This window comes from Sutcliffiella horikoshii, from assembly GCF_019931755.1.
Taxonomy (GTDB): domain Bacteria; phylum Bacillota; class Bacilli; order Bacillales; family Bacillaceae_I; genus Sutcliffiella_A; species Sutcliffiella_A horikoshii_E.
In genome coordinates, this window is record NZ_CP082918.1 from 4,200,122 (window position 1) to 4,257,792 (window position 57,671).

57 protein-coding genes (2 of these 57 running past the window's edge) are annotated in these 57,671 nt (G+C 42.6%); 22 read left to right on the forward strand and 35 right to left on the reverse strand.

Annotation, left to right across the window (positions count from 1 at the left end):
• The 12 genes from K7887_RS21380 to K7887_RS21435 all read right to left on the reverse strand — a co-directional run.
• Window positions 1-259, reverse strand: partial view of an RpiB/LacA/LacB family sugar-phosphate isomerase gene (locus K7887_RS21380; RefSeq protein WP_223491608.1) — the 5' portion only. It extends 197 nt beyond the left edge of the window; only the first 259 of its 456 coding nucleotides appear in the window; it begins with the start codon at window positions 257-259; the stop codon falls past the left edge of the window.
• A 3-nt stretch (window positions 260-262) separates the two neighbouring features.
• Complete coding sequence (gene tpiA / locus K7887_RS21385; RefSeq protein WP_223491609.1) at window positions 263-1,102, reverse strand: triose-phosphate isomerase; 840 nt, start codon at window positions 1,100-1,102, stop codon at window positions 263-265.
• A 17-nt stretch (window positions 1,103-1,119) separates the two neighbouring features.
• Window positions 1,120-1,398: a BMC domain-containing protein gene (locus K7887_RS21390; protein ID WP_029326563.1), complete on the reverse strand. Its 279-nt coding sequence runs from the start codon at window positions 1,396-1,398 to the stop codon at window positions 1,120-1,122.
• A 124-nt stretch (window positions 1,399-1,522) separates the two neighbouring features.
• Window positions 1,523-2,956 (reverse strand): aldehyde dehydrogenase family protein, encoded by a 1,434-nt coding sequence (locus K7887_RS21395; protein ID WP_223491610.1) that lies wholly within the window; start codon window positions 2,954-2,956, stop codon window positions 1,523-1,525.
• A 2-nt stretch (window positions 2,957-2,958) separates the two neighbouring features.
• Window positions 2,959-3,258 (reverse strand): EutN/CcmL family microcompartment protein, encoded by a 300-nt coding sequence (locus K7887_RS21400; protein WP_223491611.1) that lies wholly within the window; start codon window positions 3,256-3,258, stop codon window positions 2,959-2,961.
• Window positions 3,259-3,447: 189 nt separating this feature from the next.
• Window positions 3,448-4,167 carry a hypothetical protein gene (locus K7887_RS21405; protein ID WP_223491612.1) on the reverse strand — a complete coding sequence of 240 codons (720 nt, stop codon included), beginning with the start codon at window positions 4,165-4,167 and terminating at the stop codon, window positions 3,448-3,450.
• Entirely contained in the window at window positions 4,145-4,834 is a 690-nt protein-coding gene (locus K7887_RS21410) for a phosphate propanoyltransferase (protein ID WP_223491613.1), read from the reverse strand. The genes K7887_RS21405 and K7887_RS21410 overlap by 23 nt, the downstream gene beginning before the upstream one ends.
• Before the next feature lie 4 nt (window positions 4,835-4,838).
• A complete protein-coding gene (locus K7887_RS21415; protein ID WP_223491614.1) occupies window positions 4,839-5,789 on the reverse strand; it encodes a DNA-binding transcriptional repressor DeoR in 951 nt (316 codons plus the stop codon).
• A gap of 284 nt (window positions 5,790-6,073) precedes the next feature.
• Window positions 6,074-7,024 (reverse strand): ABC transporter permease, encoded by a 951-nt coding sequence (locus K7887_RS21420; protein ID WP_223491615.1) that lies wholly within the window; start codon window positions 7,022-7,024, stop codon window positions 6,074-6,076.
• Between the two features lie 3 nt (window positions 7,025-7,027).
• On the reverse strand, window positions 7,028-8,116 hold the full coding sequence (locus K7887_RS21425; RefSeq protein ID WP_223491616.1) for an ABC transporter permease: 1,089 nt from the start codon (window positions 8,114-8,116) through the stop codon (window positions 7,028-7,030).
• Window positions 8,113-9,636 carry an ABC transporter ATP-binding protein gene (locus tag K7887_RS21430; RefSeq protein WP_223491617.1) on the reverse strand — a complete coding sequence of 508 codons (1,524 nt, stop codon included), beginning with the start codon at window positions 9,634-9,636 and terminating at the stop codon, window positions 8,113-8,115. Before K7887_RS21430 ends, K7887_RS21425 begins: the two co-directional genes overlap by 4 nt.
• A gap of 157 nt (window positions 9,637-9,793) precedes the next feature.
• Entirely contained in the window at window positions 9,794-10,900 is a 1,107-nt protein-coding gene (locus tag K7887_RS21435) for a BMP family lipoprotein (protein WP_223491618.1), read from the reverse strand.
• A 388-nt stretch (window positions 10,901-11,288) separates the two neighbouring features.
• Between K7887_RS21435 and rluF the strand changes: the two genes are divergently transcribed.
• The 9 genes from rluF to K7887_RS21480 all read left to right on the forward strand — a co-directional run bounded on the left by rluF (window position 11,289) and on the right by K7887_RS21480 (window position 20,717).
• Window positions 11,289-11,996: a 23S rRNA pseudouridine(2604) synthase RluF gene (gene rluF / locus K7887_RS21440; protein WP_223491619.1), complete on the forward strand. Its 708-nt coding sequence runs from the start codon at window positions 11,289-11,291 to the stop codon at window positions 11,994-11,996.
• 321 nt (window positions 11,997-12,317) lie between these two features.
• Window positions 12,318-13,430 carry an ABC transporter ATP-binding protein gene (locus K7887_RS21445; protein ID WP_223491620.1) on the forward strand — a complete coding sequence of 371 codons (1,113 nt, stop codon included), beginning with the start codon at window positions 12,318-12,320 and terminating at the stop codon, window positions 13,428-13,430.
• On the forward strand, window positions 13,420-14,223 hold the full coding sequence (locus tag K7887_RS21450) for an ABC transporter permease (protein WP_223491621.1): 804 nt from the start codon (window positions 13,420-13,422) through the stop codon (window positions 14,221-14,223). Before K7887_RS21445 ends, K7887_RS21450 begins: the two co-directional genes overlap by 11 nt.
• 1 nt (window position 14,224) lies before the next feature.
• Window positions 14,225-15,031 (forward strand): ABC transporter permease, encoded by an 807-nt coding sequence (locus K7887_RS21455; protein ID WP_223491622.1) that lies wholly within the window; start codon window positions 14,225-14,227, stop codon window positions 15,029-15,031.
• Window positions 15,028-16,101, forward strand: coding sequence for an ABC transporter substrate-binding protein (locus K7887_RS21460; protein WP_223491623.1), 1,074 nt, complete (start codon window positions 15,028-15,030; stop codon window positions 16,099-16,101). Before K7887_RS21455 ends, K7887_RS21460 begins: the two co-directional genes overlap by 4 nt.
• Before the next feature lie 130 nt (window positions 16,102-16,231).
• Window positions 16,232-16,927 carry a response regulator transcription factor gene (locus tag K7887_RS21465; RefSeq protein ID WP_223491624.1) on the forward strand — a complete coding sequence of 232 codons (696 nt, stop codon included), beginning with the start codon at window positions 16,232-16,234 and terminating at the stop codon, window positions 16,925-16,927.
• On the forward strand, window positions 16,920-17,924 hold the full coding sequence (locus K7887_RS21470; RefSeq protein WP_223491625.1) for a sensor histidine kinase: 1,005 nt from the start codon (window positions 16,920-16,922) through the stop codon (window positions 17,922-17,924). The genes K7887_RS21465 and K7887_RS21470 overlap by 8 nt, the downstream gene beginning before the upstream one ends.
• Window positions 17,925-18,019: 95 nt before the next feature.
• Window positions 18,020-18,781 (forward strand): ABC transporter ATP-binding protein, encoded by a 762-nt coding sequence (locus K7887_RS21475; protein ID WP_223491626.1) that lies wholly within the window; start codon window positions 18,020-18,022, stop codon window positions 18,779-18,781.
• Complete coding sequence (locus K7887_RS21480) at window positions 18,771-20,717, forward strand: ABC transporter permease (protein ID WP_223491627.1); 1,947 nt, start codon at window positions 18,771-18,773, stop codon at window positions 20,715-20,717. The genes K7887_RS21475 and K7887_RS21480 overlap by 11 nt, the downstream gene beginning before the upstream one ends.
• Window positions 20,718-20,748: 31 nt before the next feature.
• Here K7887_RS21480 and K7887_RS21485 read toward each other — a convergent pair whose 3' ends face one another.
• Window positions 20,749-21,576: a glycosyltransferase family 2 protein gene (locus K7887_RS21485; RefSeq protein WP_223491628.1), complete on the reverse strand. Its 828-nt coding sequence runs from the start codon at window positions 21,574-21,576 to the stop codon at window positions 20,749-20,751.
• A 281-nt stretch (window positions 21,577-21,857) separates the two neighbouring features.
• Between K7887_RS21485 and K7887_RS21490 the strand changes: the two genes are divergently transcribed.
• The 4 genes from K7887_RS21490 to K7887_RS21505 all read left to right on the forward strand — a co-directional run bounded on the left by K7887_RS21490 (window position 21,858) and on the right by K7887_RS21505 (window position 25,678).
• Window positions 21,858-22,703: an ABC transporter ATP-binding protein gene (locus K7887_RS21490; RefSeq protein WP_223491629.1), complete on the forward strand. Its 846-nt coding sequence runs from the start codon at window positions 21,858-21,860 to the stop codon at window positions 22,701-22,703.
• The gene (locus K7887_RS21495) at window positions 22,654-23,595 is read left to right on the forward strand and encodes an iron-hydroxamate ABC transporter substrate-binding protein (RefSeq protein ID WP_223491630.1); all 942 of its coding nucleotides are present in this window, start codon (window positions 22,654-22,656) and stop codon (window positions 23,593-23,595) included. Before K7887_RS21490 ends, K7887_RS21495 begins: the two co-directional genes overlap by 50 nt.
• Before the next feature lie 68 nt (window positions 23,596-23,663).
• Entirely contained in the window at window positions 23,664-24,677 is a 1,014-nt protein-coding gene (locus K7887_RS21500; RefSeq protein WP_223491631.1) for a FecCD family ABC transporter permease, read from the forward strand.
• On the forward strand, window positions 24,674-25,678 hold the full coding sequence (locus tag K7887_RS21505; protein WP_223491632.1) for a FecCD family ABC transporter permease: 1,005 nt from the start codon (window positions 24,674-24,676) through the stop codon (window positions 25,676-25,678). Before K7887_RS21500 ends, K7887_RS21505 begins: the two co-directional genes overlap by 4 nt.
• A gap of 87 nt (window positions 25,679-25,765) precedes the next feature.
• On the opposite strand, the gene K7887_RS21510 is transcribed toward K7887_RS21505, so the two are convergent.
• The 4 genes from K7887_RS21510 to K7887_RS21525 form a co-directional block, all read right to left on the reverse strand.
• Window positions 25,766-26,443 carry an ABC transporter ATP-binding protein gene (locus K7887_RS21510; RefSeq protein ID WP_223491633.1) on the reverse strand — a complete coding sequence of 226 codons (678 nt, stop codon included), beginning with the start codon at window positions 26,441-26,443 and terminating at the stop codon, window positions 25,766-25,768.
• Complete coding sequence (locus tag K7887_RS21515) at window positions 26,443-28,083, reverse strand: ABC transporter permease (protein WP_223491634.1); 1,641 nt, start codon at window positions 28,081-28,083, stop codon at window positions 26,443-26,445. Before K7887_RS21515 ends, K7887_RS21510 begins: the two co-directional genes overlap by 1 nt.
• Window positions 28,084-28,225: 142 nt before the next feature.
• The gene (locus K7887_RS21520) at window positions 28,226-29,329 is read right to left on the reverse strand and encodes a Fe(3+) ABC transporter substrate-binding protein (protein WP_223491635.1); all 1,104 of its coding nucleotides are present in this window, start codon (window positions 29,327-29,329) and stop codon (window positions 28,226-28,228) included.
• Between the two features lie 177 nt (window positions 29,330-29,506).
• On the reverse strand, window positions 29,507-30,904 hold the full coding sequence (locus K7887_RS21525; protein ID WP_223491636.1) for an MBL fold metallo-hydrolase: 1,398 nt from the start codon (window positions 30,902-30,904) through the stop codon (window positions 29,507-29,509).
• A 125-nt stretch (window positions 30,905-31,029) separates the two neighbouring features.
• Here K7887_RS21525 and K7887_RS21530 point away from each other — a divergent pair, with 125 nt between their 5' ends.
• Both K7887_RS21530 and K7887_RS21535 read left to right on the forward strand, forming a co-directional pair.
• Window positions 31,030-31,545 carry a PH domain-containing protein gene (locus tag K7887_RS21530; RefSeq protein WP_223491637.1) on the forward strand — a complete coding sequence of 172 codons (516 nt, stop codon included), beginning with the start codon at window positions 31,030-31,032 and terminating at the stop codon, window positions 31,543-31,545.
• On the forward strand, window positions 31,542-33,008 hold the full coding sequence (locus tag K7887_RS21535; protein WP_223491638.1) for a PH domain-containing protein: 1,467 nt from the start codon (window positions 31,542-31,544) through the stop codon (window positions 33,006-33,008). The genes K7887_RS21530 and K7887_RS21535 overlap by 4 nt, the downstream gene beginning before the upstream one ends.
• Window positions 33,009-33,048: 40 nt before the next feature.
• Here K7887_RS21535 and K7887_RS21540 read toward each other — a convergent pair whose 3' ends face one another.
• The 6 genes from K7887_RS21540 to K7887_RS21565 form a co-directional block, all read right to left on the reverse strand.
• A complete protein-coding gene (locus K7887_RS21540) occupies window positions 33,049-34,941 on the reverse strand; it encodes a TRAP transporter permease (RefSeq protein WP_223493728.1) in 1,893 nt (630 codons plus the stop codon).
• Window positions 34,942-35,066: 125 nt separating this feature from the next.
• The gene (locus K7887_RS21545; protein WP_223491639.1) at window positions 35,067-35,534 is read right to left on the reverse strand and encodes a DUF1850 domain-containing protein; all 468 of its coding nucleotides are present in this window, start codon (window positions 35,532-35,534) and stop codon (window positions 35,067-35,069) included.
• A complete protein-coding gene (locus K7887_RS21550; protein WP_223491640.1) occupies window positions 35,524-36,501 on the reverse strand; it encodes a TAXI family TRAP transporter solute-binding subunit in 978 nt (325 codons plus the stop codon). The genes K7887_RS21545 and K7887_RS21550 overlap by 11 nt, the downstream gene beginning before the upstream one ends.
• Window positions 36,502-36,745: 244 nt before the next feature.
• Complete coding sequence (locus K7887_RS21555) at window positions 36,746-37,024, reverse strand: YwqI/YxiC family protein (protein WP_223491641.1); 279 nt, start codon at window positions 37,022-37,024, stop codon at window positions 36,746-36,748.
• An 18-nt stretch (window positions 37,025-37,042) separates the two neighbouring features.
• Window positions 37,043-37,408 (reverse strand): YwqH-like family protein, encoded by a 366-nt coding sequence (locus K7887_RS21560; protein WP_148965203.1) that lies wholly within the window; start codon window positions 37,406-37,408, stop codon window positions 37,043-37,045.
• A 629-nt stretch (window positions 37,409-38,037) separates the two neighbouring features.
• Window positions 38,038-38,982, reverse strand: a complete 945-nt coding sequence (locus K7887_RS21565) for a D-2-hydroxyacid dehydrogenase (protein ID WP_223491642.1) — start codon at window positions 38,980-38,982, stop codon at window positions 38,038-38,040.
• A gap of 190 nt (window positions 38,983-39,172) precedes the next feature.
• Between K7887_RS21565 and K7887_RS21570 the strand changes: the two genes are divergently transcribed.
• The 3 genes from K7887_RS21570 to K7887_RS21580 all read left to right on the forward strand — a co-directional run bounded on the left by K7887_RS21570 (window position 39,173) and on the right by K7887_RS21580 (window position 42,791).
• A complete protein-coding gene (locus K7887_RS21570; RefSeq protein ID WP_223491643.1) occupies window positions 39,173-40,156 on the forward strand; it encodes a TAXI family TRAP transporter solute-binding subunit in 984 nt (327 codons plus the stop codon).
• 105 nt (window positions 40,157-40,261) lie between these two features.
• Entirely contained in the window at window positions 40,262-40,789 is a 528-nt protein-coding gene (locus tag K7887_RS21575) for a DUF1850 domain-containing protein (RefSeq protein WP_223491644.1), read from the forward strand.
• On the forward strand, window positions 40,782-42,791 hold the full coding sequence (locus K7887_RS21580) for a TRAP transporter permease (protein WP_223491645.1): 2,010 nt from the start codon (window positions 40,782-40,784) through the stop codon (window positions 42,789-42,791). Before K7887_RS21575 ends, K7887_RS21580 begins: the two co-directional genes overlap by 8 nt.
• A gap of 72 nt (window positions 42,792-42,863) precedes the next feature.
• On the opposite strand, the gene K7887_RS21585 is transcribed toward K7887_RS21580, so the two are convergent.
• The 8 genes from K7887_RS21585 to K7887_RS21620 form a co-directional block, all read right to left on the reverse strand.
• Window positions 42,864-43,649, reverse strand: a complete 786-nt coding sequence (locus tag K7887_RS21585) for a cupredoxin domain-containing protein (RefSeq protein WP_223491646.1) — start codon at window positions 43,647-43,649, stop codon at window positions 42,864-42,866.
• Between the two features lie 156 nt (window positions 43,650-43,805).
• Window positions 43,806-44,750, reverse strand: a complete 945-nt coding sequence (locus K7887_RS21590; RefSeq protein ID WP_223491647.1) for a 5-oxoprolinase subunit C family protein — start codon at window positions 44,748-44,750, stop codon at window positions 43,806-43,808.
• Complete coding sequence (locus K7887_RS21595; protein ID WP_223491648.1) at window positions 44,747-45,520, reverse strand: LamB/YcsF family protein; 774 nt, start codon at window positions 45,518-45,520, stop codon at window positions 44,747-44,749. Before K7887_RS21595 ends, K7887_RS21590 begins: the two co-directional genes overlap by 4 nt.
• The gene (gene pxpB, locus K7887_RS21600; RefSeq protein WP_223491649.1) at window positions 45,507-46,253 is read right to left on the reverse strand and encodes a 5-oxoprolinase subunit PxpB; all 747 of its coding nucleotides are present in this window, start codon (window positions 46,251-46,253) and stop codon (window positions 45,507-45,509) included. The genes K7887_RS21595 and pxpB overlap by 14 nt, the downstream gene beginning before the upstream one ends.
• 30 nt (window positions 46,254-46,283) lie before the next feature.
• Window positions 46,284-47,426 (reverse strand): NRAMP family divalent metal transporter, encoded by a 1,143-nt coding sequence (locus K7887_RS21605; RefSeq protein WP_223493729.1) that lies wholly within the window; start codon window positions 47,424-47,426, stop codon window positions 46,284-46,286.
• Between the two features lie 221 nt (window positions 47,427-47,647).
• Window positions 47,648-48,574: an IS3 family transposase gene (locus K7887_RS21610; protein ID WP_223493730.1), complete on the reverse strand. Its 927-nt coding sequence runs from the start codon at window positions 48,572-48,574 to the stop codon at window positions 47,648-47,650.
• Window positions 48,475-49,044: a helix-turn-helix domain-containing protein gene (locus tag K7887_RS21615; protein WP_223491650.1), complete on the reverse strand. Its 570-nt coding sequence runs from the start codon at window positions 49,042-49,044 to the stop codon at window positions 48,475-48,477. The genes K7887_RS21610 and K7887_RS21615 overlap by 100 nt, the downstream gene beginning before the upstream one ends.
• Before the next feature lie 77 nt (window positions 49,045-49,121).
• The gene (locus tag K7887_RS21620) at window positions 49,122-49,988 is read right to left on the reverse strand and encodes a DegV family protein (protein ID WP_223491651.1); all 867 of its coding nucleotides are present in this window, start codon (window positions 49,986-49,988) and stop codon (window positions 49,122-49,124) included.
• Window positions 49,989-50,173: 185 nt separating this feature from the next.
• Between K7887_RS21620 and K7887_RS21625 the strand changes: the two genes are divergently transcribed.
• Window positions 50,174-51,100 (forward strand): nuclease-related domain-containing protein, encoded by a 927-nt coding sequence (locus tag K7887_RS21625; protein ID WP_223491652.1) that lies wholly within the window; start codon window positions 50,174-50,176, stop codon window positions 51,098-51,100.
• A gap of 661 nt (window positions 51,101-51,761) precedes the next feature.
• Here K7887_RS21625 and K7887_RS21630 read toward each other — a convergent pair.
• The 4 genes from K7887_RS21630 to K7887_RS21645 form a co-directional block, all read right to left on the reverse strand.
• The gene (locus K7887_RS21630) at window positions 51,762-52,622 is read right to left on the reverse strand and encodes a pirin family protein (protein ID WP_223493731.1); all 861 of its coding nucleotides are present in this window, start codon (window positions 52,620-52,622) and stop codon (window positions 51,762-51,764) included.
• A 157-nt stretch (window positions 52,623-52,779) separates the two neighbouring features.
• Window positions 52,780-54,294 (reverse strand): malate dehydrogenase (quinone), encoded by a 1,515-nt coding sequence (gene mqo, locus K7887_RS21635; RefSeq protein ID WP_223493732.1) that lies wholly within the window; start codon window positions 54,292-54,294, stop codon window positions 52,780-52,782.
• Between the two features lie 239 nt (window positions 54,295-54,533).
• Entirely contained in the window at window positions 54,534-55,001 is a 468-nt protein-coding gene (gene yiaA, locus K7887_RS21640; RefSeq protein WP_223491653.1) for an inner membrane protein YiaA, read from the reverse strand.
• An 84-nt stretch (window positions 55,002-55,085) separates the two neighbouring features.
• On the reverse strand, window positions 55,086-55,541 hold the full coding sequence (locus K7887_RS21645) for an RNA helicase (protein WP_223491654.1): 456 nt from the start codon (window positions 55,539-55,541) through the stop codon (window positions 55,086-55,088).
• Window positions 55,542-55,694: 153 nt separating this feature from the next.
• On the opposite strand from K7887_RS21645, the gene K7887_RS21650 reads away from it, so the two are divergent.
• The 3 genes in view from K7887_RS21650 to K7887_RS21660 are tightly spaced (at most 12 nt apart) and all read left to right on the forward strand, a layout consistent with a single transcriptional unit that may run on beyond the window.
• Entirely contained in the window at window positions 55,695-56,039 is a 345-nt protein-coding gene (locus K7887_RS21650; protein ID WP_223491655.1) for an aminotransferase yhxA, read from the forward strand.
• Between the two features lie 5 nt (window positions 56,040-56,044).
• On the forward strand, window positions 56,045-57,292 hold the full coding sequence (locus K7887_RS21655; protein WP_223491656.1) for a glutathionylspermidine synthase family protein: 1,248 nt from the start codon (window positions 56,045-56,047) through the stop codon (window positions 57,290-57,292).
• Window positions 57,293-57,304: 12 nt separating this feature from the next.
• Window positions 57,305-57,671: the 5' portion of a DUF350 domain-containing protein gene (locus K7887_RS21660; RefSeq protein WP_223491657.1), read on the forward strand. 32 nt of this gene lie beyond the right edge of the window; only the first 367 of its 399 coding nucleotides appear in the window; its start codon is at window positions 57,305-57,307; its stop codon lies beyond the right edge, outside the window.

The window sequence follows — 57,671 nt, forward strand, 5'->3', positions numbered from 1 at the left end:
ATACTGCTCCTCGGACACCTGGTATCTTATTCAATACCATGCCGCTACCGACGCCAACACCATCGATCATGATGCCGACATAATCTGTATTCGTCGCGACGCACTCCCCTACAAGGAATGCGATATCTGGATAATCCACCGATTCTTTCGCTTTACAGCCGAAATCAAGGTATTCATATCCAAGCTCCGTCAAATAGCTTTTTAAAGCTTCTTTTAGCTCGTATCCACCATGGTCGCTACCAATTGCAATTTTTTTCATTTTCTACGCTCCTTTGGCAAATACAGCGATTATTTTCTGAAAAGAATCTACCTGCAAGCTCGCACCGCCGACAAGTACTCCATCAATGTCGATCATGGCAGAGAACTCTTGTGCATTGTTTTCATTTACAGATCCTCCATATAAAATGCTGACATTCTCTGCGTTCTGTTCATCGAGATGAGCGACAACGGCCCGGATGTATGCATGGATTCGCTGTGCCTCTTCCGCTGTAGCGGATTCCCCGGTTCCGATTGCCCAAACCGGCTCGTATGCGAATACCGCTTGAGATACATCGATTCCGTCCATGGCGCCGAGTATTTGTCTGGTCAGCACTTTTTCTGTTTGGTTCTGCTGCTTTTGTTCCAAGGTTTCCCCAATGCAGATGATAGGGGTCAGACCCCTTTTTAACGCTTGTTTTGCTTTCAGGTTAACGGTTGCATCATCTTCTTGTGCATATTGCCTTCTTTCGGAGTGTCCGATGATGCAGTGGGAGCAGCCGATGTCTTCTAACAAGCTTGCTGCCGTTTCCCCTGTATAGGCGCCTTTTTCTTCCTGGTGAACATTTTGGGCACCAATTTGAATGCCTTTATTTTGTCCTTGGACATAAAGCTTTGCGGGATACAAGAGTGGGGCAGGTGGGCAAACCACCACTTCCACTCCGTTTCCTTCTTTAAGCTGTTGTAAAAACTCCAGTGTTTCCTGAATGCTTTTGTTCATTTTCCAATTGGCGATGACGTATTGCTTCCTGCCGGTACTCGATGGCAAGTTGTTCCATGAACTCGCGGATTGCCCTACTGCCTCTTGGACAAGTTGTTTGATATAGGCTTTTATGGATTGATCCATCCTACTCTACCTATCTCCTATTTCGCTGCCGGCAGAATTCCGTTTACTTCGGAGTTTGGACGTGGGATTACGTGTACAGATACTAGGTTCCCGACTCTTCCAGCTGCATCCGCGCCCGCTTCTGTTGCCGCTTTTACAGCTCCTACATCACCGCGTACCATTACTGCTACAAGTCCGCCACCTACGAATTCTTTTCCTACAAGTGTTACGTTTGCTGCTTTTACCATTGCGTCTGCTGCTTCAATTGCCCCGATTAGACCTTTTGTTTCGATCATTCCTAGTGCTTCTTGACTCATTTGAATTCCTCCTAATGGTTGTTTAATAGTTTTGGATTTTGTTTGCTTTTTCGCTTTTTTAGGTGGTTCTTCAGGCTGTCCTTCTTGAGGTAGTTCATTCAGTTCTGCCATTTTTCATCCCCTCCTAAATAATTCTGAAGCCGTCTACCAGCACGCATCGTCTTTGGCGGGTGAATGTTTTGGCTGAAGTCAGCCCTTCTCCCGTCGGACCTGCGATGGTAAGGGTGGTAAACCCTTCACTCTGATAGCCGAGACCAGCAACAGATGGACCGTTTTTCACAAAGATGGTTGCTTGAATTTCTTTTGCCATCTTTGTCAGGTTGGTGACATTCTGAGAATGCATAATGGCAGTGTGTCGGTTGCCTTTTTCGGCTTTGACCGCCAGGCTGATTGCTTTATCCACATCTGACACTCTGACGATTGGCAGGATTGGCATTAGCATTTCTGTGTGCACCAATGGGTGATCTTCCTTTGTTTCGGCAATGATGAGTTTTACTTTGGAGTCTGCCCTGATGCCTGCCGCTTCTAGCAGTACGGATGCGTCCTTTCCGATAAAATCACGGTTCGGATAGTACTTCTCGCCTTTTTTAACTAAAATCTTCCCGAGAAGCTTGTCCAGCTGGTACCCTTTCAGCTCGACGGCTCCATTTTTGGTCATCTCGCTTTTTAAGGTATTGGCTACTTTTTCGACAACGAACACTTCTTTTTCAGCGGTACAAAGAACATTGTTATCAAAGCTTGCGCCAGTGACAATGTCTTTGGCAGCCTTGGAGATGATTGCTGTTTCATCCACGACCACGGGTGGGTTTCCGGGGCCGGCGGCGATTACTTTCTTCCCCGCACTCATTGCCGCCTGTACCACAATGCCACCGCCAGTGACGACTAAGGCTCTAACTTTCGGGTGCTTCATCACTTCGTTGGACGTTTCAATGTTAGGACTGGCAACGGAAGTGAGGGTGTTGGCAGGTCCTCCTGCAGCCACAATCGCTTCATTTAAAAGCTGCATTGTTTTGATAGATACTTGCTTGGCACTTGGGTGCGGGTTGAAAACCACTGCGTTCCCTGCTGCTACTAGAGAGATAGAGTTATTGATGATCGTTGCTGCCGGATTGGTGGATGGAGTGATGGCTCCATACACGCCAACCGGTGAATATTCCACAAGGGTCAGACCCCCGTCCCCGGAATAAGTGGTGGCAACAATGTCCTCCACTCCAGGTGTTTTGTCGGCAGCCAATAAATTTTTCGCCACCTTGTCCTCCACCCGACCAAGTCCTGTTTCTTTTACTGCGAGTTCTGCCAGTGCTTTTGCATGCTCACGGCTCACTTCCCGCATTTTTTCTACCATGTTCTTACGTGTTTCGAGTGGTGTCACTCTCAGCTTGTCCCACGCTTCCGTTGCAGCATCTGTTGCTTCGTCAACGGTTGTGAACACGCCATTTCCCAGCGGAACTTCATTGCTGCCTTGTTTCGACGCAGACGAGGGCTGCTTCCTTTCATCTCCAAGCTGGGCAAGGACTTGCGCAACCATTTCCTTTATGTCGCTTTCCTTAATTTGCATGGTTAATTACCTCCTTTTGAAAAGGTCAGGGATCCGTTTAGCTCTATCTGATCGACAATTCCCACGATGGCGGCGTCGACTGGTACCCCGTTCGTAATTTCCGTCTGTCTCGCTGAGCTTCCGCTTACGATCAGTACCACTTCACCTACGCCAGAGCCAACGGTGTCGATAGCAACAAGGGGCTTGCCTTCTTCTTCGATTGTTGTCATGTCCAGTGGTGTGACGATTAGCAATTTTTTGCCTTTTAGTTTTTCTGCTTTGGTGGTGGCGACGATGGAGCCTGTCACTTTTGCAATAATCATGAGTGTGTTGCCTCCTTTCTAGGAGCATGTTGCTTATTCTTAAACTCTAACCGTTCCTTTTCGCTGCAGGCACTCGCTTTCCGCGGGGCGACCTTGAGCCTCCTCACTTCGTTGCGGGGTCTCAACATTGTCGCTACTCCCCCGCAGGAGTCGAGTGCCTTCCGCTCCAATCCACTGGTCTCTTCAGACTTATGTTTCTTTTTGTATTTGAATCTTCATTTCTCTGGCGATGTCTTTGGCGACTGGGGTGATTTTGCTTTCTTTTGGGACGGTTATGGTTTTTACGTTTTCTCTTGCTGCATGTTCAATGTGTTTTGCCATGATTAGCGGTTGCTTTTCCTTGTATTGCTGATGCTGTTCTTTGGCTGTACGTAAAAGCTGCTTTAATGGGACCCACTTAACTTGGTCTTTTTGGGTGGTGCGCAGGTAAGCTTGTAATTTTTCCTGAACGGAATGTGGTGCAAGGATCTGTTGGTATACCCCAAGCTCGACTTCGTTGTTCGCAATGACGATTGGCTTGCCTAACAGCTGAAATTGTATCGCTGTGTGGGCTGTTCGATCGTCATTCACCATCAATGCAAGCTTTGATACTAATTGAAAAGAAGCGACCGGAAGGATAAGCAGGTCTGTTGAATTCCAGAGCTTCTCTAATTCAGAGTGATCTGCTTGACTCAAAGGCAGAACATCCTCATCCCCCTCCAGTAGTTCCACCCAATCCTTTGATGCTACTAACTTAACTGCAAAGGATTCTTTAATTTCCGTAACCGCTTTCAAAATAAGTCCTGGATTACTAGAGTGATAATTTAAAAGGACGGTGATGGCCGGCTTTTTCTCCTCGTTGTCCTGTTCGGACATGTACGCTTCGACCGCCTGCCTGACAAGCTCTTTAACCTTTTCCTTTACATCCACAGCCACAACCTCCCTTGCTGTCTGGGGAACACTTAATGGCGGTGATTTCGCCAAGCTGGCCGTTCTTTATGTTGGCCGCATTCGCCTCATCTAGATCGATATGCATTTCCAGCCTGTATTTCGGAGAGATTCTGATAAGAACATTGGTGTAAGTGACGCCTCTGGGACCATCGACTTTTATATCGACTATGTCTCCGTCTTTCACGCCAAAATTTTTTCCGTCATCTGGGTGCATATGAATATGACGGGAAGCACAGATCAATCCTTCTTCTAATTTCAGTTGCCCTCTTGGACCCATGAGAATGATAGATTCTGATCCTTCTAACTCTCCAGACTGACGAATTGGCGGCGTGACGCCTAAAGTAAATCCGTCAAAAAGAGAGATTTCCACCTGAGTTTTGCCTCGTGCCGGGCCCAATACCCGCACATTTGGGATTCTCCCCTTTGGACCGATGAGTGTGACCGTTTCTTTTGCGGCAAACTGGTTCGGCTGCGAGAGGTCTTTCAGCTTTTTCAGCTCATAGCCCCGTCCGAAAAGCCGCTCCACATGCTCGGGAGACAAGTGGACATGCCTGTTGGATACGGCAATCGGGACCTGTTTCTTGGCTGTTTGCATCGTGTTTTGAACCACCTCTTGCACCAGCGCCTTTATGGTAGCTCGATCCATGATTTTACCCCTCCCCCATTTCCAACAAAGCTTTTGCTGTATATTGATCGGTGATGAGGACATTGGCATATTTACCGTTAAGTGCCCCCATGATTCCTTCTACCTTTTTGTTTCCGCCTGCAACAAGAATGCTGTATTCTTTTTCAGCGAGATGGGTTAGCTCAATGCCTATCGTCCGTTCATTTAGTGATTGATTGCTGATGTGTCCGTTAATATCGATGAACCGCGAACAAATATCCGCGACTGTTTCGTTCTTCTTTAACGTCTCCACATCACTATCTAAAAAATAACCCGCTCTCATCAAAGTGGATTGTTCTCCAGCTTCCCCTACTGTATAAACAGCGATATTGGCTTTTTTTCCAAGCTCAAGCACCTTGTTAATGTGACGGTCAGCGACGATTGCCTGCTTTACGACTGGATGATCGACAACTGCAGGGACAGGCAGAAAATGTGGTGTAGTATGGAAAGCCGTTGCAAGTCCATTAATAATGTCAGAAGCGTGCGTATTTAATTCCGAGTAACTGACGCCACCATTCAATTGCACGATTTTCACATCATGCACACTTTTAGGATTAAGCTGCTGGGACAGTTGATAGAGTGTCGTGCCCCACGTAATTCCTATCGTATCGCCCGTTTTGACGATGCCATATAAATACTCGGCCGCTGCCTCCCCAACTTTTTGTTTAATATGACTATCTTCATAAGCAGGGACGGAGGCAACCACACAATCTTTCAGTCTAAATCTTTCCCTGAGTTGAGTGGCAAGCCCATTCACATCTTCTGTTGGATCACAAATCTTAATATGTACAACACCATCCTGTTTGGCCTGATCTAAAAGCCGCGATACAGTAGGGCGTGAGACACCAAGCGTTTTGGCAATCTCCTGTTGGCTATAATTAAAGAGATAATACATTTTAGCCACTTCTACTAAACGGGCTATTTTTTCATTTTGCATACTGGTTTCACCCGATTTTCAAATTATGTTCATTGTAGCTGTACAAAATTGCTTAGAATCATGAGGGATCTTGTAGAATAGTAGAGTTATTCTAATAAACTCAGCACTGTAGTGAACACTTGTAAACTTATCTTTGAACATATGTTAATTTAATTATAAACCTAGCAAAGATTCTGTCAATATATTTTATTCTTAATAGTCAGACATGTAAGCGGTTAAGTATTTCTAAGCAAATAAAAAACACGCCCCCATAAAAGAGAGCGTGTAATGAAACTACTACCATTTTATCTTTTTCCAGAATCAAATGGTTCTCCCACCGCTTTTGGTGCTTGAGAAGACTTAGAGAACACAATTAACGCTATTAACGTTACAACGTAAGGGAACACCTTCAAGAATACTGGCGGAATGACAGCTAAAGAAGGAATTACCTGTGAAACGTTCGCAACCGTAGTGGCAAATCCGAAGAACAATGTTGCCGCAAGGATTCCAAGTGGTTTCCACTGTCCGAATATTAAAGAAGCAAGTGCCAAGAATCCAAGTCCGGCAACGGTACCGTTAAATTCTCCACCAGTTGTTACGATGAAAACCGCTCCACCCAGACCAGAGAAAGCCCCTGAGATCATAACACCGATGTAACGCATTTTACTTACACTGATTCCTGCTGCTTCTGCTGCATGTGGATGTTCACCACATGAGCGAAGTCGCAGTCCAAAAGGTGTTTTATAAAGCATGAATGCACTTACTAGTAAAATGGCAAGTACAAGCCATGTGGTTGCGTATGTTCTAGTGAACAGCAAACTGCCAATCACAGGAATATCCGATAAAAATGGAACATTAAAAGGTTTTAATGTGCTGATTTGGATGTTTCCGCTACCTGTAATGTTACGTGCCAAGAACACCGTGATAGCAGCGGCAATCATGTTGATTGCGGTACCACTGATGATCTGGTTTGCATGAAGATTGATACTTGCAAACGCATGAAGAAGGGAGAACAATAATCCCATCACGGTAGCAAGTGCAAGACCGATCCAAATTGCTTTTTGTTGGCCAGGCATCATTTCCTGCATGTTCAAAATGACAAGCGCTCCTGTGAATGCCCCTATTACCATTAATCCTTCTAAACCAATGTTTACAACTCCACTTCGCTCACTGAATAAAGCTCCAAGCGCTGTGATCAAAAGAGGGATAGTGAAGATGATTGCGTACGGTGCTATTTGTTGAATCACTGTCCACATACCTTATACCTCCTCCTTTTTCTCAGTTGTGGTTTGAACAATTGCTGGTTGTTTTTTATTTTTCTTCTTATTAATAAAGTAACGAATCATGCGATCTATTAAGATGCTTGTTGCTGCAAAATAGATGATGATAGCAATGATAGAATCCGCAATTTCTGGTGGAATCTCTGTCATTGCATTCATAAATCCGCGACCGGAATAAAGCAAACCGAAGAAAATAGCCGCTAACAAAACTCCGATACCCGTGTTTGCTCCTAATAGTGCCACGGCAATTCCATCAAACCCTTGCGTAGGAAGGATACCAATTTGAATACTTGTCGCATTTCCCGCATAGAATGCCACTCCCCCAAGCCCAGCCAAACCACCGGCAATAACCATGGAAGTAACGATACTTCTGTTTACCGCAATCCCTGCATATTCCGCTGAATCACGGTTAAATCCAACCGCCTTCAACTCAAAACCAAGCGTGGTTTTATTGATGATAAAGGAGAAGATGATTACTGCAATGGCAGCAATAAATAAACCAAGATTAATATAAGAGCCATCAAACATTTCTGTTAAAATTGGTGTGCGTAAAGATGCAGCTTCTGGTAGTTTTTTAGATTCTGTTTCCAAAAACTCTCCCTTAAAGTAAGCAGGAACCGCATAATATACCGTCCAGTAGGCAATCCAGTTCATCATGATCGTTGATACTACTTCATGAACGTTGAACTTTGCCTTCAAAAGTCCAGGGATAAAAGCCCAAAGTGCCCCTCCGATAAATCCTGCCACGACCATCATTACTAGTAGAAGCGGTCTGGACATATCAAAAGTCAGTCCGACTGCAACGGCACAAAAACCACCAAAGAGCATTTGTCCTGCCGCTCCGATATTAAACAAGCCCGTACGAAAAGCAAATGCTACCGATAGACCCGTAAAAATAAGCGGTGTCGCTGTTGCAAGCGTATTTCCTATTCTCGAAAGGTTCTTTAATCCGCCTTCAAACAAATATTTATATCCTTCCACAGGATTGTTTCCTGTGACTGCCATCAATATCGCACCTGCAATCAAACCGAAAAGGACAGCAAGCAACGAGATTATGCCATTTCTCATTCTTCTTCCCCCTTCATCACGCCTGCCATCATCAGACCAAGTTCGTTTTCGTTTGTTTCCTTTGCATTCACGATTCCAACTAGTTGGCCATTATTCACAACAGCGATGCGATCTGAAACATTTAATACCTCATCTAATTCTAAGGACACAAGCAAAACAGCTTTCCCTTTGTCTCGTTGTTCCACAAGTCTTTTGTGAATGTACTCAATAGATCCAACATCCAGTCCGCGAGTCGGCTGAACAGCAATAAGCAGCGTCGGGTCCAGTTCGATTTCCCGCCCGATTACCGCTTTTTGCTGGTTACCGCCTGAAAGGGACCTTGCAATAGACTTGCCGCCTTCACCAGAACGGACATCAAAGCTTTTAATGATATTATCTGCATGCTTTTTTATCGCAGCAAAATTGAGCACGCCACGTTTGGAGTACGGCTCTTTATGATACAATTCCAAAACCATATTTTCTTCAATTGTATAATCCAAGACAAGTCCATGCTTATGGCGGTCTTCTGGAATATGAGCGATCCCGCTTGCGATTCTAGAACGTACCGGCATTTTGGTAATGTCTTTTCCTTCAAAAAGGATAGTACCGGAGTCCGCTTGCTTCAACCCGGTGATGCTTTCCACGATTTCAGCCTGACCATTTCCGTCTACCCCTGCTATTCCAAGGATTTCGCCTTTTTTCAGTTCTAAAGAAAGGTTTTTAAGGGCTACAACATCTTTGCCCTTCTTTACCGAAACATTATCCATTTTCAATACGACGTCACTTGGAGTCGCTTCTGTCTTGTCGACCTTGAAGTTGACTTCACGTCCGACCATCATTTCAGCCATTTGTTCTTTGGACGTTTCCGCCACATTTACCGTGCCAATTGTCTTTCCTCTTCTGATAACCGTACACCTGTCCGCCATCGCCTTAATTTCTTTCAGTTTGTGCGTGATAATGATAATGGATTTACCTTCTGCGATAAGGTTCTTCATAATCTTACCCAGTTCCTCAATTTCCTGAGGGGTAAGAACCGCGGTAGGCTCGTCCAAAATAAGCACGTCAGCTTGACGGTAAAGCATCTTAAGAATTTCTACACGCTGTTGCATGCCGACGGAAATGTCTTCAATTTTGGCATGTGGATCCACATTCAAGCCATACTTTTTAGACAATTCTTCAATTCTTTTGCTGGCCGTTTTCTTATCAAGCACATACATTTTATGCAATTCGGAACCAAGCATGATGTTTTCTGTTACCGTAAAGTTACTGACCAGCTTGAAGTGTTGGTGGACCATCCCGATACCGAGTTTTGTCGCGACATTAGGGTTGGCAATTTTCGTTTCCTTGCCATTTATTTTTATAGATCCTCTATCCGGTTGATACATACCGAACAAAATAGCCATCAGCGTTGATTTCCCGGCACCGTTTTCTCCAAGAAGGGCGTGAATTTCCCCTTGCTTCAGACGAAGTGTAATATCATCATTGGCAACTATTCCAGTAAATTCTTTCCGGATATTGAGCATCTCCACTACATAGTCCATAGAGTGATTCTCCCTTTTTTGTTTATTTATCCCAAGAGGACAGACAACTAACCTCTTACATGTGCATTAAAAAAGGCGGGTCACCCCGCCTTTTCTTTATCAATCTGAATCTAGCAAACGAATTTGCTCTAGATGATTACGCCAGGTACTGCGCGTATTACTTGATCAAATCGCCTTGCTCAGCAGATACTTCTACTTCACCAGATTTGATTAGTTCAAAGATCTCATCAACCTTAGTAGTTGTTTCATCACTTAAGTTTGGATTTTCTTCAGGAAGTCCAATACCATCGTTTTTCGCATCAAATGTAAGAGTTTTGCCACCTGGGAACTCTCCATCGATTTCTGCTTTAATCATATCAGCTGCAGCTGTGTCGATTTTCTTCATTGCAGAAGTTAAGACTACAGATTCACCGTTATCCATTTTACCTTCTTCGTATTGGTCAACGTCTACTCCGACCATCCATACATCGTCTCCGCCTTCGACACGAGTTTTCGCTTCGTTGATTGCCCCAACGCCTACTCCACCCGCTGCTGCGAAGATTACATTTACGCCACGGTCAAACATTGCTCCAGCAATTTGCTGACCTGCAGCTACATCATCAAATGTACCTTGGTACACAACGTTTTCTTCTTTAATGCTTACATTTGTATCTAAGTTTTCGTTAGCATATGCAATACCTTGTTGAAAGCCCCAGTTGAACTTTTGAACTGGAGGAATTTCCATACCACCGATGAATCCAGCTTCGCCTTCTTTTAATTCAAGAGCTGTAGCAACACCAGCCAAGAATCCAGCTTCGTGCTCTGCGAAGAAGATAGATACTGTGTTTTCACCCACTACAGGGTTGAAGTCGCCATTATGTGGAGATCCGTCGATTAGGACGAACTTTGCATCTTCATATTGACTTTGTGCTTGGAAAACTGCTGTTTCAAATTTAAATCCAGGAGTAACAATAAACTTAAATTCTGCATCATATAAGTTTGTAATTTCTTGCATGTAATCAGCTTCTGTAGTACCAGCCGGCTTTAAGTATTTCTCTTTAATGCCGAAGTCTTCTTTAGCTTGAAGGATCCCATTCCAAGTTCCTTCGTTAAAAGATTTGTCATCAATCGTTCCAGCATCCGTTACCATTCCGACCATTAAGTCAGAACCGCTGCCGTCGCCAGAAGCAGAATCAGAACTACCGTTGTTGTCTGTACCGCAACCTACTAGAAAGATCATCGTTGTTAAAACAGTGACGATCGTTGCAATTAAACCCTTTTTCATGCCTTAACTCCCCCAAAATTATAAATTTATAGTAAATTGAAAACCCTTACTATCATTACTATATTCGTAAACTTCCAATATTTCAATATATGTTTTTCAAAGATGAACATATTTTCATGAATAAAAATACCTAGAAAAGAAAATTGTCGAAAATTTGCAGATAAATACTAGGTTTCTATCATTTTCAATGGTAGAAATTACATAGGGGTCTGACCCGCTCCCCGTTAAAGCGCTAAAGCAACGCATTCATCCCCCACACTACAACCAGTTCTTCCTCCATTTGTATGCGGTCCTTTGTTTATTGTATGATAGGTTACATATACAGTAATATTTCTCTCCTCTTCCTATATAAGAGTGAGTTCATTTTCATATAAGGACGTGTACAAGAATGAGAATCAATAAATTTATAAGTGACTCCGGTGTTGCTTCCAGGCGCGGAGCAGATAAACTGATTGAAGAAGGCAAAGTGAAAATCAACGGCAAGGTTGCCCAGATTGGTGGTCAGGTAAACCCTGGAGACGAGGTATTGGTTAACGGTCAAGTCATCCGAATTGCAAGAGACAATGTCTATATCGCTTTGAACAAGCCAATCGGTATCACCAGCACCACGGAAAAGAAAGTAAAGGGAAATATCATTGATCTTGTAAACCATCCTTTACGTCTTTCCCATATCGGGCGTCTTGATAAGGAATCGGAAGGTCTGATCCTGTTAACAAATGACGGGGACATCATCAATGAAATTTTGCGCCCTGAAAACAAGCATGAAAAAGAATATATCGTCTCTGTCGATAAGCCCATTACTCCAGACTTTGTAAAACAGATGTCTGATGGCGTGAAGATACTAGGAACGAAAACACTTCCTTGTGAAGTGGAACAACTATCAAAGTTCGATTTCAAGATTATTTTGACTCAAGGGTTAAACCGTCAGATCCGCCGTATGTGTGCAGAGCTTGGGTATGAGGTTTTAAGATTGCAGCGTACCCGGATCATGAATATTGAGCTTGGAAACTTGCCGATGGGACAGTGGCGCGATCTTAGCAAAAAGGAAAAACGCCAGCTGTTTGCTGAATTGAATTATGAGCCGAAAGAATGGTGAAAAACTTGCTTGTCTCACTGACCATAAATTGGTTGTGGGACAAGCATTTTTTTATATTGTTTTTTCAGGCAATTCCTGTATAATTGTCCCGAATCGTGAATTAATATACTTAAAAACACATTTGGGATTCTGTTAATCACCGCTGTTGGTTTACGCGCCAGGCTTCGCTTTCCGCGGGGCGCTGCTGGAGCCTCCTCACAACGCTCGGGGTCTCCACCAAGCGCTACCTCCCGCCGGAGTCTTCGCCTTTCGCTCCAACCACCAGCTAGATGCTATTTTATAGCAATCAATTAATAGAATTTAATATATAGGGAGGTTGCTATGACTAACGCAATTATTCAGTTTAAAGGTGTTCGCAAGCAGTTTGATAATGATCCTGCTGTGCTTAATGATGTTAGTTTTGAAATAGAACGCGGGAAGTTTTATACCCTGCTTGGCCCGTCCGGTTGCGGGAAGACAACAATCCTTCGCCTGATTGCCGGCTTTACGGAGGCAACTGCGGGGGACATTTATTTTAACGGGGAAAAAATCAATGATGTACCTGCCAACAAACGTCAGGTGAATACGGTTTTTCAAGATTATGCTCTTTTTCCTCACTTAAATGTATTTGAGAATGTCGCTTTTGGACTGAAGATTAAAAAGATGAAAAAGGCTGATATTGAAAAGAAAGTGACGGAAGCACTTAGTTTCGTTAACCTTAAAGGCTTTGAATCTCGTGAAATCAGGGAGATGTCCGGGGGTCAGCGCCAACGTGTCGCGATTGCGCGTGCCATCGTTAATGAACCGGAAGTTATTTTGCTAGATGAACCACTATCGGCACTAGACCTAAAACTGCGCACGGAAATGCAGTATGAATTAAGAGAGCTTCAACAGCGTCTTGGCATCACCTTTATTTTTGTCACCCATGATCAGGAAGAAGCTCTTGCGATGTCAGACGAGATCTTCGTCCTTAATGAAGGACAAATCATCCAAAGCGGTACGCCAACAGATATTTATGATGAGCCGATCAACCGATTTGTTGCAGATTTTATCGGGGAATCCAATATTGTAGAAGGCCGAATGATCAAGGATTTCCTTGTGGAATTTGCCGGCAAGCAATTTGAATGTGTGGACAAGGGATTAAAAGACGACGAAAAGGTGGACATTGTTATCCGACCAGAGGATTTGGCTATCACGACACCAGCAGAAGGAAAGCTTCAAGTGCGCGTGGACTCCCAACTGTTCCGTGGCGTGCATTATGAAATAAGCAGTTATGACCAAGAAGGAAACGAGTGGCTTGTTCATTCTACGAAGAAGGCTTCTGTCGGGGATCAAATTGGATTGTATTTTGATCCGGAAGCGATTCATGTTATGCGTCTTGGAGAATCGGAAGAAGATTTCGACAGACGTCTAGAGGGCTATTCCCATACAAGCGGAGCGAGCCATGGAAAATAGATTAACGAAAAATCTTTACTTTATCCCTTATGCTCTTTGGATTGCGCTATTTGTCATCGCGCCGATATTATTGGTTCTCTATTATTCTTTTTTCAATATTGAAGGGAACTTATCATTAGAAAATTATCAGAAGTTCTTTACTCCCGTCTATTTAAAAATGACGCTGAGTTCGTTTTGGTATGCATTCCTCATAACAGCCATCACACTCCTGGTTGCTTATCCGACGGCATTATTGTTAACGAAAACCCGTCATAAATATTTGTGGCTGTTATTACTTATTGTTCCTTCTTGGATCAATTTGCTCTTGAAAGCTTATGCCTTCCTCGGTATCTTCGGTACTTACGGAATGGCAAACAGCTTCCTTGAGGTAATTGGGATCGGCTCACAACAGATATTATTTACAGACTTTAGTTTTGTGTTCGTATCCGTTTATATTTTTATTCCGTTTATGATTTTGCCGATCTTTAATGCATTGAATGAGCTGAACCCGACACTGATTGATGCAGCCAATGACCTTGGTGCCTCCCGCCTTACAACGTTTTGGAGGGTCACATTGCCGCTTACTTTGGACGGAGTAAAGGTCGGATGTCAGATTGTGTTCATCCCGGCATTATCTCTGTTCATGCTAACAAGATTGATAGCTGGTAACCGGGTCATCACCCTTGGAACAGCGATAGAGCAACATTTCCTTGTCACTCAAGACTGGGGAATGGGTTCGACCATTGCCGTATTTTTAATTATCATCATGTTCCTTTTCATGAAATTGACAAGCAGCAGAAAGCGAGGAATCTAACATGGGTAATAGAAAAACATCTCCGTTATCGACGTTATTTCTCGTCTTTATTTTTGCGATTCTTTATCTACCTATTTTCTTCCTCGTGTTTTACTCGTTTAACAGTGGAGGAACGATGTATGACTTCGAAAGCTTTACGTTGGACTGGTATAAGGAGCTGTTCGCTGACACGCGACTGCTTATTATCGTATTGAACACCCTATTGATTGCTTTACTTTCCGCTTTGATCTCGACCGTTATCGGGGTGATGGGAGCAATCGCCATTTATTCTTTTAAAAACAGGAAAACAAAAAGCACATTATTATCCTTAAATAACGTATTAATTGTCAGTCCTGACGTTATTATCGGTGCTTCCTTCCTTATTCTATTTACGATGGCTGGAATCAAGCTTGGCATGTTCTCTGTCCTGCTATCCCATATTGCCTTTTGCGTACCTATTGTTGTATTGATGGTATTGCCAAAGCTTTTGGAAATGAGCCCTACCTTGATTGATGCGGCCCATGATTTGGGAGCAAGTCGCTGGGATGTAATGAGAAAGGTTGTTCTGCCATATATCACACCAGGCATATTTGCAGGATTCTTTATGGCGCTGACCTATTCCTTGGATGATTTCGCGGTTACATTCTTTGTGACAGGAAACGGATTCACCACCCTTTCTGTGGAAATTTACTCTCTTGCGCGCCGTGGAATAGCACTGAACATCAACGCACTTTCCACGTTACTGTTCCTGTTCACCATTGTCCTTGTGATTGTTTACTACTTCATCACTGTTCGTAATAAGCCTACTGGAATGGGGGTTAGACGATGAAGAAGCTTGTACAGTTTACTGTCGCGGTTGTTTTGGTGTCAGCTGTTCTTTGGTACGCCATTATCGAATTGAATTCCGCGCAAGGATACTCTGGCGGAAACACATTGACCATATACAACTGGGGTGACTATATCAACATGGATGTGGTCAAGCAGTTTGAAGAGGAAACCGGTGTAAAGGTCATCTATGAAACATTTGACTCGAACGAAGCGATGAAAACAAAAATAGAACAAGGTGGAACCACGTATGATATTGCGGTTCCATCTGAGTATATGATTGATAAAATGATTCAAGAAGATCTCCTTATCCCGCTAGATCATTCTAAGCTTCCGAACCTTGGGAACATCGACGAACGCTTCATGGATCTTCCCTTTGATCCGGAAAATAAATACTCTGTTCCTTACTTCTGGGGAACGGTTGGGATTGTGTACAATCCTTCTATGTTAGATGGAATGGAAATCACAAGCTGGAATGACCTTTGGGATGAAGATTTGAAAAATGAGATACTCTTGATAGACGGTGCCCGTGAAGTGATGGGGATGGCTCTTAACAGTTTAGGCTATTCTTTAAATGATACGGATAAAGACCACCTGCTTGAAGCAAAAAGAAAGTTAGATACACTTACTCCGAATATCAAAGCGATTGTCGGGGATGAGAACCGCATGCTGATTGAAAATGAAGAAGCAGCAATCGGACTTGTTTGGTCCGGGGTTGCTGCTGAGTTGATGTGGGAAAACGAAGACCTTGAATATGTGGTTCCGATTGAAGGGTCTAACCTTTGGTTTGACAATATGGTCATCCCGAAGACGGCCAAGAATGTGGAAGCTGCACATCAGTTTATCAACTTTATGTTAGAGGCGGAAGTAGCAGCGGAAAACACGGAATATGTGAGTTACTCTACACCAAACAAGGCCGCAATGCCGCTTCTAGATGAAGAACTGACAGGTGACGAACGTTTCTATCCGCCACCAGAGTTGACAGAGAAGCTTGAGGTGTACGAAAACCTCGGAAAAAGAAACCTGGCTTATTATAATGAACTGTTTTTAGAGTTTAAGATGCATGGTAAATAAAATAGATAAGATGCCACTTACCGAATGGGAAGTGGCATTTTTTTATGATTTTTCCTCTTACATTAGATTGCCTCTACTTTTTCCGCTACAATAAAAGGAACTATTTACAATTTGAGGTGTGGTGGCTAAATTGTTCAGAATTTTTATTATAGAAGACGATAAAACCTTATTTTCAGAAATGGAGGAGCGATTGACGCAGTGGACCTATGATGTTCATGGAGTGACTGATTTCAATGCGGTACTTCAAGATTTCACAAATATTAAGCCTGACCTTGTGATTATAGATATTCAGTTGCCAAAGTACGATGGCTTCCATTGGTGCCGGATGATCCGTAATCATTCAAAGGTGCCGATCATCTTTCTTTCATCAAGAGACCATCCGATGGATATGGTTATGTCCATGCAGCTTGGTGCCGATGACTTTGTGCAAAAGCCCTTCCATTTTGATGTACTCATCGCCAAAATCCAAGCAACGCTCAGACGGGTCTATCAATATAGTGCCGAGCCAGTTAACTTAAAAACGTGGGCCGGGGCAACGATTGATTTTGAGAAAAACACCGTGTCTAATCATAATGGAACGATTGAGTTGACGAAAAATGAACTCTTTATCCTCCGCTCACTTGTTGAACACAAAAACAAGATTGTCAGCCGGGATGAATTGATTAATAGGTTGTGGGATGATAAGCGGTTTGTGAGCGATAATACGTTAACCGTGAATGTGAATCGGCTTCGTAAGCATTTGGAGCAATTAGGACTTGGTAAATACATTGAAACAAAGGTCGGCCAAGGGTATATGGCTCTTGAAGAGGATTCAATCCATGATTAAGACCTATTTGAGAGAAAAACAAAGTTGGATCGTGTTTTTTATCTCCATACAGCTCTTACTTCTTTTTATAGCCTATTTAGATGCGTCCATCAGCTTGACGGCTATCTTTTATTTCAACTTCCTTTCTACCCTCTTTCTAATAATTTTCCTTTTATTTCGCTATCAAAAAGAGGCGGCATTTTACAAGGAGTTAAAGGAATTAGATCCTGCGATGGATCTTTCAGAACTAACAGAAGCAAAGAGCTCGTTTGAAAAGATTGTCCACAAGTCTTTGACAGAATTCACCTATCATCAGAAGCAACAACTTTCCCGGCATACTTTGGAGCTCGATCAGGAAAAAGAAGATTTGTTGGCCTGGATTCATGAGGTGAAAACTCCGTTGACCGCAATGAAGCTGATGATTGATAGACTCGAGGATCCTAAGTTGAAAAAACAAATAACTTTTGAATGGCTGCGTATTCACTTGCTTTTAGACCAGCAGCTCCATTCTCGCAGGATTTCATCAATGGAAAATGATTTATTCGTCGAAAAAGCAGACTTGGAGACAATTATCTTTGATGAAATTAAAACCTTGCAATCATGGTGCATCCAAAAGGGAATTGGTTTTGAAGTAGAACTGAGCGAGCAGTTTGTATGGAGTGACAGCAAGTGGCTTTCGTTTATCATCCGCCAATTACTTACAAATGCAGTTAAGTATAGTGAATCCGGAGACATCAACATAAAAAGCTATGTTAAAGATGGTTTGATAAAATTATCGATTACAGATCATGGAATAGGTATAAACAGCAGGGATTTGCCCAGAATTTATGACAAAGGATTCACATCGACTGCTAACCATCATAACCAAGCAGCAACAGGAATGGGCTTATATTTAGCAAAAAGGGCAGCAGAAGCACTGTCTATCACCATTACTGTTGAATCGAAGCAATCTAAAGGGTCTACCTTTACCCTAACATTCTCAAAAACCAATCAATTCACAAATGTTTGGAGCATGTGACAAAACTGTCACACGCTTCTTCATTTTGTTAGGTGAATCGAAGGAAGTGGAAAAATCTCCGTTTTATAATGGTAATAGAAAAGGAGAGTGAAAGCATGACCATCTTACATGCCTCAAATATACAAAAAAGCTACGGTAATCGATTTAACCGACAAGAAGTATTAAAAGGAATTGACTTGACATTAGAAGAAGGCGAGTTCGTGAGTATCATGGGGGCTTCCGGTTCTGGGAAAACCACCCTGCTCAACGTTCTATCATCTATAGATAAAGTTTCAGAAGGCAACATTCAAATCAATAACAAAGAGATCACCACCCTTAAGGAAAAACAGCTGGCAGAGTTCCGCAAGCACCATCTTGGATTCATCTTCCAAGAATATAATCTGCTTGACACCTTGACTGTAAAAGAGAACATATTGTTGCCGCTTTCCGTTGCAAAGGTATCCAAAAAGGTAGCAGACGAGAAGTTTCAGGCAGTAGCGGACGAGCTTGGCATTTTTGATATAAAAGACAAATACCCAAACCAAATATCTGGCGGACAGAAGCAAAGAACCTCTGCAGCCCGTGCCTTCATCCATGAGCCAAGCATCATTTTTGCAGACGAACCAACAGGTGCACTGGATTCCAAGGCCGCTTCTGACTTGTTAAACAAGCTCAGCGACCTTAACAAAAAACGCAAAGCTACCATCATTATGGTGACACACGATCCTGTCGCAGCAAGCTATTGCAGCAGAATCATCTTTATAAAAGACGGGCAAGTCTACACGCAGTTGAATAGAGGGGACGAAACGCGACAGAACTTTTTCAAGGACATCATGCGCACGCAAGGTGTGCTTAGCGGGGTGCAATATGAGCACTAATCAATTGATTCTCCGAAATCTGAGAAAAAACCTTAAAAATTATCTACTGTATGTCTTTGCATTGGTGTTTACTGTAGCTCTATATTTTTCATTTGTAACGCTTCAATTCGATCCATCGATGGATGCAGCGGAAGGTTCGGTAAAAGGAGCAGGCGCGATAAGAGCTGCCTCTGTTTTATTGATTGCTATTGTATCTGTCTTTTTGCTCTATGCCAACACGATTTTCATTAAACGTCGCAGCAAGGAGATCGGACTCTTTCAACTGATCGGGATGACAAAAGGGAAGATTTTCCGCATCTTGACCATGGAAAATTTCATCCTTTATTTCTCTTCCATCATACTTGGCGTTTTGGCCGGGTTCTCTTTCTCTAAGCTTATTTTACTGATTTTATTTAAAGTAACAGGTGTCGATTCTGTTGCAGAGTTGCGCTTTTCACCTGAAGCTCTATATCAGACGCTACTGGTGTTTGGTTGCATCTTTGTGCTGATCATGGCGATGAATTATCTTTTTATTAAAAAGCAGACCATCCTCTCCTTGTTTCGCGTCCTTTCTTCCTCGGAAGAAATGGTTAAAAGAATCTCCGTTTGGGAGATCCTTATTGGCGTTGCGGGATTGGGCTTGATCAGCTCTGGATACTACATGTCTTCTAGAATGTTTGACGGAGATTTAACCTCTGTTACCATGCTCTTTCTAACCATGATTTATATCCTTGGCTCCGTAATTATCGGGACCTATTTATTTTATAAAGGCTCTGTTCGATTTATCTTTCATTTAATTCGAAAGAAAAAAGGCGGCTATTTATCTATCAATGAGGTCTTGTCCCTTTCTTCAATCATGTTCCGCATGAAATCGAACGCCTTCTTGTTGACGGTCATTACTACCGTTTCAGCGTTAGCAATCGGACTATTGTCTTTAAGCTATATTTCTTATTATTCTGCAGAAAAATCAGCAGAACGTAATGTACCCAATGATTTCTCCATCTATCATCCCGAAGATGCAGACACTTTCAAAAAAGCGTTGGCAGACGCAGATATTTCCTATTCAGTAAAGGAAATAGAAGTGTACCAGGCTCATGTAAATATGGAAGAGGTTCTAAGTTCTGATACAGAAGGAATGAACGTAGATACCGCTTCTCTTCAAACGGCTGTAATTGGAGAGAGTTCTGTGGAGGGTGTTGAACTTTCGGAAGGAGAAGCGATATTAAGCGGCTACAGTAGTGCTCTTTCTTCCTTAATCACCTTTAAAGAGTCAGGAAAAATCGAACTCATCAGTCAGTCGGAGAGAATTCCGCTGGATTACTTAGAATTAAGGGATGAATTCATTTTATCTCTACCCTTTACATCTGGTGGATTTCCGTTAGTAGTGGTGGATGATGCTGTTATGGAAAAGCTATCAAATGACCTAGACCAAGAAATTCAGCGCTCCTCTTTCGTATATACAGGAATAGATATCCCTGACGAGCAGGATTTAGAACAAGCCAACTCAATTTTCACGGAGCTTGATTTAGCCAACACTGGTCCAAACGAGTCTCAGTTGCTTACAAGCAACAGCATGAAAAACAGTATGGGATTTGTCATGTTTATTGTTGGATTTCTCGGTCTTACCTTCTTAATTACATCCGGTTGTATTCTCTACTTCAAACAGGTGGACGAAAGTGAGGAGGAACGGCCAAACTATACCATTTTACGGAAGCTGGGCTTCACACAATGGGATTTACTCAGAGGCATACAAGCCAAGCAATTATTTAACTTTGGAATTCCGCTTGTTGTCGGTTTGCTTCACAGCTATTTTGCCGTTCAATCCGGTTGGTTCTTTTTCGGAACCGAAGTATGGACACCCATGATTATCGTCATGATTATTTATACAGGGCTTTATTCGATATTCGGATTACTCTCTGTTATCTACTATAAAAGAGTGATCAAAGAAGCACTATAAGCAGGAAAGGGATTCATCCCTTTCTTATTTTTTATGCCTCTTCAAGCCTTCCTAAATCCTGCAGCCTAGAGATCAACGGCATCCCGTTCCAAACAACCTTGCTTGGCGCCTCCCTCTTTTTCACTTCTGGTTCTTCTAGCAGCAGCCAGAAATTTTTCGTTGGCAGGTCTCCTAATTTATGTTTTTCTGACAAACGGTCTAAATAGGACCTCATGCTATTAAAATCCTTGGACTGGTTACTATTTTCTTCGGAAAAGTCATAGAGTACGCCTGCCACTTCTGATCTAGCAACTGTGAACCTTTCAGATACCCTCAAGAAAAAGTCCCAATCCCAATAATTTTTCATATCCTGATCAAACTTTCCGATTCGATCATGTAGATAGCTTCTATATAGACAGCCCGATGGGACAAACGTAGAAAACTTTCGCATCGCAGCTAAATCAAGCTCGTAGGCGAACAGATGCCTCGTTTTTGCCTCTCGAAAGCCATTCTTTGTTGTATATTGAACAATTTCCACATCTGAATAGACTAAATCTACGTCTTTTACCTTTTCTAACATCGTTTCTATATGGGTCGGGACAATCAGGTCGTCATCATCAATGAGCATGATAAATTCCCCTTTTGCGAACGAAACGCCAATATTCCTTGCTTGAACATGCTTTACATTCTCCGTCAAATCTATGATGGTAAGATCTAATTCCGGGTAGTATTCTTTTAAACTATCCACTCTTTCCCCTCCATCATTGACAACGATAACCTCAAAATCTTTCCTTGTTTGCAAAACGAGGGCTTCCATCAACTCTGACAGCATGGTTAATCGGTTATAGGTGGGGATGACAACAGATACTAGTGGCAACAACCTACTCAACTCCCTATTTCTATATACGAAAAATTAAAAATGCCCTATCTGAAAACTATGAGTAGTTCTTTTGACTTATTCATTATAATGATTTTTAACATTCATGACGACAAAAAACTCTTTTTCGCATTAGCGGAGCAGAGAACAACAAACTTTATCCATTGATATTATTTCTCAATTACTCATTGACATCCCTTATTGATAGTCTTATAGTAATAGTTGTAGCGAAACTGATAATCATTATCATTATTGTAAACATATTTTAAACTGGGGGTTACATAATGGTTCGCCTATATACAAAAGACCTGAACATTGGCTATGGTGAACGCTTAATCATAAAGGACTTATCCATTGAAATTCCAGATAAACAGATTACGACGATTATTGGCTCTAACGGTTGCGGAAAATCCACGCTATTAAAAGCCATCACCAGAATCATCTCCCACCAATCTGGAACTATCCTGCTAGATGGACAAGAGATTGCCAAAGAAAATACAAAATCACTGGCGAAAAAAATGGCGATTCTGCCTCAAACGCCTGAAAGTGTAAGCGGATTAACTGTCGGCGAGCTGGTATCCTACGGCCGTTTTCCTTATCAGAAAGGCTTCGGACGATTGACCAAAAAGGATTATGAAGTCATAGACTGGGCACTTGAAGTGACGGGGACAACGGAATTTAAATACCGCCCGGTTGACGCACTATCCGGCGGTCAACGCCAACGCGTTTGGATTGCGATGGCTTTGGCACAAGAAACAGAAATCATCTTTCTTGATGAACCTACCACCTACTTGGACATGGCTCACCAGTTGGAAGTGCTCGAGCTTCTGCAAAAGCTTAATAGAGAGCAGGAACGCACCATCATCATGGTTTTGCACGATTTAAATCAAGCAGCAAGATTTGCCGATTATCTTATTGCTTTAAAGGACGGCAATATTGTGATGGCAGGGGATTGTGAGGAAGTCATCACACCTGAAGTTTTAAGAAGCGTATTTCAAATCGACGCCGAAATCGGCCGAGATCCACGAACAAACAAGCCAATGTGCTTAACCTACAACTTACTTAAAGGAGACAACCAAGATGAAAAAATTAATGATTCCATTCGTATTCCTGCTATTGCTGGTCGTTAGTGCCTGCGGAAATGAAAATAATAATGCAAGTAATAACAATACTGATAATTCTAATGAAGGAAATGCTTCCTCCTCTGAAACCATCACCTATGAAGCAGAAACAGGTCCAATTGAAGTACCAGCAGATCCTCAAAGAGTTGTAGTAATAAACTCCTTTGTTGCTGGAAATGTCATGGCACTCGGAACAAATATTGTTGGAACGGATTCTTGGGCAATGGCAAATCCGCGTTATCAAGAGTACCTTGAAAACGCCGAAGAAATCACCGATCAAGATTTAGAAAAAATCATTGAATTAGATCCAGATCTAATTATCGCGGCCTCCAACACGAACAACCTGGAGCAGTTAGGCGAAATTGCGCCAACTGTCGCATACACTTACGGGAAAGTGGACTATCTTACACAACATATTGAAATTGGTAAACTATTGAACAAAGAAGAAGAAGCTCAAAAATGGGTAGATGACTTCAAGGCACGCGCTCAAGAAGCTGGAGAAGAAATCCGCGCTAAAATCGGTGAGGATGCGACTGTATCTGTTATCGAAAACTTTGATAAAGAGCTTTACGTTTTCGGAGACAACTGGGGACGCGGCACAGAGATTCTTTATCAGGAAATGAAGCTGAAGATGCCAGAAAGAGTAAAGGAAGAAGCTTTAGAAGCTGGATATTATACGCTTTCCTTTGAAGTACTGCCTGAGTTTGCAGGTGATTATGTAGTATTCAGTAAGAATTCTGAAGGGGATACATCCTTCCAGGAAACAGATACTTATAAGAATATTCCTGCAGTGAAGAATGGTCAAGTTTTTGAAGCGGATGCAAAAGAGTTCTACTTTAACGATCCGATTTCCCTTGATTTCCAATTGGATTTCTTTAAGGATAGCTTTTTAGGAAACTGAGACTTTTTGGAGGGATGCTTCTTTCATTAGAAGGTCCCTCTTATTCTATAAAAGAAAAGATGAGGATTATGAAGATTGCGTTGGAACGAAGCATTCCTTTTACAATTAAATTTATTGGGGCAATCATCGTCTTTGGGGCGGTGTTTTTTGCTGCGATGGTGCTTGGTGCTGCTGATACAACCATTCGAGATGTATGGTTGGCATTAACTTCACCAGGAACGAGTGGAGATAAAATCCTGATCATCCGCGAAATACGGCTACCACGTGAAGTTGCTGCAATTTTTGTAGGTGCAGGGTTATCAGTTGCTGGAGCCATTATGCAAGGGATGACAAGGAATCCTTTGGCAGATCCAGGGTTGCTTGGCTTGACCGCTGGAGCGAACGCCGCACTTGCTATTACGCTTGCATTCTTGCCTTCTATTAACTACTACGGCATTACCATTGCTTGTTTTATCGGCGCGGCGGTAGGGGCAATTATGGTGTTTGGTTTAGGCGCAATGAAAAAAGGCGGATTTTCTCCTTTGCGAATCGTCCTTGCAGGTGCAGCCGTTTCTGCCTTTCTTTTTGCGATTGCTGAAGGGGTCGCGCTGACCTTTAAACTGTCGCGAGATGTCTCCATGTGGACTGCCGGGGGGATTATTGGCACAACTTGGGGCCAGTTGCAGTTGATTATTCCGTTAATTACCGTGGGCCTGCTTGTGGCGCTTTACCTCTCCAGACAACTGACCATCCTTAGTCTTAGCGAGGAAGTGGCAGTTGGGTTAGGACAGAAGATTGCTTTTGTAAAAGCGGTATTGTTTGTTGTCATTATTTTGTTGACGGGTGCCTCTGTCGCACTTGTCGGGAATATGGCTTTTATCGGATTGATGGTTCCTCATATTGTGCGTGCCATTGTTGGGACAGATTACCGCTTCATCCTGCCGATGTCGGCGATTGTTGGAGCTACCTTCATGCTTTTCGCTGACACACTTGGACGCACCATCAACGCTCCTTTTGAAACGCCTGTTGCAGCCATTGTAGCAATGGTAGGCCTTCCCTTCTTCCTTGTTATTGTCCGAAAAGGAGGGAAAGCATTCTCATGATTCATCCATCTATTTTAAGAAAACAACGTATTATTGTGGGATTTTTGGCTTTACTTATCTTGACTACCATTGTTGTTGGTATTGGCATTGGACCGGCTTCTCTTTCATTCGATCGTTTATTACCGACCATGCTTGGTCAAGGCAGCTTTAAAGAGGAGTTTGTTTTCTTTTCCATCAGGCTTCCTCGGATTGTCATCACCATTCTTGCCGGCATGGCGCTTGCATTATCAGGTGCGATCCTTCAAGGGATCACTCGTAACGATCTGGCGGACCCTGGGATTATTGGGATCAATGCTGGCGCAGGTGTCGCGATTTCTATTTTCTTTTTATATGTTCCGATTAATGCAGGTTCCTTTGTTTATATGTTACCAGCAGTTGCATTCTTCGGGGCGCTTATAACAGCCATGTTGATTTATTTGTTCTCGTATCAGAGGAATGGAGGACTTCAGCCTGTCCGGCTTGTATTGGTCGGAGTCGGGTTTTCAATGGCACTTTCGGGTATGATGATTATCTTGATTTCGTCTGCTGAGCGTGTAAAAGTCGATTTCATCGCCAAGTGGCTGGCAGGTAACATTTGGGGCACTGATTGGCCATTTATACTGGCGTTGTTGCCTTGGCTGCTTGTATTGGTTCCTTTTACTTTGTATAAAGCCAACCGGTTGAATCTACTTGGCATGAGTGAGCCTGTGGCGATTGGGGTTGGGGTATCACTTGAAAAAGAACGCTTGGTTTTGCTGTTGACGGCTGTAGCATTGGCTGCTTCTGCGGTTTCGGTGACAGGTGGTATTGCTTTTGTTGGCTTGATGGCCCCTCATATCGCAAAATCGTTGGTTGGACCGCGGAACCAATTGTTCCTGCCTGTAGCGATCTTGATCGGCGGCTGGCTGCTATTGTTTGCGGACAGCGTGGGACGCAACTTGATTGATACCGGGATTCCAGCAGGGATCATGGTCGCGTTGATTGGAGCACCTTACTTTATGTATTTGTTGTTGAGGAAGTAAGTGGCCGACGATGAATTACAGGTAATCAAAAAGGGGTCTGACCTTCAGTGCTTTAAAGCACTGAGGGTCAGACCCCTCTTTACCCCTTTAACTCATCACCAAGTCACACGCTCTGTTCACCAGCTGTCCTTCATCTATATATAGAATCCGGTCGGCGATGGCTTTGGCGTCTGCAAAGTCATGGGTGACGAAGATAGAGGTGATGCCTGTTTTCTTCAGGATTTCTTTTAACTCGTCACGAATTTTTTCCTGAAGGTGAGCATCCAGGTTACTAAAAGGCTCATCGAGCAACAATAAAGACGGTGACGGTGCCAACGCGCGAGCCAAGGCTACACGCTGCTGCTGTCCTCCACTGAGCTCGTACGGATAACGCTGGCCGTATTCAGCCAAGTTGATTAAGCTAAGCATTTCTTCCAGCCGCTCCTGCTTTTGCTTACGGTTCATTTTCCGTAACCCATACTTGATGTTTTGCGCAACTGTCATATGCGGAAACAACGCATAATCTTGGAACACGACCCCTATGCCGCGCTTTTCCGGCACAATGAATGTTCGTGGATCAAACATCACTTCCCCATTTAACTTCATGCTTCCAGAGGTTGGATTTTCAAGCCCCGCGATAATGCGCAATAAAGTACTCTTTCCGCTTCCGCTTTTACCAAGAATGGAAATAATCTCTCCGCGTTCAATGTCTACCTGAATATGGTCGAGTGTATTCTTTTTTGTATTTTTATATTGGAACTGCAAATCTCTGATCTGGATAAACATTAGTTTGCCTCCTTATCAAGTACACGGTGAAAAATAAAGATACACAACGCACTTATGAAGATGATCATCAGGGAAGCGATAGAAGCCTCCTGCACGCGTTCATCATTTGCATATTTGAAAGCTTGTGTCGCAAGCGTTGAAAAGTTAAATGGTTGCAAGAACAAGGTTAATGGTAATTCTTTTAGAATATCCACAAATACTAAGATGAATCCACTCGCGATCGCCCCGCGCAACAGCGGAAGGTCGACCATGAAGAACGTCCTCAATGTCGACGCACCCAGCATTCTTGACGTTTCTGAATACCTGTTACCGATCTTTTCAAAGCCCGCCTCTATATTATTAAAGCCAATGGCAAGGAATCGTATCACATAAGCAAAAATCAACATAATCAAGGTCGTTCGCAGCACAAATTCCGGTTTTAAGTTAAATTGCGCGAGGAACGTCACAATATACTGATCTAATGAAATGAAAATTGTGATGACTGCAATAGCGATGGCTGCTCCAGGAATCGAATATCCAAGTGTTGTCACCCTGGAGATGAACTTTGTCAAAAGACCTGACTGCAGTCTCGTGTAATTAGAGATGATCAGCGCTACAAAAATAATGATAAGAGATGCAATGGACGCTACCAACACTGAGTTTTTAGCCAGTGTGATAAATTCAGCATTAAACACCTTCTCATAGGTCATGAACGCCCAGCGTAAAAGCTGAAGCAACGGAATGATAAATGCGATCGTAAAGATCCCAAAGCAGTATGCAAATACTCCCCATGCCTTAGCTCCCGTAAGTTTCTTCGGCTGAATGGGACGAACTTTAGAGGAAGGATCAAAGAACTTCTTTCTTCCTCTCACAATTCTTTCAAACATAAGGACAACCATTACCAGCACCATCAGAGTCCCTGCCAGCTTCAACGCTGAATCTAAGTCCATCATTCCATACCAGGTACGGAATATCGCCGTACTGACTGTCTGGATGCCAAAATAACTTGTAACTCCATAATCATTTAGCACTTCTAGAATAACGAGGGTCACACTACCAACGATTGCGGCTCTTGAAATCGGCAAGGCGACACGGAAAAACGTATCCACGTCATTTCCGCCTAGTAATCTCGCATTCTCCAGTACGGATGCTGATAGGTTCTGAAAAAAGCTTCTCGTAATCGCATAAACGTATGGAAACAAGGTGACCGTAAAAATAAAGATGGCCCCCTGAATGCTCATGATATCAAAGTATGCCTGATTCACCTGCATCTCAAACGAGTTACGCAAAGTGGTCTGTATGACACCGGTATAGTTTAATATACCGTGAAATGTATAAGCAGCAATGTATGGCGGTATTGCTAATGGAAGGATCAGCGCCCACTTCAAAAAGTTTCGCATCGGAAACTGATAAATAGTGATCAACCACGCAAGACTTGTGCCAATCAACATCGTTGCCAATGCCGTAAAAATGATGATGACAGCGGAATTTTGAACATAATCCTTCAATAAATATTCTCGTATATGAAGCCAATTGTCGTTTCCTTCTGTAAAGAATTCCACGCCAATTAGTAAATTGGGAATTAATATAATCGTTATAAAAAAAAGACTTGCAAGAGCCCATCCTTTATGATGTACCCTTGACCAATGAAACCGATTCACAGATGACACATCCTTCGTTGCCTCTTTGTTTCTCCATTCTAAATTATAACGAAAATCATTCTCAAATGGAACAGAAGATTCCAAATAAATAGAACCGAAGCACTATCTAGTGTGCTTCGGTTCATGGTTTGTTCATATTTAATTATTTCCAGCCAACCTCATTGAAGATGCGAATTGCCTCTTGTTGGTTTTCGCCTAACTTAGAAAGGTTGATGTCTTGCTCTTTGAACTCGCCCCAAGATTTTAATAGCTCGGAAGGTTCCACTTTCTCATTTACGGGGTATTCAGAGTTCGCTTCTGCAAATTGGCCTTGCGCCTCTTCGCTGCTTAAGAACTCGATGAACTTAACCGCATTTTCTTTATTTTTCGCATGCTTAGTCACGCCGGCACCACTGATATTAATGTGTGTACCAGTTGTTTCTTGGTTCGGGAAGAATACGCCAACATTTTCAGCTACCTTCTTCTCTTCCTCATCTGTTCCATTTAACATAACGCCAATATAGTACGTATTCATGATCGCTACATCTGCTTCTCCTGCAGCAACAGCCTTCGCTTGGTCTCGGTCTCCACCTTCAGGATCACGAGCCATGTTATCTGCAATTCCTTGCGCCCATGCTTTTGCTTCGTCTCTTCCCATGATGTCAATGAAAGATGCTAAAAGAGACATGTTGTACATATTTTCAGAAGATCTGATAACCACACGGTCTTTCCATTCCGGTTCAGCCAAAGCTTCATAAGTTGATAATTCCTCAGGGCTTACACGCTCTTTATCATATACGATAACACGTGCACGCTTTGTTAAACCAAACCATTGGTTATCTACATCGCGTAATTTTTCAGGGATATTTTCAGCTAAAACATCACTTTCAACCGATTGAAGTAATTCAGCGTCTTTTGCTTGATAAAGGTTACCGGCATCAGCAGTGATATATACATCTGCTTCCGTCGCTTCTCCTTCTCTGTTCAAGCGCTCCATTAGCTCTTCGCCTTTACCTTCTACCACATTGACTTTAATACCAGTTTCTTCTTCAAACTTTTTGTAAAGCATTTGATCTGCTTCATAGTGACGGCTAGTATATACGTTTACTTCGCCTGATTCTTGCTCGTTTGTTGCTTCTTCGTTGTTCTCAGCCCCACCGTTGTTTTGAGAAGAGCTATTTCCGTTGTTATTAGTGCTGCTCACACAGCCTGTTAACGCTAACATTAAAGCTAGCATCATGCTTAAAATGACAGTAAACTTTTTCACTATGTACACTCCCTATGTATGTAGTTTCATTAAAAATGATAATCACTCTCATTAACTATTGTAATGATAATCATTTTCAAGTCAATACTATTTTGAACATTTTCTCAAAATTTATTTGTGTTCCACGTGAAACGTAAAAAGGTGCAACCAGTTTAACTGATCACACCTTCATTCTTTTTATTGGATATCCTTCTGCCATCTTCCATAGCCGCCAAGCATATTACGGACATCCTTCACCCCTTTTGCCTGCAACAGACTAATGGCAATCGCGGACCGGACTCCAGAACCACACTGAATAATAAGAGGACGATCTTCCGGCACCTCTTCCAGCCTATCAAGCAAGGTGCCCAGCATGATGTGTTTTGCGCCTTCAATATGTCCACTTTTCCACTCTGAATCATGCCGTACATCAATAACTTGCGCTCCTTCCGCAAGCAACTCCTTCGCCTCTTTTGGTGTAATATCATGATAGGATTCCAGATCGGATGTCATTCGAATGGCAAGGTCCACATCCATGTAATAGTGGAGATTATCGATCCCTATGGACTGAAGCGTTTTCTGAATTTCCTCAAGCTTATCAGGGTCAGTTAACAGATAAAGCGGCTGTTCATAGTTGATGATCCAACCAGCCCAGTTGGTAAATGCCTGATTAAATGGAATGTTGATTGTTCCTTCTATATGCTCTTTTGAAAAGAGGGCCGCTTCCCGTGTATCAATGACCTGTGCCCCTTCTTTTATTTTCTTCGTTAAAGCATTTATGTCATCCAATCGTTTTGGTTTTTGTAGTTCTAAGGTGAAGTTTGGTCCAACTTTATTCACTTGCTTCATAATGCCAAAATACTTCGGTGGTTCTGGCTGTCCTTCCAACAGCTCAGACGCAAAGCTCTCAAAATCATCATGCTGAAAAGCCCAATTCACTCTTCTTTCATAGCCAACAGTGGAAGAAGGAATAGCACCCAGTGATTTTCCACATGCACTTCCCGCCCCATGACCTGGCCACACTTGCACATAATCTGGGAGACCCTCAAATTTAGTTAAAGAGGCATACATATCTTTTGCCCCCTTATCAGCTGTACCTTCCTTTTGTGCGGACTTTTCCAAAAGATCCGGTCTACCAACATCACCGACAAATACAAAATCACCTGTGAAGATACCCATAGGATGTTCTGTTTTCGCTCCGCCATCTGTTACAAAAAAAGAAAGGCTTTCCGGTGTATGACCTGGCGTGTGCAACACTTGAAACAAAATATTCCCAAGCTTTATTTCATCCCCATCCTTCACTAATTGATGAGGAAGGTCACTTATATTTTCATATTTCCAATCCTTATCTCCTTCATCTGAGAGATACATTTTCGCACCTAAGCGTTTCGCCAATTCCCTTGATCCTGCTACAAAATCAGCGTGAATATGCGTTTCCAACGCTCCCACAATACGAAGTCCCTCTTTTGTTGCAGCCTCCATGTATGGCAGGATATCCCTTGCCGGATCAATGATGAATGCTTCCTTGGACGCCTGGCAGCCAACCATGTAGGAAGCTTGCGCCAAACCTTCGTCATAAAAATACTTCAGTAACATTCTTTCTCCCCCTTTATAGCCGTTTTGCTTTTTATTCCCTTTTAAGGTTCTCCTTAACCAGACAAATTATTTTGTTGAAACTATCTTTATGCCTGTTTCGTATATAGGGTAGGAGCGTGAAAATAATGTATATGACCATCAAAGAACCAAGCGAGAAAATCGCAAATCAAGCTGTACAAGTCTGGCGTATCTCCAACACCATTGGACACGGTATCGCCATCATCGTTTTAGGCATTCTGCTCTACTGCAGCGAGCACTTTCACTGGTATGGTTGGATCCAGGTTACCCTGTATATAATCCTTGGCATTATAGTCTTATCAGCTGTTTACTCTATTTTCATTGAACCTGTCTTTCTTCAAAAGACTTGGCGTTATGAGATTGATGAAGACTTTGTCCAAATGAAAAACGGTAAGTGGAATGAAAGTCATACATTGGTCCCGATGGAAAAAGTGGAGTTTGTTCGAACCGAGCAAGGTCCCATCATGAGGAAATTTGACCTGTTCAACCTTATAATAGGAACCACTACAACCCAGCACACCATCCCTGCTATCCCTGCAGAAAAGGCAAAATGGTTAAAAGTAGAAATTGCACAGTTAGCCAAAGTAAAAGAAAGCGACCTGTCAGAAAGGGAGGAAGAATGATGTCACAGGAGGTCAAAAGGTTTCATCCGGCCTGGATAGTAGTCGAATTTTTTGCTTTAATGAAAAATTCCATCGCCATCTTCCTCTTTCTTTTTGTGTTGAAAATCAATTCTACTTCGACCTGGATTGTATGGGGACGTTACATATTCTTAATAGGTATCACGTGGACACTCATTCTCATCGTATTGAAGTGGTTTCTTTACCGGTATGAAGTGGTTGGGGATTCTTTTGTTCTTAAAGAAGGAGTTTTCGTAAAAGAACAGCGCACGGTTTCCTTTGACAAAATTCAGAATCACCATTCAAAGACAACCTTTATCCATAAATGGTTCGGCCTGACTTCTTTGACCTTGGAAACTGGAACAACAGTAGAAGGTTCCGCTGTCAATTTCCCGGTCTTGACCGTTTCTGAAAAAGAACGAATCCTATCAAGAATGTTAGATAAAGCTCCTTCAGAAGATGAAGGTGACCAGGATGAGCTGGAGCATGGTGGTGAGAAGAAAGTTCACTTCCGCTCGAATAAAAAGGATTTATTGAAAGCCTCCTTTACATCGTTGAGCTTTCTTGCCATCTTTCCGTTGCTAACGACCATCTATTTCAACCTTGCCGATTTTTTCAATATCGAGGACACCGCTGAAGGCGCATTTGACTATCTGCTTTTGCATTGGTGGATGTTGATCCTCCTTTTTTTGCTCGCCATGGTCCTCTCTGTCGGCATCGGCTACTTGCAGACAACCATCAAATATGGGAACTACGAAATCAGCGATGACGTTGCGCGTATCTATATAAAAAAAGGTGTCGGAAGCACAAGCAGCTTTGCGATTTCCAAAGAGAAAGTACAAGCCATTGTAGTGGAACAATCACTGGTAAAACGGCTGCTCGGACTTGCATCCATCAAGCTCATCAGTGTCGGCGAAATGAAAACAGAAGAGCAAGAAACAAGCTCCCTTTACCCTTTCATGCCAAAACACGAAGCGTACTTATTGTTGGAAACGCTATTACCTCACTATCCCATTCAAGAGAAAATGGACCGTTTTCCAATTAAAGTGCTTTGGTACAAGCTCTTGGTGCCATACTACTTTACGATCATTGCAGCTGTCGGCCTTTTCTTTTTTAAAAAAGAGTGGCTCTGGGCTGCAGGCGTTGTCTTTGCAATCTCACTGGTCACACGTGTGCTTGATTACTTTTTCACCAGCTACCTTCGCCAAGGAAACACCGTCCAGATCCGAAAAGGCGGACTCACAAACGAAACATTCATCACCCACTACAACCGTATCCAACAGGTATCTGTCGAACATTCCTGGCTGCAGCGCTGGTTTGGGATTGCCACCTTGTACTTCCAAAACCGCGCAAATCCACTTCATATCAGTGAACTAAACGGCGTGTCTAAAGACGAAGCCGGGGAGTTTTATAACTGGTTTAAGGGGAAGAGGAAGCGGTTGGTTAGGCGGGAGAGGGTTTCATAGCGTATGTAAAGAAGCAAGGCCCAAGAAGGGCCTTGCTTTTTTACACGGTTATATTCGGTTTGTTCTCTTGTTTTTTTCCTTGCATAAAGTTAATTCCCATTGTCACACCGACGATGATGATACCGTAGATATCCGAATTAGCTTCAGGAATAATCATCATAAATGCACCTGCTCCCATCAAAATTCGCAAGAACACATTTAATTCGGTCTTAAAATAACCCTCAACCGCTGCACTCAATGCAATAATTCCTATAATAGCTGTTACAGAAATCAAAAGGATTTCCATGACTGGCGGCATTGCAAAGTCTCTGGCATTTACAGCTGCATCAGTCGTATCAATCATTAACATTGCCGGATTATAGACAAACAAATAAGGAATGATGAATCCCGCAATTGAAAGCTTTAAGGCATTGAATCCTGTTCGCATTGGATCTCCGCCGGATATTCCCGCTCCCGCAAAAGCTGCCAAGGCAACAGGAGGAGTTATATTAGCAAAAATACCAAAATAAAATACGAACATATGAGCAACAAGAATTGGAATACCAAATTCAGCCAACGCTGGTGCAGCCATCGTTGCAGTAATAATATATGCCGGGATGGATGGTAAGCCCATTCCCAGTACCATGGAAGCAATCATCGTAAAGAATAGAGTAAGGAACAAGGAATCTGCACCAAGACTCGTAATGGAGGAAGTCATCACATTCCCAAAGCTAGTCAAGCTAACTACTCCAATAATAATTCCGACCACCGCACAAGCAACCATCACTGATAACGATTGTCTCGCTCCATCCTCAAGTCCTCCTAAAATATCCTTGAAAGACATTCTAGTATTCTTTCTAAATGCTGCTACTACCACCGTTGAAATAATAGTATAAAAAGCGGCATGAGCAATCGGTAAATTCTGATAAAGCAACACGATCAGAAATACGATTGGAAGCAAGAGATGCCCGCGTTCCTTCATGATTTCCTTCACTTTTGGGAGGTTTGCTTTTGGTATACCTTTTAAGTTATCTTTTCCTGCACGGAAATGAACCTGCATGATAACCCCTAAGAAATATAAAACAGCTGGAATTAAAGCAGCAAGCGCTATGGTACCATAGGCAATTCCGGTCGTTTCTGCCATGATGAAAGCACTCGCGCCCATGATCGGCGGAAGAATCTGTCCACCCACAGAGGCACTTGCCTCGACAGCTCCAGCAAAATTTCGCGTGTAACCTATCTTTTTCATCAACGGAATGGTGAATGCTCCTGTACCTACAACATTGGCAACAGCTGCACCGTTAATACTTCCCATAAACCCACTTGAAATGACCGCTACTTTCGCAGGTCCACCTTGCTTGTGACCTGCTAGAGCTAAGGCAAGATCATTAAAAAATTGTCCCATGCCTGAACGAGCCAAAAAGGCCCCGAACAGGATGAATAGAAAGATAAAATTAACCGACGCACCAATGGCTGTAGAATATAAACCTTCCGTTTTTAAAAATAATTGTCCGAAGATATCTCCTAAATCATAAGGACGGGTTGCCATTTTAAGAGGCATCCAATTCATATGACTGACAAAAGGGTAGGCTAGGAAGATCAGCGCTATAATTGGCAGGATAATGCCTGTTACTCGCCTTGCTGCCTCCAGGACTAGTATGACAGTCATTACTGCCACTAAAATATCTAGTGTATTAGGAATTCCTCCACGCGTGGTGACAATTTGCGTGTATTCTGAAATAAGATATCCTGCAGAGCTAAGTGCTAATAGAAATAAAATCCAATCATACCAAGCTACCCTTTTTCGATCTTGCTTTTTAGTGACTGGATATAAAATAAAAACCAGGGCTATTCCCACCGCAACATGGACTGCTCTCTGTTGCAAGGCAGGCATGGGGTTAAAAGTCACGTATAAATGGAATAAAGAATATAGGATAGCAATGGCAGATACCATTAGAACTATTTTCTTATTATCAAACTTACGCACTTTTGACTCTGCATCAAATTTCTCTAATATTTCCGCTTTTTTATCTTCGGAAATCGTATCGGTATCTTTAAAAGTATCCTTTTTCTGATCCGTCAACTTATCTCACCTCTTAAGTACTGCCATAAAGGTAGTTTATTTATGCTTATTGATACGTTCTCGTAGTCTTCCACTAATTCGTACAGATGATATTCACTTGACTCGGTTATGAGTGTTGTTTCTACATTCTTTGAAACAATTAGGTTAACAACCTCCACTTCTCGGTCTATTTTCATATGAACAAAGCCGTCATTAGAAGGAATGATTTCACCGTCAGATGGAGTTCCGGCCCCAAAAGTTTTAAAACGAGTCTTTGCTAGAAAAAGCCTATCTCCCCTTTTTTCATAGGTTTCTAGCCATGGTTCTTTTTCCACGGAATGTATCCAATAAATTTCAAAAGAGTCCTCATTCAGCTGAAATCCACCCTCATCAAAAGAAACATAGACGACTGGAATCCTCACAAAAAGGAAAAGAAGGAGCACAATAAGAACAGTGCTCCCCAAAATAAAAATTTTATTGTTCATCGTAGAATTTTTGTGCTCCTGGATGAACCGGTGCTACCATGCCCTCTTGTGCAGCTTCCAACGAAATTTCTGTTGCAGCCTGGTGAGCATTCCCTAATGTATCCAAGCTATCAAAGAACGTTTTAGTCAATTCATAAACATCTTCTTCACTTAAATCACTGTTAACGACCAATGCATTCATAATTGCTGCAGTTGGTACTGCTTCTTCGTTATCATACGTACCTGCTGGAATATCCAATGAAACAAAATATGGTTGGTCTTGTGCAATCTCTTGGATTTTGGCAGAATCCACCGATACAAGCTTCAAATCGATTGTTTTTGCAAGTTCTAATACAGAAGCATTTGGCAATCCACTTGTAAGAAATGCCGCGTCAATAGACCCAGATTTAAGTCCATCAGCTGCTTCTGCATACCCCAAGTAGTCAACCGTAATGTCATCATAAGAAATGTCATGACCTGCTAATAGATTTCTAGCATTCACTTCCACCCCTGAATTTTGATCTCCTACTGCAACACGTTTCCCAACAAGGTCCTCTATTGATTCAATTCCGGAATCCTCTGTTGTTACAATCTGAACAAAGTTCGGATAAAGAGTTGCAACCTGTGCGACATTATCTACCTTTTCTGAGAAGTTCCCTGTACCTTCCACCGCTTCCGTTAATACATCACTCATGACAAAGGCCATTTCTATTTTGCCTTCTTTGATTAGGTTAATATTCTCCACAGAAGCACCAGTAGCCTGTGACTTGGAATTTACCCCGTACTCATCAGAATAAATGTTAGCCAGGGATGATCCAATAATATTGTAAGGGCCAGACGATCCACCTGTACCGATGGTTACCAATCTAGTATCCAGACCTTCGCCGTCCCCACCACTAGCACCTTCTCCTCCGCCACATGCTACAAGCATAGTGCTAATAGCTAAAGCGCTTACAACAGTTGCGCCGATTTTTTTAAATTTCTTCATTGTTAACCCTCCCCTTTGTAATGTAAAAACGTTCAAAAAAGCGTTCGCAAATATTTTACCAGAATAATAGTTTCACTTCAAATAATATTCTGTATTTTTTGAAATTTAATAAAGAGTGGCCTCCTTCCTTTAATGAAGTTAGCTACTCTTTCTTGACTATTTACTATTTAAATAAACAATGGCATCTTTAAGCATTTGAACAAGTCATTTCACTTGTTATTTACGGTGTTGTCGCTCCTATCCGCTATCGAATCAGCATCTTAGAGGAGAGCTCTTGGTCTTTTTCCACCATCTGTTCTACAGACTGTCTGGTCATTTCTTCGTTATGCAGCAAGAGGGCCTTATAGTTTTCTGTCAGTTGTTCTAATATACGGTTTATTTCATTTAACTTATTTACGACATCTAAACGGTTGCCGCTTCCAATTGAAGAGGGGAAAGAGGATGTAAGAGCTTCTGAGGAGGATTTCATTTGTGCTAGGGCCTGCTCTATCTCACTTTTCTTTATTTTAATTTCTGTACTCATATGGAGACCTCCATTGGTTTAATTGTAACGATTGGCAGCTCGTTCTTCTGCAAGCTGCAACTCTAATGAAGCAATGGTCTGTTTTAGTGAGTTGATTTCACGATGTAGTTGTTGAATTTTATTTTCGATACCTGAGAAGATCGAACTGAATTGGCTTTGCTCCATTTCTGAATAATAATGAAGCATTCCATTTGTCCGGATATCTTCAAATCGGTTGGCAAGTGTCCCCTGCCAAGTAAACGAGGAAAGTTCGGGCCGTGTGACGGAAGCTCTAAAACTAGCAAACTCCTGTTGTTTGCCCCTCAGTTGACTTTGGCAGTCTTGGAGACGCTGAAGATGCTGCTGCTTTTCCCTGAGCAGAGCATTGTAATATGCGATAGACAAGTTCATCACCTCATAAGGAATGTATTTATTTTATAGTGAGCTTCAGTGGTGGAGACTGATTGGCTTTTGTTTATTTCTCAATACCTTTTACTATAACATGGAAGAAAAATACCAAAATGATGAAAACTATTTATTTTTGCGTAGGTTGAGATGGGTAATTTATACTATTTTGTGAGATTTGAGTTTGAATGGGCTATGTAAGTCGATTTACACCCTACCGGACGAAAAGCACTACTTATTAAATAGCACATTTTCTGGAAAATGAAACCTAGATTTTTGGTTTTGTGGGACGGAAGAGGGTGTCTATTAGACTTTATGACTGGATTTCGCGGGGCTTCGGGCGTATAGAGGCCTTCTATTTTACCGAACACTCTGTTCCCCCGAGCTTTTGGGCATTTAGAGGCCTCCTATTTTACCAAACACTCTGTTTCTACGAGCTTTCGGGCATATAGAAGCCTCCTATTTTACCGAACACTCTGTTTCCTCGAGCTTTCGGACATATAGAAGCCCTCTATTTTACCGAACACTCTGTTTCCTCGAGCTTTCGGGCAATTAGAAGCCTCCTATTTTACCAAACACACTGTTTCCCAGAGCCTTCGGGCATATAGAAGCCCTCTCACGCCCGCCACTCAATACCCCCGCCCAACATCCACACGATTCCACAACTCCCCTCCGCTCTCCACAGCCTCCAACGTCTCCAAAAAACACACTACCGCTTCTTCAGGTGTCGTTATCGCGGAAATATGCGGAGTGATCGTCACGCCTGGGTGGCTCCACAGCGGATTGTCAGCAGGTAACGGTTCCTGCTCAAATACATCAAGAACTGCGGCTTTAAGCGCACCACTGTTCAATGCATCCAACAAGGCTCCATGATCCACAGTCGCCCCTCTTCCCACATTGACGAAGACGGCTTGATTCACTCGACCAAAAAACCGCTTATCAAACAAACGCTCCGTCTCTTTCGTCAGCGGCAAGGTATTGATGATAAAGTCCGCCTTCCTTAAGCAACTATCATCGATCTCTTCCAATGACATCACCCTGCAAAAGTGATCCTTTTCAGCCCCACTGCGCGATACACCTTCCACCCTCACTCCAAAAAATGCTAGAATCCTTGCCAGCTCCTGGCCAATCTCTCCTGTGCCGAAAACGACAACCTTCACTTCATCCAAGGCCCGGGGAGCAACCATCTTCCATTCCCCACGCTCCTGGTGGTCACGAAACTTATCGTGATTTTGTAATTCTTTTAACATATAACTAAGCGTATACTCGCCAATTTTTTGCCCAAAAGAAGTAATCGTTCTTGTTAATAGGACTTCCTCTGGCCATCTGTCACCCAAATCCATATAACGGTCTACACCCGCACCGAGTGAATGCACCCACTTTAAATTGCCAAAATGGAAGTTTGCAACAGGATGAAAGGCCACATAAGCATCCGCCCAATTTAAATCCTCCAACGAAACATCATCCTCAGCTATAAAACGCAGGTCACGCCCCTTTAACGTTTCCTCTAAATTAAGTAATCCCTCTAACTCTTTTACCAACCTACCTGTAAAAAGGATATTAGTAATTCTCATAAATCGCGCACTCTCCACTAATTAATATTTGCTTTATTTTAACATGATAGAATACAAGTGTAGTAGCACACATAAACACAAAAATACGTGATTATAACAGAAAACCACCTAAATACTGGGTTCATATTTGATAAATCTCTGTAATATCTGTAAAATAGGAGTTGTTAAATTAATATTTAGGGGGAGTTCGATGAAAAAGAATAGTTTCCTAGCCTTATCTATGGTTCTATTATTATCATTATTCTTAGCTGCATGTGGCGGCGGAGATAATGATGGTTCTAGCGGAGAAGGCGGCAGTGAAGATCCGAAATTAATGAGCATGCTGACAGGTGGAACTAGTGGTACATACTATCCGCTTGGTGGCGCAATGGCAAAGGTAATTACCGATGAAACTGGCATCCAAACTGACGCTGTTTCTTCCAATGCTTCTGCTGATAATGTAGTAGCACTAGCTGAGGGTGAAGCAGAAATCGCTTTCGTACAAACAGACGTTATGGCTAATGCTGTAGAAGGTACGAACGCATTTGAAGGGAAAGCGGTTGACAATGTATTGGCACTTGGATCTCTGTATCCAGAAACCGTTCAAATTGTAACACTTGCTGACTCTGGTATTTCTAGTGTAGAAGATTTAAAAGGTAAAAAGGTGTCTGTAGGTGCTCCTGGTTCAGGTACTTACATTAATGCAGAGCAAATCCTTGAAATCCACGGCATGACAATGGATGATATCGATGCGCAAAACCTAGACTTTGGTGAGTCTACTGGTGGAATCCAAGATGGTAACATCGATGCGGCTTTCATCACTTCTGGTACTCCAACAGGTGCGGTTGACGGTTTGTCCGCTACTAACCCTGTAAGCATTGTTCCAATTTCTCAAGAAAAAGTAGATGAGTTGGTAGAAAAATACCCTTATTATGCTGCTGATACAATCCCATCTGGAACTTACGGCATGGAGAGTGAAGTAAACACAGTAGCGGTACTTGCGATGCTAGCAGTATCCAAAGATCTTTCTGAAGATCTAGTTTACAAAATCACAAAAGCAATCTATGAAAATACAGATGCAATTTCCCACGCTAAGGGTGAATTCATCACACTTGATACAGCAACAGACGGAATCGGTATCGACTTCCACCCTGGTGCTGAAAAGTACTTTAAAGAAGAAGGTCTATTAGATTAATTTAAAATAACAGGACCAAATTGGCCGACACTTAATTTCCATTATGCTGTCGGTCCTTCTTTTTTATTTATGAGCGGCTAAAAGCCATTTTTTAGGTGGGTTACCATGAAAAAGAAAGTGATTGCCATTATTTTATCCTCTGCAACCGTATTACTCTTATTGGGGCTTTTTTTTGTCCCATTTCGAACCGCGCTCGTTTTCCATGTACAAAACACCGAACAAATACAAGCATTCCTTCCCATTGATGAAGAGGACACATTTCAAATCATCTTTACACACTCCATCCATTTAACAGATGTGGTGGAAAAGTATAAGGTGCGAGATGATCGCCACATCGTGCAAACAGAGATTATTTACGAAGAATTCGGGATAGGCATGCCATCGAATGCGGAAGAGGGAGAAGAATTTGTATATGAAGATGGAAAATATCATATAAGAGATTTAAATAACGTATTCTCCTCCATGAATGTCCGAAACGGAAAAACCGTTTCCAAGAACCGCCTTGCCTGGGGCGAGAATGGAGAAAAGATGGTATGGTTTAACGAATACTTTACTCCAGGAGACTGGTATAATGTAAGAGTAGAAGAGTTGACATTATGGCAGTATATGAAAGGAATGAAAATACATGAGTGATAAAAACGACCGTCAGGAATTAACGGCTGAAGAACAAGAAAAGCTGCTAGAGAAGTACGATCCGGATGCACAAACAAGAAACCTTACCGGTTACGCAGCAAAAGTTGTCTTCTTTATGTTGATTGCCTTTTCCCTTTTTCAACTATACACAGGAATATTTGGTCAGCTTACCGCATACCTACAACGTACGGTTCACTTAGGTTTTGCTTTGACTTTGATATTCTTGCTATTTCCAGCAAGAAAAGGCGGAAATAAAACGAAAATTGCTTGGTATGATTATATTTTAGTAGGATTGACCGTTGTTGTATGCGGGTATTGGCCTGTTTACTACGACACGTTAGTTCAACAAATTGGAAGCATCACTTCCGCACAAGCTGTTATTGGTGGCTTGGCCATCCTCTTAGTTATTGAAGCAACCAGACGGGCAATTGGACTTCCGATAACCATTATTGCCGTCGTATTTATGGTTTACGCGCTTTTCGGTCCTTACATGCCGGGAATGCTGATTCATAGAGGACTTAGTCTCGAACAATTGATTCAATCTATGTTCTTTACAACAGATGGGATCCTTGGTACGCCGTTACAGGTATCATCTACCTATATTTTCTTATTCTTATTATTTGGTGCGTTCTTGGTTCAAACTGGAGTTGGGAACTACTTCAATGATTTGGCGATTTCTATTGCCGGCAGACGAACAGGTGGACCTGCAAAGGTTGCAATTTTCTCCAGTGCTTTACAGGGTACCATTTCCGGTAGTTCCGTTGCTAACACGGTTACGACTGGATCTTATACGATTCCGTTGATGAAACGATTAGGGTATCACCGTAACTTCGCTGGTGCAGTAGAAGCAGCGGCGTCCACTGGTGGGCAAATCATGCCTCCAATAATGGGAGCGGCCGCCTTCTTGATGATCGAATTTGCAGGTGTTCCTTATTGGGAAATTGCTAAAGCTGCAACCATCCCTGCTATTCTATATTTCTCCGGAATTTGGATCATGACCCACTTAGAAGCAAAAAAACAAGGGTTACTAGGATTGCCGAAGGAAGAAATACCAAAGAAAATGGAAGTGCTAAAAAAGATACATCTATTATTGCCTATTATCGTCATTGTTGTCCTATTATTCCAAGGATTCAGTATCGAGAGAACGGCTTTATTAGGTATTTTGAGTACGATCATTGTAAGTTTATTTAGAAAAGATACAAGAATAACTCCAGCTAAATTCATCCTTGCTCTGACAAATGGAGCACGCACCGCCCTTGGCGTCGCTGCTGCAACGGCATGTGCCGGGATCATAGTTGGAGTTGTTACGAAAACTGGTCTTGGACTTAAGCTTGGAAACAGTCTTGTAAGTATGGCTGCTGCCATCACGTCCACTCCAACGTTACTTTTATTACTGACTCTATTCTTCACGATGATCGCATCTATCATCTTGGGTATGGGTTCACCTACGACAGCGAACTATATCATTACGTCTACGATTGCACTTCCTGCAATTTTAGCGCTTAACGACCAATTGGAAGTTGCTATTCCAGTTCTTGCTGCGCATATGTTCGTGTTCTACTTCGGAATTGTTGCAGATATCACCCCACCGGTTGCCTTAGCCGCATTTGCTGCTACAGGGATATCCAAAGGGGAGCCGATCCGTACAGGTATTAATGCTTCAAAACTTGCGATCGCTGCGTTCATCATTCCATATATGTTTGTGTTCCAGCCGCAGTTATTGATGATTGATACAACGATACCGGAAGTGGCCTGGATTCTCGTGACATCCATTATCGGGATGATTTCTATCGGAGCCGGACTTATCGGATTCTGGTACAGAAAACTTCACTGGATTGAACGTATTCTTACCGTTTTAACAGGATTATTGTTAATCTATCCTGAAGCCAATACAGATATCTTCGGATTCATCGCGTTCGGTATTATGCTTGCGCTACAGATTTTCTGGAAACGCGGTAATACTGATAAAGGTGTAAAGAACACGGTTGGAGAAGCAAACTAATTCTTCATTATAAAAGCCTGCCACCATTTGTTATGGGGGCAGGCTTTTTTAGTGCAAGAATTCCGCTTTCACCTATTTTGGCTTCACGATTAAAGTACCTTTAATATTTTCATTCATATACCCATGATGCGGCTTACACCCGTAAGTATATGTGCCAGGTTCAGGATCTATAATAAGCAAGCCAGAACGGCCCTGTTCCATATGCACACTTTCACCTAACTCTGGAAACTGAAGAATGTGGCATTTATTTTCCGATTGATTTTTTATGTGGAATACTAACGGTTCGCCAGCCTGCACTTCTATGCTTGCCGGTTCGACCGAGTCTGGTTTCATCACAATGGTTGGCAACTTTTCCATAGCTGTTGCGTTTATTCCTGTCACCCAATGTTGCTGGAGATAAAGACTTATCAAAAGCCCCATGATGGTAGCACCATAAATGACACTTCTTACTTTTGGAAACCACGTAGGAGGCTGTTGGGCCGGCCGAAGATTTGCGACTAATCCGGCAGTCGAAAAAAATAGGATACCAAGAACTAAAAGGGCGGTCAGGGTACTGATACCAAAGAAAGGATTACTTGCTTCCAGCATAGCATTGTACTCAGGATCAATATGTCTAAACATGGAGATGAAATAAGAGGGCACGGTGAGCATGGTAAACAAAAGGCCGTAAAGTATGCCAAAGACTGGTGTCCACTTCCATTTTATAAAGAGAAGTAATAAAGCTACAATAAGTGCAATTACGCCGTTCATAATATGTATGACGGGAAAATGACGTAATAAAAATAATCCTGTAAGGATGATGGTGCCAATCTGTAATAACAAGAGTGTCGCTGCAAATCTGGTATAGCTGTTTATCAACTGAATTCCCCCTTTTTCCGCTATAATAATCCCGGTAATACTACTTACTACCTATACTATGTTTTTCAACTTCCGTCATAACTTAATTTTTTGCCCATAATAAAAAGCATCAGGACTTGGATTGCCCTAATGCTTTGAAAAGTTAAGAAACAATTATCAGGTCACTTTTCCGAGAACGCTGAAAAGCTTGGCTCTTTTTTGATACAATTTTTGTGCTTCTTCCACAGACACTTCCCTGAATTGGATGGAAGTGCCTGGCTGAGCCTGCGCTAAAAGCGGAATATCATAAGAAATGACCGTAGCAATTCTTGTATATCCTCCAGTCGTCTGGCGATCTGCCATTAAAAGAATCGGACTTCCATCTGCAGGCACTTGTATTCCCCCTAAAGGAATCGCTTCTGAAATGATATCTGCAGATGTTTTATGCTCGATTTTAGGTCCTTTCAATCTGTACCCCATGCGATCGGATTGTGGTGTAACTTCATAACTCGAGGACAAAAATGTTTCTACAGAGGATTCATGAAAGGCATCAAGATGCGGACCAAGACAAACTCTGATTTCGATCTCTTTTTTATAAGAGGGGATTTCATCAGGATGGATGGAACGACCTGTTGCTGCCTCATTCGAAGGTTCTCCGTACAATACATCATCTTTTTCCAATGCCCTTCCTTGGAACCCGCCGATTTGCGCCTTCAGGTATGTCGACTTACTTCCCATCATGACTGGTACATCAAAGCCACCCTCTACACAAATATAGGCACGGGCTCCTTCCACTGGCCTTCCAAACTCAATTAGCTCCCCCTTTTTCACCCTGAAACTCTTCCACATAGGTGCTTGCTTGCCATTAACTTTCGGGGATAGATTGCCACCGCTAATGGCAATCACCACGTCCTCTAGCGCCTTTAATTCCGGACCCATAATGGTGACTTCAAGAGCGGCTTCTCCTTTATCGTTTCCAACTAAAAGGTTCCCTATCTGAAGAGCATAATTATCCATCGCACCGGCAACTACCATCCCGAATTCCTGATAGCCTGTCCTTCCTAAATCCTGGACAGTCGTAAGTAAGCCAGGTTTCATTACTTGAAAAAGTGGTCGGCTCATGGATTGTTCACCGTCCCAATAGCATGAATCTCTATTTTGTTTTCCTTGAGTTTCGCTCTTAGTTTTCGGACAAATTCCAACGCTTCCGGCTCATCACCGTGCACACAGATGGTGTCTGCTTGAATAAAAATATCTTCTCCGTTAACAGTTGTCACTTTCCCCTCTGTTATCATCCTCAGCACGCGCTCGACAGCAAGGTCTGCATCATGAATCATTGCATTTGGATGGGACCTTGGCGTAAGTGTTCCGTCTAGTTGATAGGTCCTGTCAGCGAAAACTTCCTGTGCTACTCTTAATCCTACTTTTTCCCCTGCCCAAACAAGTTCACTTTCCGCCAGACCGAATAAAATCAAGTCTGGGTCGACAGCATAAACCGCTTCTGCTATTGCTGTAGCCACCATTTCATCTTTGGATGCAAGGTTATACAAAGCTCCGTGCGGTTTTACATGGTGCACATGGGTACCAGCAACCTTGGCAGCCGCTTGGATTGCCCCAATCTGATAGACTACAAGGTTGAAAATTTCCTGTTTACTCATATGCATATCACGGCGACCGAATCCGGCAAGGTCAGGAAAGCCAGGGTGAGCTCCGATGGAGACTCCAAGCTCTGCTGCTTTCTGGACCGTTTTCATCAGAACGTTGTAATCGCCAGCATGAAAACCGCAGGCGATATTAGCTGAAGAAATATACTGAAGGACTTCCTCGTCATTTCCGATCGTATAGGCACCAAAACTTTCCCCTAAATCACTGTTTAAATCAACGGTCTTCATCGTGTGCTCCCCCTTTCTCATAACTTTTCACTTTATATTCTCCACGTGCGACTGCTTCTTCTATTTCTTCATATTCTTTTTGGCCAACAGGAACGAAGCGGATATAAGCCCCGGCAGATAAAAGAATCGGATCCTCCCTCTCCGGGTCATAAAGCTTTACGGGCGTTCTCCCGATAATCTGCCATCCACCTGGAGTTTCTAATGGATACACGCCTGTTTGTTCCCCCGCTATCCCAACAGAACCTGCCTCAATTTTCGCGCGCGGGTTCTCACGTCTTGGAGTAGCGATTTCTTTTGGCATGCCCCCTAAGTAAGGAAAGCCGGGCACAAATCCCATCATGTAAATGAGATAAGGCTGGGCAGAATGGATAGAGATTACCTCATCTTCAGACATTTCATTGTGGCTTGCCACTTCCGACAGGTCAGGACCCACCTCTCCTCCATACAGGACAGGGATTTCATACACAGTAGAGTTAGATTGAAAGTCTGCCTTATGCAACTTCTCCTGTATGTCCTCAAGTTTTTTGCACAAATCCTTATAGACTATTTTATCCGGTTGATAGAAAATAGTGAGCGTCGTATAGGCCGGCACCCACTCTATAATGCCTTCAATATTTTGCTTCCTAAGATAATCTGCAAACATTCTTATCAGCTGATTCGTGTCTTCTGATATGTCGGACCCAAATAGAACCTGTAAACCTGTATCCCCTAAAGGATGAAATTGAACTTTCAATTTGGCTCCCCTCCCCATGTTCTGTCTATTTTATGAGAATAATTTTGGCACCTGGTTAATCAACGTGACCGCTGCCAAGTATGCTGTTGCGATAAAAACAATCGCACCAAAAATCGTTAACCACATCGGATGTTTGTAATCCCCGACAATTTCTTTTTTATATGCAGCTATCAATAGCGTTCCAAGTGCGACAGGTAAAATAAGTCCGTTAAACGCACCAGCCAAGATCAACAACAGAACCGGCTCGCCGATAAGAGCAAAGATAATGGTCGACACAACAATGAATCCGATGATGACCTTCGAGTTATTCCGATCAATCTTTTTAGACAGTGTTCGTAAAAAAGAAACGGATGTATATGCTGCCCCGACAACAGAGGTAATTCCTGCAGCCCAAAGCACAAGGCCGAACATTTTATAACCAACCATACCTGCTGCTTCCATAAATACGGATGCCGGTGGATTGTTTGGATCTAGTTTGAAGCCCGTTGCAACCACTCCAAGTACAGCAAGGAATAAGAAAATCCGCATGATGGAAGCGATAACAATTCCGGTTACCGAACTCTTCGTTACTTGATGAAGATTTTCCTTCCCGCTAATCCCTGCATCCAACAGTCTATGTCCACCCGCGAATGTGATATACCCCCCAACTGTCCCACCAACAAGGGTAATAATCGCAAACACATCAATGGTTTCCGGCGCAAACGTACGGAAAACAGCCTCTCCTACAGGCGGATTACTTTGGAATGCCACATAAAGGGTGAGCAATACCATCATCAATCCCAAATAACGAGCAATCTTGTCCATTGCCACTCCAGCTTCTTTGGATAGGAAAATCCCTATCGCAATGGCCGCGGTGATGACGGCTCCAATTCGCACATCAATACCGAAAAGGACGTTCATTCCAAGGCCCGCGCCGCCAATGTTACCGACGTTGAATGCCAGACCGCCCAAGGCGACCGCAAAAGCGAGGAAATACCCCAGCCCAGGCAAGACCATGTTCGCTATATCCTGCCCTCTTTTTTTAGAAACGGCAATAATTCTCCATACATTTACCTGTACCCCGATGTCTAAGATAATCGACATTAAAATGACAAAACCGAAACTAGCTAAAAGTTGTTCGGTAAATACAGCCGTCTGCGTTAAAAATCCTGGTCCGATGGCAGATGCCCCCATCAGGAAAGCCGCACCAAGCAGGACACTCCAATTACTCTTAGTCGGTTTTTGTAAGTCCGTGTACGTGTTCTTCTGTTTCGACGACAATGGAAAAGCCCCCTTTTATAAAATTCTAACTATTATTTTGATATACTAACACTACCATAAAATCTCTAAGGATAAAAATTCACACGAAAAAAACCACCTTTTGTGTGGTGACCCCTAAAAGTTAGAGTTTTATATTAAGCAGCTAATTGGCTGGTATGGATACGGTATTGAACCGGACTCATGCCTGCCAATTTTTGTTTAATGCGTTTGTGATTATAATAGTGGATGTATAATTCGATATCCTTCTTGAGTTCTGCGTAGGTTCTAAGAGCTACACCATAATACATTTCCTGCTTTAATAACCCGAAGAAATTCTCCATTGGAGAATTGTCCAAACAGTTTCCTTTGCGGGACATACTCTGAAATATTTTTTGCCCCTTAAGAGCCTCCACCCATTTCCTATGTTGATAATGCCAACCCTGATCAGAATGTATAGTTGTGCGATATCTTGCATCTTTTACAATCTTGAGCGCCTCTTTCAATGGTTCCATGACGAAGTCTAGCGTTGGATGCGCATTAATGCCATAAGAAATCACCTCGCCATTATGCAAGTCCATAATTGGACTGAGATAGAGTTTGCGACCATCAGAGCACTTGAATTCAGTAATATCGGTTGTCAATTTCTGAAGAGGGACAGTTGTCTGGAACCGGCGGTTCACTCGATTCTTTGCCATTTTTCCAATCGTTCCTTTATAAGAACTGTAGTTGCGTGACTTTCTCATGAACTTCAGTCCCTTCAACCCAAGTTTCCTCATAATGCGCTGGACTTTCTTATGGTTCACACATAACCCCTCGTTCCTTAGTGCCAGTTGAATACGACGGTATCCATAGTTGCCATCGTTCTCATCGAAGATGAATTGAATTTTGTCTTCTAGCTCCTGGTCAGGATTCTCCGCATGCATGTGTTTTATGTGATAGTGATAAGAAGACTCAGGAATGCCAACGATTTGAAGTACATCTTTCAATCGGAATTTTTCTTTGAGTTCGAACGATAACGCTGTTTGTGCTTTTCGAGATAGGCGTCCGGATCCTTCTGAAAAGCCCGCAACTTTTTTAGGTATTCTACCTCAAGACGAAGTAGTTCATTTTCCCGTTCTAAGCTCTGTTCGCGTGTCATTTTGTCTTTTTGAATAGACTTAATATTTTTTTTGATGTTCTTCGCTTTATCTGACATAGATGCTCGTCCCCTCGTTTTGTCCAGGGCTTCAGCACCGCCTTCAAGGAATTTCTTTTTCCAAGAGGCGATCATCGGTGGGTTTGTTAACCCAAAATGAAGAGCTGTTTCAGTTTGAGAAGCACCTGTCCTTTTCATAAAGCTTAGTACATCCAGCTTAAATTGAACAGAGTAAATTTCATTCTTCTTCTTTCGAGAGAGGCCAGCTGCGCCTTGATGTTTATATACATTTATCCAACCTAAAACCTGTTTATGTGATTTTATGCCGTGCTTACGTGCTAAAAGTTTCATCCCAAGCGGACCATCTAGATACTCCTTCACAACCATCAATTTAAATTCCACACTATATTTAGCCAAAATAAAACACCCCAAAAGTTAGATTTTAACTCTAACTTCTGGGGTGCACCTCATTGGGTAGGTGGTTTTTTGTTAGTTTATTTTTTTTCTACAAAGAACATGGACAGCGCTCCAAGTCCAACATGTGTACCAACAGATACTCCCATCTGCATGATGTGGATGGTCCCGGAGAAGTCTGTTTCATTTTCTATCTTTATTTTTAAGTTTTCGGCGACCTTGATATCAGATGTATACCCGATTATGATAAAGTCCGTCACCGTTTCGTCGTTCCGCTTGATAAACTCTTCCACATAATGCTTGAGTACCCGTTTTAACCCTCTCTCTTTTGCAACGATGGCCCCTTTGCCGTTTTTCATGGTCATGATTGGTTTTAGCATCAGTAACTTTCCAAGAAATGCACTCGCATTCGTCAGCCTTCCGCTTTTGATCAAATGATCCAAGTCGTCTACGGATAGGAAATGTTTTACATTGGTTTTGTGATTCTCGGTAAAATCTACTAACTCTTGAAAGGTTGCGCCGCTCTCTCTCATCATCGCACTCTTTAGGAGGAGCCAACCGCTTCCATGACTCATACACTTGGAATCTACCACATGAATTTTCACAGCCGAATCCGGGTTTTCCTCAAAGAAATACCCTTTCGCCAACTCCGCCGACTGGTGGGATCCGCTTGTCCCGCTGGACATGCAAATGCACAGGATTTCTTTATAACCGCTTTCAACAGCCTCGTTCATAATCGCCAAATATTCCACAGGACTAGGCATCCCAGTCGTTGGAAACTCCGAAAGCGCCTCCATCATTCCGTAAAATTCATCTGGTTCTATGTCCACACGATCCTTATATGTTTTTCCATCAATATTTATACTTAAGGGTGCCAGACTGATGTCATACATCTCCAACACTTCGTTTGATAAATCACAAGTTGAATCCGCCATTAATTTAATCATTGAGTTCCTCCAATAAAACATACTGCATTTATCATAACTGAAAGGGCTTTAATAGACTATCTAATTTAGGTGAAAAGGGGGAGGGTAAAATAAGGAAAGAGGACTTTGTATTATTTACTGAAAATTGTGTTATTAATATTTTGGAACTGTTATAGTTAAGTAGACTATAGATAAGGATGTGGGATATGCTAGTTAAATCGCGGACAAGGCCGATGGAAATGCACCTGTATTTATCTCTGGGGGCGCGAATGACGCTTCTTGAGAAGGAAAAGCAATACTTGTGGAATATGGAGAAAGGTTATGAAGGAGAGTGCATGTTTGATGCCTTGACCGAGAAGTTGGAAGACTGTAATCATCTGATTTTAAATGACCTCTTGCTGAAGCATAATAATACTACTTTTCAAATCGACACGCTTATTATTACCCCTCGAAATGCTTATCTTTTTGAAGTGAAGAACTTTGAAGGAGATTACATCTATGATACTCGAACCGATCAACTGCATGTAAAAGCAAACTCCAAAGATTATGAAGTCACCAACCCCTTGAACCAACTGAATCGATGCAACTCGTTGCTCCGACAACTTTTGAATAGTTGCGGATTCAACTTACCCATTATTGCTTCTGTTGTATTTATCAACTCCGAATTCACCCTTTATCAATCACCTCCAGATAAACCCTTTATTCACCCAACCCAAATCAACAGATACCTGAAAGGCTTGCAGACGGATTCTTCTTTTAAGCTAACTAAAATGCACACTGCGCTTGCCGAGAAACTAACCTCCCTCCATATCGTGGACTCTCCTTTTAAGAGTTTGCCGGAGTATTCGTATGATCAGGTTGGGAAAGGGTTAATGTGTGCGAGCTGTTCCTCCTTGTCTGTTGTTGTTGAGGGACGGTCGGCGCGGTGTGTGAGGTGTCATAAGGTGGAGACGCTTGAGGAGATTGTGCTGCGGCATGTGGGGGAGTTTAGGATGTTGTTTCCGGATAGAAAGATAACTACTAGTGGTATTTTTGAATGGTGTGGGATGGGGGTTTCTGAGAAGGTGGTAAGGCGTATATTGGATAAGCATTTTTCTATAAAAGGTAGCCGCCGTTGGAGTTATTACCTATGATATTGAATTAACTCAGACGGGCGTATAGAGCCCTTCTATTTGACCGTTCTACTTGTTTGAGCGGTGCTTCGGGCATATAAAGCCCTTCTATTTGACCGTTCTGCTTGTTTGAGCGGTGCTTCGGGCATATAGAGCCCTTCTATTTGACCGTTCTGCTTGTTTGAGCGGGGCTTCGGGCATATAGAGCCCTTCTATTTGACCGTTCTACTTGTTTGAGCGGTGCTTCGGGCATATAAAGCCCTTCTATTTGACCGTTCTGCTTGTTTGAGCGGTGCTTCGGGCATATAGAGCCCTTCTATTTGACCGTTCTGCTTGTTTGAGCGGGGCTTCGGGCATATAGAGCCCTTCTATTTGACCGTTCTGCTTGTTTGAGCGGGGCTTCGGGCGTATAGAGCCCTTCTATTTGACCGTTCTGCTTGTTTGAGCGGGGCTTCGGGCGTATAGAGCCCTTCTATTTGACCGTTCTGCTTGTTTGAGCGAGGCTTCGGGCGTATAGAGCCCTTCTATTTGACCGTTCTACTTGTTTGGGCAGTGCTTCGGGCGTATAGAGGATCAGTATTCATTTCAGACAAAAACTTTACACGGGGGAGGCTGCAATTAGGTAGCCATTCCCCCTTTTCTGAAAACCCTATAGACCGCGCTCCACCTAGCTAAACATCACTCACACCCTCCCACCAAACCTCCCCGCTCTAAAATCCTCAAACGCCTCCACAATTTCCTCCTCGGTGTTCATCACAAAAGGGCCTCTCGCTACAATCGGCTCCCCAATAGGTTTACCCGTATATATAAGCACCCTGGACCGCTCCTGAGCCGCCGCCGTCACCTCCAGCGTATCCACCGCACCATCTTCAGCGACCTCGTCATAAGACAGAAGCCCCACCTCGGTCTTCCCCAAAGTCACAGCTCCATCCCCACCAAAAGTCATTTCGCCTTGCAGCATATAAACATGACCGTTATGATTTGCAGGTAATTTAAGTGAGTAGCTCTCACCCTCGCGCAAATAAAGCTCAAACATATTAATGGGAACCAAAGAGTCCATCGGACCTGTCACGCCCTCTGCACTTCCCGAGTAAACTCGTAAAGAGCCACCCTCAAACTCCACCAAAGGAGCATCTTCCAAGAGGACATTATGATAAGAGGACTCTGTTTGTTTCAAGCTCTTCGGTAAATTGAGCCAGAGTTGCAACGTATGGATGACATCCTCGTCGACTGCTTCTTCGGCATGGCGGGCACCGCTTCCGGCATTCATGTACTGAACGTCGCCGGCGTGCAACACAGAGTGCCCGCCCTGATTGTCGGTGTGCTCAAGTCTTCCGTCCACTACATAGGTGATAGTCTGGAAACCGCGGTGAGGGTGGTCGGAGAAGGTACCTCGTTTAAACCAATCGTCCGCCATCAGGATGAATGGGTCATATTCGCGCATCCTGTCGGGAGGCAGTATCCATCCTTGCTGAACATGCGGGTAGCCGGGATTTTTATATTGCACCTTCCAATGGTCTCTGATCCGTTTCAAAAAAAACATCCTCTCGTAAGTTAGTACCTTTAGCATACAGAAGTTGGAATCTCCAACTCAAGTTTTCCGCTCGGCAAATGCCGGCCTGCCATCCAAAAGGGCCCCCTACAAAACAAAAAAACCTCAATCCAAAGGAGGATTAAAGGTTTTTCCGTTTATTCTAATTTTAATGAAAGGAGAGCGCCTTTTGCTCCTTCCCTTCACTAAGAAAGAGGGTTTCCCCTGTGGAGGCGAAAAGTTCATCAAACAGCGCAGGGTTATCTACTAAAGATAAGCCATAGCTAGGAATCATTTCTTGGATTTTGTCTTTCCATTCGAACATTTGCTCAGGGAAGCATTTTTCAAATACTTCGAGCATGACATGAACGGCTGTAGAAGCTCCTGGAGATGCACCAAGCAATGCTGCTATGGAACCGTCGGATGCACTCACCACTTCCGTACCAAATTGAAGTGTCCCTTTGCCGCCGGCTTCTGTATCCTTGATTACTTGAACGCGTTGGCCCGCAACGACAATCTCCCAGTCTTCGCTTTTCGCGTTCGGGATAAATTCTCGCAGCTCATCGATGCGTTTTTCATTGGATAACAGCACCTGTTGAATCAAATACTTGGTCAGCGCCATTTCCTTGAATCCGGCAGAAAGCATGGTCATGACGTTGTATGGCTTTACGGAGCCGATCAAGTCCAGGTTGGACCCGGTTTTCAAGAACTTTGGCGAGAACCCTGCGAATGGCCCGAACAGCAAGGTCTTTTTGTTATTTATATATCTAGTATCAAGATGCGGCACAGACATTGGCGGCGCGCCAACCTTTGCCTTTCCGTATACTTTTGCGTGATGTTTTTCAACGACCTCGGGATTGTTGCATACTAAGAACAGTCCGCTAACCGGGAAACCGCCGATATTCTTCGATTCGGGAATACCGGTTTTCTGTAATAATGGCAGACTTCCGCCTCCACCGCCGATGAATACAAACTTGGCATGGTGGTATTCCACTTGACCAGTTTTGGCATTGCGGATCTTTAATTCCCAAGAACCGTCGCTTGCACGCTTAAGATTCTCCACGCTATGCTCATAGTGAACTTCTACGTTGTTTTTCTCCAAGTGGTCAAACAACATGCGAGTCAACGCACCGAAATTCACATCTGTACCAGAGTCGATCTTTGTTGCCGCAATCGGCTCGTCTGAGGTGCGGCCTTCCATCATAAGAGGCATCCATTCCTTGAGCTTCTTAGGATCTTCAGAGTATTCCATTCCTTTAAACAGCGGGTTTGCTGACAGCGCTTCCATACGTTTTTTCAAAAACGTGACATTTTCTTTCCCTTCCACAAAGCTGATATGCGGAATTGGCATGATAAAGTCCTGTGGATTGCTGATCAGGTTGCGTTTGACTAGATAGGACCAGTACTGACGGGAAAGCTGGAACTGTTCGTTCACTTTTACCGCCTTGCTGATGTCCATGGTTCCGTCTGCTTTTAACGACGTATAGTTAAGTTCGCATAATGCTGCATGTCCCGTACCGGCATTGTTCCACTCGTTCGAGCTTTCTTCTCCTGCACTTGCTAGCTTTTCGAACACTTTAATTTCCCAGTCCGGTTGAACTTCCTTTAATAACGAACCTAAAGTCGCGCTCATGACACCGGCACCAATTAAGATAACGTCTGTTTTATTCTGCATGTTGCTCATCATTACACATCCCCTAAATTTATAAAAAAGAGCAGGCGCTATTGCTTCTAGCATCCTAAAGGCATAACGCTACCTAAAAACATACTTTGTCCATCCTAATTTCTATCATATCACAATTCAGGCTAACTTTTCACCAGATTACACCGTATTATCTGATTATTTTAAACTATCTGGAGCAAAAAAGAAAACGGTACTGCCTGACTCCACAACAAGTCAAGTCTACAGTACCGCCATCGCTATTAATCTCTTTCCCTTGCATTCTGTGTATCTCTAATATTCTTCTGGATGGTGATGGCTGCAAATAAGCTGAGCACAAATGACATGCCGTAAAACCCTTTTTCACTTAAAATAATACTTCCTGCGTTATAGAGGCCGATTGCCATTAAGGAAATAGATACAACAAGGGCAAACCAACTGAGTCCATAATAGATGCCCGAAACAGGAATGTCCTCTTCCCGATCTCGCACCGCTTTTTGCAAGGAAACGGCTGCATACAGGCCGAATACCAATACAGCAAAATAGTATCCTTTCTCATTCAACTCCATTGCTGCATTGAATAGTCCAATTAAATATGCAGAAACCCCTACCACGAGGGCTGCCCAACTTGCCCCTTTAAAAGCGGCGGTTGGTTCCCCTTCTTTTCTTTCCATTTTGATCTTCGGTTTATCATCGCTTTTTAATAACGGGTTTTCATTCATTTCAGCCATCCGATTCTCCCCTTTGCTGACACATCATATATGGTTTATTATAGCAATTTTTTACAGAAAAGGAGTAGTATATTTATAAATTTCCTAAGTTTCTTTCACAATCTTTCCTATATAAAAAACATAGCATTGTCTGTCTTCATCAATTTCCGTTGAGTCCACATGGCACTCCCCAATCCCCGGGAGGTGAACGATATCCTTCAACAAAAATTTGATAGCTTCCCAGTGACTTTCTAAAGTTTGTGTATGGAGGACCGGCATATCCTGAAGGTATTTGTATTCACGAAATTCCATGTGAATACCGGAAGGGTACGATTTTTCCTTGTAGAAGTTCCTTGCCACCTCATCCTTTTCTACCGTAATTGTTTCAGTGTTGTTATCTAAGGAGCCCTCCGTGCATATAGATTTATATTGTATTCCTTCTTTGATAAAAAAAGTACAAAGCTGTCTTGCATATATTTCATCTTCGCTGACTTTTCCTTTTTTGTATTCGTATATTGGCTCATAGTTTCCTCTGTCGTGTAAGTAATAGATTAATTCCATTTGGGGTCCACCTACCTGTCTCAATTTTCATATACTTTCATCATAGCAAAATCACGGGCTGTCTCCTCCATATTCGTTAAAATTTTTCTCCTCATTATTTCCTATTTTTGTTACTATTAGTTTAGTTCATTATGTAAGAAAGGAGTAGTACCCATGACAAAAACGAAAAAAGTGTTAACAAGTGTTTCTGCCACCGTATTCGCTTTAGGAATGACCGGTTGCGGTTCCGGTTATGAAGAATCCAGTTCGCTTCCGCCAGAGCCGTTCGATGATCGTTGTAATGAGTATGAATGGGATAATGAAGAGGGTGTTTATCAATGCGATGATGATTCATCAAGCTATTACCGCCACTATTATCACGGAGGCAGCTTTTTTGGAAATAAATCTTCCTTAAAAAATGATTCCTCCTATAAAAACTATCGAAATAGCTCCACTTTCAAGTCCAACACAACGCCTAATAAAGGATTTGGTAGTGGTTCTTCCTATAGTGGAGGTTAAGTTAAATGAAAGAGCAAGTGTATCAAACAGAGCGTGAAGCGTATTATGCAAAGTTCCCTTCCTTTTGGAGCAATCTATATGATCAAGAATATGCCCTCTATTCTGTACACGAAATTGAGCCGGAAGAGGCTGAGAATATTTGGAATGTGGCCAATAGGGTTGGACGTATTTTCTCGAAGATGGCTAAGCTACTGCGGGGACTGGAGAAAGAAACTCTTCTGGAACTTGGGTATCCAAAAGAAACCATTCCATATCTATCAATCAAGGAGATAGTGGCTGAGTCCATTATATCCCGGGTGGACCTGGTTAAAACGAATGATACATATAAAGTATTGGAGATTAATAGTGACACGCCCACCTTTATTAAAGAATTATTTCAAATGAACGGGGAAGTGTGTAAAGAGTTTGGTCGGGTAGACCCTAATGGCAAAGAAGAAGAACGTCTAGGAAGAGCTGTAAAAAATGCAATTTTTGAGAGCTATCAGGTTTTGGAGAAAAAGGAGTTCCCGAACATTGTTTTCACTTCTCATGATGAAAATTTTGAGGATAAACAAACGGTATTATATTTAAAAGATATTTGTAGACTCCCATCCCAATATGTTCCCCTGCACAAGCTGAAAATCATTGAGGGGGAAGCTTTACTTGATGGGGAGGGGAGAAAAATTGATGTCCTGTATCGCCAAACCTTTCCAATTGAATCGCTCATTATGGATAAGGATCAGGAGACTGGCGCGAATGTGGGCCTTCAATTGTTGGAATTGGTGCGTTTAAAGAAGCTGGCCATCGTCAATCCATTGAGTGCTTTTCTTTTACAATCAAAGGCAGTGCAAGCGGTCATTTGGGGGCTTCATGAACAAAAGAGCGAATTTTTTACACAAGAGGAGCATAAGTGGATCAGTGAGTATTTCCTCGCAACCTATTTAGAGCCCACACCTTTCCTGTCAGCAGGTAAAAAATATGTGGAAAAGCCGACTTTTGGTAGAGAAGGCGATTCCGTCAAAATATATACAGCCACAGGGGAAAAGGTAGAGGAAGACCCAAACAACAGTTATGTTGACTATGTTCAAGTCTATCAAGAGTATGTGGATTTACCAGGAATTTCGTTTCAAACAGAAACTGGATGGAAAGATGGCCATATGATGATTGGTGCATTTTTGGTGAATGAACAAGCAAGTGCATTTGGATATCGGTTAGGAAAACAGATCATCGATAATTTATCTTATTTTATGCCTGTAGGATTCAAAAAAATTTAAGGAGTGATTGGAATGGGAAGCTATTTAGCAGCTTTTGGTTTATATGCAGGAACAGCGTTTGTTCTTTTGTTTGTTGGTTTATTTTTGTTTGATTTAACTTCTAGGAATGAGAAAATAAAGCTTGTTTCACAAGGAAATACAACGGCAGCACTTGTGATGGGGGGAAAATTACTCGGTTTGGCATTTGTCATCGGGTCAGCCATCGCACATTCCGTATCTTTTTGGGACATGGTAATTTGGGGAGTTATTGGTATCGTGGCGCAAATCGTCTTTTACATACTAGCTGAAGTGGTCACAATCAATTACAGCATTAAAGATGCAATCAATGAGGATCGTGTGTCTGTAGGAATCTTATTGATGATGTTCTCCTTGTCTATTG

Excerpts from the sequence above, each read along its gene's own strand:
- K7887_RS21415 (WP_223491614.1), bottom strand. The coding sequence starts at position 5,789 with ATGCAAAATGAAAAAATAGCCCGTTTAGTAGAAGTGGCTAAAATGTAT.
- K7887_RS21420 (WP_223491615.1), bottom strand. The coding sequence starts at position 7,024 with ATGTGGACAGTGATTCAACAAATAGCACCGTACGCAATCATCTTCACT.
- K7887_RS21450 (WP_223491621.1), top strand. The coding sequence starts at position 13,420 with ATGGAAAATAGATTAACGAAAAATCTTTACTTTATCCCTTATGCTCTT.
- K7887_RS21555 (WP_223491641.1), bottom strand. The coding sequence starts at position 37,024 with ATGAGTACAGAAATTAAAATAAAGAAAAGTGAGATAGAGCAGGCCCTA.
- K7887_RS21460 (WP_223491623.1), top strand. The coding sequence starts at position 15,028 with ATGAAGAAGCTTGTACAGTTTACTGTCGCGGTTGTTTTGGTGTCAGCT.
- mqo (WP_223493732.1), bottom strand. The coding sequence starts at position 54,294 with ATGAGCAACATGCAGAATAAAACAGACGTTATCTTAATTGGTGCCGGT.
- K7887_RS21575 (WP_223491644.1), top strand. The coding sequence starts at position 40,262 with ATGAAAAAGAAAGTGATTGCCATTATTTTATCCTCTGCAACCGTATTA.
- K7887_RS21430 (WP_223491617.1), bottom strand. The coding sequence starts at position 9,636 with ATGGACTATGTAGTGGAGATGCTCAATATCCGGAAAGAATTTACTGGA.
- yiaA (WP_223491653.1), bottom strand. The coding sequence starts at position 55,001 with ATGGCTGAAATGAATGAAAACCCGTTATTAAAAAGCGATGATAAACCG.
- K7887_RS21395 (WP_223491610.1), bottom strand. The coding sequence starts at position 2,956 with ATGCAAATTAAGGAAAGCGACATAAAGGAAATGGTTGCGCAAGTCCTT.
- K7887_RS21390 (WP_029326563.1), bottom strand. The coding sequence starts at position 1,398 with ATGAGTCAAGAAGCACTAGGAATGATCGAAACAAAAGGTCTAATCGGG.
- K7887_RS21510 (WP_223491633.1), bottom strand. The coding sequence starts at position 26,443 with ATGTTTATCCAGATCAGAGATTTGCAGTTCCAATATAAAAATACAAAA.
- K7887_RS21570 (WP_223491643.1), top strand. The coding sequence starts at position 39,173 with ATGAAAAAGAATAGTTTCCTAGCCTTATCTATGGTTCTATTATTATCA.
- K7887_RS21445 (WP_223491620.1), top strand. The coding sequence starts at position 12,318 with ATGACTAACGCAATTATTCAGTTTAAAGGTGTTCGCAAGCAGTTTGAT.
- K7887_RS21525 (WP_223491636.1), bottom strand. The coding sequence starts at position 30,904 with ATGTTACTGAAGTATTTTTATGACGAAGGTTTGGCGCAAGCTTCCTAC.
- K7887_RS21590 (WP_223491647.1), bottom strand. The coding sequence starts at position 44,750 with ATGAGCCGACCACTTTTTCAAGTAATGAAACCTGGCTTACTTACGACT.
- K7887_RS21530 (WP_223491637.1), top strand. The coding sequence starts at position 31,030 with ATGTATATGACCATCAAAGAACCAAGCGAGAAAATCGCAAATCAAGCT.
- K7887_RS21545 (WP_223491639.1), bottom strand. The coding sequence starts at position 35,534 with ATGAACAATAAAATTTTTATTTTGGGGAGCACTGTTCTTATTGTGCTC.
- K7887_RS21645 (WP_223491654.1), bottom strand. The coding sequence starts at position 55,541 with ATGGAATTAATCTATTACTTACACGACAGAGGAAACTATGAGCCAATA.
- K7887_RS21565 (WP_223491642.1), bottom strand. The coding sequence starts at position 38,982 with ATGAGAATTACTAATATCCTTTTTACAGGTAGGTTGGTAAAAGAGTTA.
- K7887_RS21470 (WP_223491625.1), top strand. The coding sequence starts at position 16,920 with ATGATTAAGACCTATTTGAGAGAAAAACAAAGTTGGATCGTGTTTTTT.
- K7887_RS21410 (WP_223491613.1), bottom strand. The coding sequence starts at position 4,834 with ATGGATCGAGCTACCATAAAGGCGCTGGTGCAAGAGGTGGTTCAAAAC.
- K7887_RS21455 (WP_223491622.1), top strand. The coding sequence starts at position 14,225 with ATGGGTAATAGAAAAACATCTCCGTTATCGACGTTATTTCTCGTCTTT.
- rluF (WP_223491619.1), top strand. The coding sequence starts at position 11,289 with ATGAGAATCAATAAATTTATAAGTGACTCCGGTGTTGCTTCCAGGCGC.
- K7887_RS21505 (WP_223491632.1), top strand. The coding sequence starts at position 24,674 with ATGATTCATCCATCTATTTTAAGAAAACAACGTATTATTGTGGGATTT.
- K7887_RS21630 (WP_223493731.1), bottom strand. The coding sequence starts at position 52,622 with ATGTTTTTTTTGAAACGGATCAGAGACCATTGGAAGGTGCAATATAAA.
- K7887_RS21650 (WP_223491655.1), top strand. The coding sequence starts at position 55,695 with ATGACAAAAACGAAAAAAGTGTTAACAAGTGTTTCTGCCACCGTATTC.
- K7887_RS21495 (WP_223491630.1), top strand. The coding sequence starts at position 22,654 with ATGAAAAAATTAATGATTCCATTCGTATTCCTGCTATTGCTGGTCGTT.
- K7887_RS21475 (WP_223491626.1), top strand. The coding sequence starts at position 18,020 with ATGACCATCTTACATGCCTCAAATATACAAAAAAGCTACGGTAATCGA.
- K7887_RS21400 (WP_223491611.1), bottom strand. The coding sequence starts at position 3,258 with ATGATTATTGCAAAAGTGACAGGCTCCATCGTCGCCACCACCAAAGCA.
- K7887_RS21620 (WP_223491651.1), bottom strand. The coding sequence starts at position 49,988 with ATGATTAAATTAATGGCGGATTCAACTTGTGATTTATCAAACGAAGTG.
- tpiA (WP_223491609.1), bottom strand. The coding sequence starts at position 1,102 with ATGGATCAATCCATAAAAGCCTATATCAAACAACTTGTCCAAGAGGCA.
- K7887_RS21595 (WP_223491648.1), bottom strand. The coding sequence starts at position 45,520 with ATGAAGACCGTTGATTTAAACAGTGATTTAGGGGAAAGTTTTGGTGCC.
- K7887_RS21550 (WP_223491640.1), bottom strand. The coding sequence starts at position 36,501 with ATGAAGAAATTTAAAAAAATCGGCGCAACTGTTGTAAGCGCTTTAGCT.
- K7887_RS21535 (WP_223491638.1), top strand. The coding sequence starts at position 31,542 with ATGATGTCACAGGAGGTCAAAAGGTTTCATCCGGCCTGGATAGTAGTC.
- K7887_RS21540 (WP_223493728.1), bottom strand. The coding sequence starts at position 34,941 with ATGGTATCTGCCATTGCTATCCTATATTCTTTATTCCATTTATACGTG.
- K7887_RS21605 (WP_223493729.1), bottom strand. The coding sequence starts at position 47,426 with ATGGGGGCATCTGCCATCGGACCAGGATTTTTAACGCAGACGGCTGTA.
- K7887_RS21435 (WP_223491618.1), bottom strand. The coding sequence starts at position 10,900 with ATGAAAAAGGGTTTAATTGCAACGATCGTCACTGTTTTAACAACGATG.
- K7887_RS21500 (WP_223491631.1), top strand. The coding sequence starts at position 23,664 with ATGAAGATTGCGTTGGAACGAAGCATTCCTTTTACAATTAAATTTATT.
- K7887_RS21655 (WP_223491656.1), top strand. The coding sequence starts at position 56,045 with ATGAAAGAGCAAGTGTATCAAACAGAGCGTGAAGCGTATTATGCAAAG.
- K7887_RS21480 (WP_223491627.1), top strand. The coding sequence starts at position 18,771 with ATGAGCACTAATCAATTGATTCTCCGAAATCTGAGAAAAAACCTTAAA.
- K7887_RS21580 (WP_223491645.1), top strand. The coding sequence starts at position 40,782 with ATGAGTGATAAAAACGACCGTCAGGAATTAACGGCTGAAGAACAAGAA.
- K7887_RS21425 (WP_223491616.1), bottom strand. The coding sequence starts at position 8,116 with ATGAGAAATGGCATAATCTCGTTGCTTGCTGTCCTTTTCGGTTTGATT.
- K7887_RS21490 (WP_223491629.1), top strand. The coding sequence starts at position 21,858 with ATGGTTCGCCTATATACAAAAGACCTGAACATTGGCTATGGTGAACGC.
- K7887_RS21625 (WP_223491652.1), top strand. The coding sequence starts at position 50,174 with ATGCTAGTTAAATCGCGGACAAGGCCGATGGAAATGCACCTGTATTTA.